This window comes from Pseudomonas sp. FP2254, from assembly GCF_030687695.1.
GTDB classification, from domain to species: Bacteria; Pseudomonadota; Gammaproteobacteria; order Pseudomonadales; family Pseudomonadaceae; genus Aquipseudomonas; species Aquipseudomonas quebecensis.
On record NZ_CP117444.1, the window covers coordinates 1926438 to 1983046 of the forward strand.

A 56609-nucleotide genomic window follows, 5' to 3' on the forward strand; every position below is an offset into this window, starting at 1 on the left:
CGAGAAAGATGAGATTCGTGTGTCGAAGATCACCACCGTGGCCCTGGGTGTGTTGGCGATCGGCCTGGGTATCCTGTTCGAAAGTCAGAACATTGCGTTCATGGTGGGCCTGGCGTTCTCCATAGCCGCCAGCTGTAACTTCCCGGTGCTGCTGCTTTCCATGTACTGGAAAAACCTCACCACCCGTGGCGCCATGATCGGCGGTTGGCTGGGCCTGGTCAGTGCCGTGGGCCTGATGGTCCTGGGGCCGACCATCTGGGTCTCGATCCTGCATCATGAAAAGGCCATCTTCCCGTACGAGTACCCGGCGCTGTTCTCGATGATCATCGCGTTCATCGGCATCTGGTTCTTCTCCATCACCGATAAGTCGGCGGCGGCAGAGAAAGAGCGTGCGCTGTACTTCCCGCAGTTTGTGCGTTCACAGACGGGCCTGGGGGCGAGTGGGGCAGTGAATCATTGATGCAGCCGCAAGTGGCAAGCCTCAAGCTGTAAGTTAGAAGCGGTGGTGTATAGAGAGATACCCCTGTGGAGATACAGGGGTATTTTTTTGCTTGCGGCTTATAGCTGGAAGCTTGCAGCGCACTAAATTCCAGCCAAAAAAAACGGCCTCATCAGGAGGCCGTTTTTTCTGGCTGGGATTTAGTGCCGATCTTCCAGCTTGGTGATGTCACGCGACTCGTAGCCGGTGTACAGCTGGCGCGGGCGGCCAATCTTGTACGGGCTGGAGAGCATTTCTTTCCAGTGGGAGATCCAGCCCACGGTCCGCGCCAGGGCGAAGATCACGGTGAACATGCTGGTTGGAATGCCGATCGCCTTGAGGATGATCCCCGAGTAGAAGTCGACGTTCGGGTACAGCGAGCGTTCGATGAAGTACGGGTCGGTCAGGGCGATCTCTTCCAGGCGCATGGCCAGTTCGAGTTGCGGGTCGTTCTTGATGCCCAGTTCCTTCAACACTTCGTCGCAGGTCTGCTTCATCACGGTGGCACGCGGGTCGCGGTTCTTGTAGACCCGGTGACCGAAGCCCATCAGCTTGAACGGATCGTTCTTGTCCTTGGCCTTGGCGATGAAGGTGTCGATGTTCGAGACATCGCCGATTTCATCGAGCATGGTCAACACGGCTTCGTTCGCACCGCCGTGGGCAGGGCCCCAGAGCGCGGCGATACCGGCGGCGATACAGGCGAACGGGTTGGCACCCGAAGAGCCGGCCAGACGCACGGTGGAGGTGGAGGCGTTCTGCTCGTGGTCGGCGTGGAGGATGAAGATCCGGTCCATGGCCTTGGCGAGTACCGGGCTGATCGGTTTGATCTCGCACGGGGTGTTGAACATCATGTGCAGGAAGTTTTCCGCGTACGTCAGGTCGTTGCGCGGGTACATCATGGGTTGGCCCATGGAGTACTTGTAAACCATTGCGGCCAGGGTCGGCATCTTGGCAACCAGGCGGATCGCGGAGATTTCGCGATGCTGCGGGTTATTGATGTCGAGGGAGTCGTGATAGAAGGCCGACAGGGCGCCGACCACGCCGCACATGACGGCCATCGGGTGGGCGTCGCGACGGAAGCCGTTGAAGAAGGTCTTCAACTGCTCGTGAACCATGGTGTGGTTCTTCACGGTGCTGACAAACTGGGCTTTCTGCTCGGCTGTTGGCAATTCGCCATTGAGCAGCAGGTAGCAGGTTTCCAGGTAGTCCGATTTTTCAGCCAGTTGCTCGATCGGGTAGCCCCGGTGCAGCAGGATGCCATTGTCGCCGTCGATATAGGTGATCTTCGACTCGCAAGAGGCGGTCGACATGAAGCCTGGGTCGAACGTGAAACGGCCCGTGGCCGTCAGGCCCCGTACGTCGATAACATCGGGACCAACGGTGCCGGTTAAAATGGGCAGCTCGACGGGGGCTGCGCCCTCGATGATCAACTGCGCTTTTTTGTCAGCCATGTGGCCTCCTATTTATGCTTCAAATCATCAGACAGACCCCCCACGCAGGGCCCGCACCACTATAGTGAGATAAATTCAGATGTCAATTTGCCTAAAGTCTTGCTCCAGAAGGCTTTAACCATACTTTTTCGTCGAAATTAACTGCCATTTACGCCTTTTATCCCGTCAGCGCAATCCGCTATTAGGGTGAGGAGCGCGCGTTGTCATTAGTAACCTAACTGTCTATACTCGGCCACCGACCGCCAAGGGCTTTTGGGCTTGCTTTCATTGGGGGTCGCACTCCCTGGGTGGTGCTTACCTGACCAGTGCACTCCCCTACAACTTTGCCCTGATTGTTAGGGGCTCTTCAGTGTGAAAAAAAGCCGTGAAGAATAGCCAACGACCTGTAAACCTAGACCTAAGGACCATCAAACTCCCCATCACCGGCGTTACGTCGTTCCTGCACCGTGTTTCCGGCATCATCCTGTTCCTGGGCTTGGGCATCATGCTTTACGCATTGAGCAAATCCCTGGGTTCCGAGGAAGGTTACGCCGAGGTGAAGGCATACTTGACCAGCCCGCTGGCCAAGTTCGTAGCATGGGGCCTCCTGTCCGCTCTGCTGTATCACCTGGTTGCCGGTGTGCGCCACTTGATCATGGACATGGGCATCGGTGAGACGCTGGAAGGCGGCCGCCTGGGCTCGAAAATCATCATCGCCATTTCCGTGGTGCTGATCGTTCTGGCAGGAGTTTGGATATGGTAACCAGCGTTACGAACCTATCGCGTTCGGGCCTCTACGACTGGATGGCGCAGCGCGTGTCTGCGGTTGTTCTCGCGGCTTATTTCATTTTCCTGATCGGATACCTCGTCGCAAACCCGGGCATCGGCTATGAGCAATGGCACGGCCTGTTTGCCCACAATGCGATGCGAATCTTCAGTCTGCTGGCACTTGTGGCCCTGGGCGCTCACGCCTGGGTCGGCATGTGGACCATCGCGACCGACTACCTCACGCCAATGGCGCTGGGCAAGTCCGCGACTGCAGTACGTTTCCTCTTCCAGGCAGTATGCGGCATCGCGATGTTCGCTTACTTCGTCTGGGGTGTGCAGATTCTTTGGGGTATCTGAGTCATGGCTAACATTCCAACTATTTCCTTCGACGCCATCATTATTGGTGGCGGCGGTGCCGGCATGCGCGCTGCGCTGCAGCTGGCCCAGGGCGGTCACAAGACTGCCGTGATCACCAAGGTGTTCCCGACGCGCTCTCACACCGTGTCGGCTCAGGGTGGCATCACCTGCGCCATCGCGTCCGCCGACCCGAACGATGACTGGCGCTGGCACATGTACGATACCGTCAAGGGTTCCGACTACATCGGTGACCAGGACGCGATCGAGTACATGTGTCAGGAAGGCCCTGCGGCGGTGTTCGAGCTGGACCACATGGGTCTGCCGTTTTCCCGTACCGAGCAAGGCCGTATCTACCAGCGTCCGTTCGGCGGCCAGTCGAAGGATTACGGTAAAGGCGGGCAGGCTGCCCGTACCTGCGCCGCGTCCGACCGTACCGGCCACGCGCTGCTGCACACCCTTTATCAGGGCAACCTGAAAGCCGGTACCACGTTCCTGAACGAGTACTACGCGGTTGACCTGGTCAAGAACTCCCAAGGCGAGTTCGTCGGTGTGATCGCCATCTGCATCGAAACCGGCGAAACCACCTACATTCGCGCCAAGGCTACCGTTCTGGCCACCGGCGGTGCGGGCCGTATCTATGCTTCCACCACCAACGCCCTGATCAACACCGGCGACGGTGTAGGCATGGCCCTGCGTGCCGGCGTGCCGGTGCAGGACATTGAAATGTGGCAGTTCCACCCAACCGGTATTGCCGGCGCCGGCGTACTGGTGACCGAAGGTTGCCGTGGTGAAGGTGGTTACCTGATCAACAAGCATGGCGAGCGTTTCATGGAGCGCTATGCGCCGAACGCCAAGGACCTTGCCGGTCGTGACGTTGTTGCCCGTTCGATGGTTAAAGAGATCATCGCCGGCAACGGTTGCGGTCCGAATGGCGACCACGTGATGCTCAAGCTCGATCACCTGGGCGAAGAAGTGCTGCACAGCCGTCTGCCAGGCATCTGCGAACTGTCCAAGACTTTTGCGCACGTTGACCCGGTAGTTGCTCCGGTTCCGGTTGTTCCGACTTGCCACTATATGATGGGCGGCGTGCCGACCAACATCCATGGCCAGGCGATCACTCAGGACGCCGATGGCGTTGACACCATCATCCCTGGTCTGTTCGCAGTGGGTGAAGTGGCATGCGTATCGGTTCACGGTGCCAACCGCCTGGGCGGTAACTCGTTGCTCGACCTGGTGGTATTCGGTCGTGCGGCAGGCCTGCACCTCGAGAAGGCGCTGACCGACGGTATCGAGTACGACGACGCCACCGACGCCAACATCGAGGCCGCCCTGGCGCGCCTGTCCGCTCTGAACGAGCGCACCGATGGCGAAGACGTGGCAACCCTGCGTCGCGAGCTGCAAAGCTGCATGCAGAACTACTTCGGTGTATTCCGTACCGGCGAATACATGCAGAAGGGTATCGCCCAACTGGCCGACCTGCGTACGCGCATCGCCAACGTCAAGATCAACGATAAGAGCCAGGCGTTCAACACCGCTCGTATCGAAGCCCTTGAGCTGCAAAACCTGCTGGAAGTGGCCGAAGCGACCGCGATTGCCGCCGAGGTTCGTAAAGAATCCCGTGGTGCGCACGCGCGTGAAGACTACGAAGACCGCGACGACGAGAACTGGCTGTGCCACACCCTGTACTTCCCGGGTGAAAAGCGCGTTGCCAAGCGTGCCGTGAACTTCTCGCCGAAAACGGTTCCGACCTTTGAACCGAAGATTCGGACTTACTAAGGGTGGCTGCCATGTTGAAAGTCAGTGTTTATCGCTACAACCCTGATCAGGACGCTGCGCCGTTCATGCAGGAATTCCAGGTCGATACCGGTGGTAAAGACCTGATGGTGCTGGACGTGCTGGCCCTGATCAAAGAGCAGGACGAGGGTTTCTCCTACCGTCGCTCCTGCCGTGAAGGTGTCTGCGGCTCCGACGGCATGAACATCAACGGCAAGAACGGCCTGGCGTGCATCACGCCGCTGTCCGCCGTGGTGAAAGGCAACAAGCTGATCGTTCGTCCACTTCCAGGTTTGCCGGTTATCCGTGACCTGGTTGTCGATATGAGCATCTTCTACAAGCAATACGAGAAAGTTAAGCCGTTCCTGCAGAACGACACGCCGGCCCCGGCCATCGAGCGTCTGCAGTCCCCGGAAGAGCGCGACAAGCTCGACGGTCTGTACGAGTGCATTCTGTGCGCCTGCTGCTCGACCTCCTGCCCGTCCTTCTGGTGGAACCCGGACAAGTTCCTGGGTCCTGCTGCCCTGCTGCAAGCGTACCGCTTCCTGGCAGACAGCCGTGACACCAAGACGTCCGAGCGTCTGGCTTCGCTGGATGACCCGTTCAGCGTATTCCGCTGCCGCGGGATCATGAACTGCGTCAACGTATGTCCCAAGGGCCTGAACCCGACTAAGGCCATTGGTCACATCCGTAACATGCTGCTGCAGAGCGGCGTGTAACTGACGTTGTAGTAAAAGCAGGACCGTTGTGCCCGTAAATGCTGCGGCGCAGGCTTCAACCGGCGCCGTAGTTTTAACTTGAGCAGCGACTTACAAAGCCGCAGCTCTTATTTTGAAGAAATGAGACAAGCAGGGGCATTCGGGTTGGTACCCGAACTATCAGCGTGATCCTAAGTGGCTTGTTTTGGTCGCTGCACTTGGCCTTTTGCAAGCAAACTCGGTGTTTTCGCCGGTGGTGTCCCCAAATCGAGGGTGACCAAGCATGCAAGAAAGCGTGATGCAGCGCATGTGGAACAGCGGCTATCTTTCAGGTGGTAACGCTGCCTATGTGGAAGAGCTTTATGAGCTCTACCTGCACGACCCTAACGCTGTGCCAGAAGAATGGCGCACCAAATTTCAGACGTTGTCTTCAGACGGCAACGCTGCCACCGATGTATCGCATGCAACAATTCGCGATCAGTTCGTGCTGCTGGCAAAGAACCAGCGCCGCGCCCAGCCGGTTTCCGCCGGCAGCGTGAGCAGTGAGCATGAGAAGAAGCAAGTTGAAGTACTGCGACTGATCCAGGCCTACCGGATGCGTGGCCACCAGGCGGCCCAGCTTGACCCGCTGGGGCTCTGGCAGCGTCCTGCACCGGCTGACCTGTCGATCAATCATTACGGCTTGACCAATGCCGATCTTGATACGACCTTCCGTGCCGGCGACCTGTTCATCGGCAAAGAGGAAGCGAGCCTACGCGAAATTCACGAAGCGTTGCAGCAGACATATTGCCGCACCATCGGCGCTGAATTCACGCACATCACCGATTCCGAGCAGCGCCAGTGGTTCCAGCATCGCCTGGAAGGCGTGCGCGGCCGCCCGGCGTTGTCCGCTGATGTTCGCAGCCACCTGCTCGAGCGCGTGACTGCTGCTGAAGGCCTGGAGAAGTACCTGGGGACCAAATACCCGGGCACCAAGCGTTTCGGCCTGGAAGGCGGCGAAAGCCTGATCCCGATGCTTGATGAGCTGATCCAGCGTTCCGGTTCCTACGGTACCAAGGAAGTCGTGATCGGCATGGCCCACCGTGGTCGCCTGAACGTGTTGGTCAACACCTTCGGCAAGAACCCGCGTGAGCTGTTCGACGAGTTCGAAGGCAAGAAGAAGGTCGAGCTGGGTTCCGGTGACGTTAAATACCACCAGGGCTTCTCGTCCAACGTGATGACCACCGGCGGTGAAGTTCACCTGGCCATGGCATTCAACCCATCCCACCTGGAAATCGTTTCGCCAGTGGTCGAGGGGTCGGTGCGTGCTCGCCAGGACCGTCGTAACGACACCACCGGTGAAAAGGTTCTGCCGATTTCCATCCACGGTGACGCGGCATTCGCCGGTCAGGGCGTGGTTCTGGAAACCTTCCAGATGTCGCAGACTCGCGGCTTCAAGACCGGCGGTACCGTTCACATCGTCATCAACAACCAGGTGGGCTTCACCATCAGCAACCCGCTGGACGCGCGTTCCACCGAGTACGCCACCGACGTTGCCAAGATGATCCAGGCGCCGATCCTCCATGTGAATGGCGATGATCCGGAAGCCGTGCTGTTCGTGACCCAACTGGCTGTCGACTACCGCATGCAGTTCAAGCGTGACGTGGTGATCGACCTGGTCTGCTACCGTCGTCGCGGTCACAACGAAGCGGACGAGCCAAGCGGCACCCAGCCGTTGATGTACCAGCAGATCGCCAAGCAGCGCACTACCCGTGAGCTGTATGCCGAAAGCCTGACCAAGGCCGGCGTGGTGGACGAAGCGCGTGTTCAGGCGAAAGTCGACGAATACCGCAACGCGCTGGACAACGGTCTGCACGTAGTGAAAAGCCTGGTCAAAGAGCCGAACAAAGAGCTGTTCGTTGACTGGCGCCCTTACCTGGGTCACACCTGGACCGCGCGTCACGACACCTCGTTCGACCTCAAGACCCTGCAGGAACTGTCCGCCAAGCTGCTGGAAATTCCGGAAGGCTTTGTGGTTCAGCGTCAGGTCTCGAAGATCTACGAAGACCGTCAGAAGATGCAAGCCGGCGGCCTGCCGATCAACTGGGGTTACGCCGAAACCATGGCGTACGCGACCCTGGCATTCGAAGGTCACCCGATCCGCATGACCGGCCAGGACATCGGCCGCGGTACGTTCTCGCACCGTCACGCGGTATTGCACAACCAGAAAGACGCCAGCACCTATGTGCCGCTGCAGAACCTGTACGAAGGCCAGCCACGTTTCGACCTGTACGATTCGTTCCTGTCCGAGGAAGCCGTACTGGCATTCGAATACGGTTACTCGACCACCACGCCAAACGCGCTGGTGATCTGGGAAGCCCAGTTCGGCGACTTCGCCAACGGTGCCCAGGTGGTGATCGACCAGTTCATCACCAGCGGCGAGCACAAGTGGGGCCGCCTGTGCGGTCTGACCATGTTGCTGCCACACGGTTATGAAGGTCAGGGCCCTGAGCACTCCTCGGCGCGTCTGGAGCGTTACCTGCAGCTGTGCGCCGAGCACAACATTCAGGTCTGCGTACCGACCACCCCGGCCCAGATCTACCACTTGCTGCGTCGCCAGGTGATTCGTCCTCTGCGCAAGCCGCTGGTTGTGCTGACGCCGAAGTCGCTGCTGCGTCATAAATTGGCCATCTCGACCCTGGAAGATCTGGCGGACGGTTCGTTCCAGACCGTGATTCCGGAAATCGACACGCTGGACGCGGCCAAGGTGACTCGCCTGATCCTGTGCAGCGGCAAGGTCTACTATGACTTGCTGGAAAAGCGCCGTGCCGAAGGCCGCGAAGACATCGCCATCGTGCGTATCGAGCAGCTTTACCCGTTCCCGGAAGACGACCTGATGGAGGTCATCGCGCCTTACACCAACCTCACGAATGTGGTCTGGTGCCAGGAAGAACCGATGAACCAGGGCGCGTGGTACAGCAGCCAGCATCACCTGCGTCGCAGCATCGGCAACCATAACAAGGCCCTGGGCCTGGAATACGCCGGCCGTGATGCGTCTGCCGCACCTGCGTGTGGTTATGCCTCGATGCACGCCGAGCAGCAGGAAAAACTGCTGCAAGATGCTTTCACTGTTTAACGCCTTCGCGCTGACTGAAACCGAATTTTAAGGACCCACAGATAATGGCTATCGAAATCAAAGCCCCGTCATTCCCGGAATCGGTTGCCGATGGCACCGTTGCCACCTGGCACAAGAAACCAGGCGAGGCCGTCAAGCGTGACGACCTGATCGTCGACATCGAGACCGACAAAGTCGTGCTGGAAGTGTTGGCTGAAGCTGACGGCGTGCTGGGTGCAATCGTTGCCGAAGAAGGCGCTACCGTTCTGTCGAACCAGGTACTGGGCTCGATCGAAGAGGGCGGCGCTGCTGCTGCCGCTCCAGCAGCGTCCGCTGCTCCGGCTGCCGCCCCGGCCGCTGCTGCCGCCGACGCGGGCGAAGATGATCCTGTCGCCGCCCCGGCCGCTCGCAAGCTGGCTGAAGAGAACGGCATCAACATCGCTTCCGTCGCCGGTACCGGCAAAGGCGGTCGTGTGACCAAGGAAGACGTGGTTGCCGCCATCGCCGCCAAAAAAGCTGCGCCGGCCGCCGCACCTGCCAAGGCTGCCGCTCCGGCTGCCGCTGCTCCAGTGTTCGCCGCCGGCGATCGCACCGAGAAGCGCGTACCGATGACCCGTGTACGGGCCACCGTGGCCAAGCGTCTGGTTGAAGCCCAGTCGAACATGGCAATGCTGACCACCTTCAACGAAGTCGACATGACCGAAGTCATGGCCCTGCGTTCGAAGTACAAGGACCTGTTCGAGAAGAGCCACAACGGCGTGCGCCTGGGCTTCATGTCGTTCTTCGTGAAAGCGGCCACCGAAGCGTTGAAACGCTTCCCGGCCGTCAACGCTTCCATCGACGGCAACGACATCGTCTACCATGGCTATGCAGACATCGGCGTTGCCGTGTCCAGCGACCGTGGCCTGGTGGTTCCAGTCCTGCGTAACGCCGAACTGATGAGCCTGGCTGAAATCGAAGGCGGTATCGCCACCTTCGGCAAGAAGGCCCGTGACGGCAAGCTGACCATCGACGAGATGACCGGTGGTACCTTCACCATCACCAACGGTGGTACCTTCGGTTCGATGATGTCGACGCCGATCGTCAACCCACCACAGGCCGCGATCCTGGGCATGCACAACATCATCCAGCGTCCGATGGCCGTCAACGGTCAAGTCGTGATTCGCCCGATGATGTACCTGGCACTGTCCTACGATCACCGCCTGATCGATGGTAAAGAAGCCGTGACTTTCCTGGTGACCATCAAGAACCTGCTGGAAGATCCGGCTCGTCTTCTTCTGGATATCTAAAAAGCAGCGGCAAGCTGCAAGCGACAAGCCCCAGGCTCGAGAGCGGGTGGGTTTCAAACTTGTGGCTTGCGGCTTGTAGCTTGTTGCTAAAAGGGAACCTTTTATGACACAGAAATTTGACGTTGTAGTGATTGGCGCGGGCCCTGGCGGCTACGTGGCCGCCATCAAGGCCGCACAACTGGGCCTCTCGACTGCTTGCATCGAAAAATACACTGACAAGGAAGGCAAACTGGCGCTGGGCGGTACTTGCCTGAACGTTGGCTGCATTCCTTCCAAGGCGCTGCTGGACAGCTCCTGGAAATTCCACGAAGCGCAGGACGGTTTTGCCATCCACGGCATCAACCACGCCGGCGTGACCATGGACGTCCCTGCGATGGTCGGCCGCAAGGCCAATATCGTTAAGGGCCTGACTTCCGGCGTTGCCACCTTGTTCAAGGCCAACGGCGTGACTTCCCTGCAGGGCCACGGCAAATTGCTGGCCGGCAAGAAAGTCGAAATCACCAAGCCTGACGGTTCGGTTGAAGTGATCGAAGCCGAAAACGTGATCCTGGCCCCAGGTTCCCGTCCGATCGACATTCCACCTGCCCCGGTAGACCAGAACGTGATCGTCGATTCGACCGGCGCCCTGGAATTCCAAGCCGTGCCTAAGCGCCTGGGCGTGATCGGCGCCGGCGTGATTGGTCTGGAGCTGGGTTCGGTGTGGTCCCGTCTGGGTGCTGAAGTCACCGTTCTGGAAGCATTGGATACGTTCCTGCTGGCTGCCGATACCGCAGTCTCCAAGGAAGCATTCAAGACCCTGACCAAACAGGGCCTGGACATCAAGCTGGGCGCTCGCGTAACCGGCTCGAAGGTCAACGGCGAAGAAGTGGTCGTGACCTACACCGACAAGGATGGCGAACAAACCATCACCTTCGACAAGCTGATCGTTGCAGTGGGCCGTCGCCCGGTGACCACAGATCTGCTGGCGGCCGACAGCGGCGTGAACATCGATGAACGTGGCTTCATCCATGTTGACGATCACTGCGCTACCACTGTTCCAGGCGTGTATGCCATCGGTGACGTGGTTCGCGGCATGATGCTGGCGCACAAGGCTTCCGAAGAAGGCATCATGGTGGTCGAGCGCATCAAGGGCCACAAGACCCAGATGAACTACGACCTGATCCCTTCGGTTATCTACACCCACCCGGAAATTGCATGGGTCGGCAAGAACGAACAGCAGTTGAAAGCTGAAGGCGTTGAAGTTAACGTCGGCACCTTCCCGTTTGCCGCTTCTGGCCGTGCCATGGCAGCCAACGACACCGGTGGTTTTGTCAAAGTCATCGCTGATGCCAAGACTGATCGCGTATTGGGCGTGCATGTGATTGGCCCAAGCGCAGCAGAACTGGTTCAGCAGGGCGCGATCGGTATGGAATTCGGCACCAGTGCCGAGGACCTGGGCATGATGGTCTTCTCCCATCCGACCCTGTCCGAAGCGTTGCACGAAGCAGCGTTGGCAGTGAATGGCGGCGCCATCCACATCGCCAACCGCAAGAAGCGCTAAGCGAGATAATAAGAAACCACGGCGGAGTTGCCCGTCGTGAGCCTTGCGCGCAAGACTCACCGCGGAATATCCGCTGGACGCAGCCTTGCGCAGCTTTACGGGCCTTAAGCCCCGCAGGTTGCGCAAGCAGCAGTCACAGGTGGCGCGGCACTCATAATGAGCGCAGCGCCGAATGCGCAGTACCTAACGAAGACGGTAAAAAGCATGAATCTTCACGAGTATCAGGGTAAGCAGCTGTTCGCTGAATACGGCCTGCCAGTATCCAAGGGCTACGCAGTAGACACCCCGGAAGCAGCAGCAGAAGCTTGCGACAAAATCGGTGGTACCGAGTGGGTTGTCAAAGCCCAGGTTCACGCGGGTGGTCGCGGTAAAGCGGGCGGCGTTAAGCTGGTTCGCAGCAAAGAAGACGCCAAGGCCTTCGCACAGCAGTGGCTGGGCAAGCGTCTGGTGACTTACCAGACTGATGCCAATGGCCAGCCAGTCACCAAGATCCTGGTTGAATCGTGCACTGATATCGCTAAAGAGCTGTACCTGGGCGCTGTCGTTGACCGTTCGAGCCGTCGCATCGTGTTCATGGCGTCCACCGAAGGTGGCGTGGACATCGAAAAGATCGCTCACGAAACCCCAGAAAAAATTCTGAAAGCCACCATCGATCCACTGGTTGGCGCTCAGCCATTCCAGGGTCGCGAGCTGGCTTTCCAGCTGGGCCTGGAAGGCAAGCAAGTTGCCCAGTTCGCCAAGATCTTCGTAGGTCTGGCCAAACTGTTCCAGGATCACGATCTGGCCCTGCTGGAAGTGAACCCGCTGGTGATCAAGGCCGACGGCGACCTGCACTGCCTCGATGCCAAGATCAACATCGACGCCAACGCCATGTACCGTCAGCCTAAGCTGAAGACTTTCCACGATCCGTCGCAAGACGATCCGCGCGAAGCGCACGCTGCCAAGTTCGAACTGAACTACGTAGCGCTGGAAGGCAACATCGGTTGCATGGTCAACGGCGCCGGCCTGGCCATGGGTACCATGGACATCGTCAACCTGCATGGCGGCAAACCAGCCAACTTCCTCGACGTGGGCGGTGGTGCTACCAAGGAACGCGTGACCGAAGCCTTCAAGATCATCCTGTCCGACGCCAACGTCGCCGCAGTACTGGTCAACATCTTCGGCGGCATCGTTCGTTGCGACATGATTGCCGAAGGCATCATCGGTGCAGTGAAAGAAGTCGGCGTTAAAATCCCGGTTGTTGTTCGCCTTGAAGGTAACAACGCTGAACTGGGCGCTAAAGTACTGGCAGAAAGCGGTTTGAACATCATCGCGGCTACCAGCCTGACCGACGCTGCTCAACAAGTTGTCAAAGCTGCGGAGGGCAAATAATGAGCGTCCTGATCAATAAAGACACCAAAGTTATCTGCCAGGGTATTACCGGTTCGCAAGGTAGCTTCCACACCCAGCAAGCCATCGAATACGGCACCAAGATGGTTGGCGGCGTAACACCGGGCAAAGGCGGCACCGAGCACCTGGGCCTGCCTGTGTTCAACACCGTGAAAGACGCTGTAGCCGCCACTGGCGCCACCGCCAGCGTGATCTACGTTCCGGCTCCTTTCTGCAAGGACTCGATCCTGGAAGCGGCATTCGGCGGCATCAAGCTGATCGTTTGCATCACCGAAGGCATTCCTACCCTGGACATGCTGGACGCTAAAGTTAAGTGCGACGAGCTGGGCGTGGTCCTGATCGGCCCTAACTGCCCAGGCGTGATCACTCCAGGCGAATGCAAGATCGGCATCATGCCAGGTCACATTCACTTGCCAGGTAAGGTCGGTATCGTTTCCCGTTCCGGCACCCTGACCTACGAAGCTGTGAAGCAGACCACTGACGCCGGTTTCGGTCAGTCGACTTGCGTCGGCATCGGCGGTGACCCGATCCCAGGCTCCAACTTCATCGACATCCTGAAGCTGTTCCAGGAAGACCCGAAGACCGAAGCGATCGTAATGATCGGTGAGATCGGCGGTTCGGCTGAAGAAGAAGCGGCTGCCTACATCAAGGCACACGTGACCAAGCCGGTTGTTTCCTACATCGCTGGTGTGACTGCCCCTGCGGGCAAGCGCATGGGCCATGCGGGCGCAATCATCTCTGGCGGCAAAGGCACTGCAGACGAGAAATTCGCTGCGCTGCAGGACGCAGGCGTTAAAACCGTGCGTTCGCTGGCAGACATCGGCAAGGCCCTGGCCGAGCTGACCGGTTGGGCTGTCAAGTAAGCTCCGCGCTTAACTGACGCTCCACCCACAAAGGCCACCTTCGGGTGGCCTTTGTGCGTCTTGGATGTACACGATCCAATGTGGGAGGGGACTTGCCCCCTCCCACAGGTGGTCGTATTGCCAAATTAAGTATGAAAACGCGACATCAAGATGTCGCTTATCGGACAGTACGCCCCGCAACAGTGCGTTTGTCAGCCTAATTCTGTACCCTGACCGCCTCTTTATGCGCCCGCATCCCAAAAGGACGCTGCGCGCTGGAACGGTCGGTCCCCAAAAGGGCCGCCGGTATTTCCCTCATCCACAGGGAATCCCTCTCTAAATTCCGATTCAGCAGTGTGGTATTTCCTTAAATGAAAGTGTTGAAAAGCCAGGACATCCTGGCGTTGGGCTTCATGACTTTTGCCCTGTTCGTGGGCGCCGGCAACATCATCTTCCCGCCTATCGTTGGATTGCAGTCCGGGCCTCACGTCTGGATGGCGGCGCTGGGCTTTCTGATCACGGCGGTCGGCCTGCCGGTGGTTACCGTAGTTGCCCTGGCAAAGGTCGGTGGCGGTATGGACGCGTTAAGCAGCCCGATCGGCAAGATCGCCGGTGGCCTGCTCGCGGCGGCGGCGTACCTGGCGGTAGGCCCGCTGTTCGCTACCCCGCGTACCGCGACCGTGTCCTTTGAAGTGGGCCTGGCGCCCTTGACCGGCGAAAGCCCGCTGGCGCTGTTCCTGTACAGCTCGGTGTACTTCCTGGTGGTGTTCTTTGTCTCCCTGTATCCCGGGCGCCTGTTGGACACGGTGGGGCGTTTTCTCGCGCCGCTGAAGATTATCGCGCTGGCTATCCTCGGCATCGCTGCGTTCGCCCTGCCGGCCGGCGATGTGGGTGTCGCTACCCCGGAATATGTCGCTGCGCCATTCTCCCAAGGGTTTATCAATGGTTACCTGACCATGGATACCCTGGGTGCGCTGGTATTCGGCATCGTCATCGTCAATGCGATTCGCTCACGAGGTGTCGAGTCTCCAAAGCTGATCACTCGCTACGCGATCATTGCCGGCCTGATTGCCGGTGTGGGCCTGGCGCTGGTATATGTCAGCCTGTTCCGTCTCGGCTCAGGCAGCCATGCCGTCGCAGCCGGTGCCAGCAACGGTGCGGCAGTGCTGCATGCCTATGTGCAACACACCTTCGGTTCCCTGGGCAGCGGCTTCCTGGCCGTGCTGATCTCCCTGGCGTGCCTGGTGACGGCGGTGGGCCTGACCTGTGCCTGCGCCGAGTACTTCAGCCGCGTGCTGCCCTTGTCCTACAAGACCCTGGTGGTAATCCTGGCGTTGTTCTCGCTGTTCGTATCGAACCTGGGCCTGACCAAGCTGATCGCGTTCTCAATCCCGGTGCTCACCGCGATCTACCCGCCGTGCATCGTGCTGGTGGCACTGAGCTTCTGCAAAGGCTTCTGGCAGGAGCAGGGGCGGATCGTCGGCCCGGTGATGCTGGTGTCGTTCATCTTCGGTTGCATTGATGCGCTCAAGGGCGCGGGCCTGGCGGATTGGTTGCCGGCGCAGTTGGCGAACCTGCCGTTGAGCGAGCAAGGCCTGGCCTGGCTGGTGCCGTCGGTGATGATTCTCGTTGTGGCGGTAGTGGTAGACCGTCTGCTCGGCAAGCGTAGCGAAGCGATCGCATAACGCGCCAGGTTCGAGGTTTACTGAAATGCCCCGTATCAATCGATACGGGGCATTTTTTATGCTTTATGAAACTACACCCTCTAGAGTTGGAAGGGATCAGTGTGGGAGGGGCTTGCCGCTCCCGCCGTCATAGCGCATTACGCCATCATTCACCCTGTCATAGGCTCCGCATGTCGTTCGTCGAAACCAATCAGATTCACCTGCTTGCCGCCCTCTGGTTCGTCCTGTGCTGGGGCGGCTATACCCGTTATGCCACCTGGAAAGCCCGAGACACCGCGTGTCTGGCCAGTGTGCTGCATCTTTACCGTGAAGACTGGATGCGTCGCATGTTGCTGCGTGACAACCGTATCGCCGACGCCAGCGTGATCGGCAACCTGGAGCGCAATGCCTCCTTCTTCGCCTCCAGCACCCTGATTATTCTCGCCGGTATTCTGACCGTGCTTGGCGCTTCCGAGCGCGCAGTGTCATTGCTGGCGGATATTCCCATGGTGCAGCAGGCCTCCCAGGGCATGTCGGAAATCAAGTTGCTGTGCCTGGCGCTGGTGTTTGTCTACGCGTTCTTCACGTTCAGCTGGTGCATGCGCCAATACAACTTCGCGGCGGTGCTGGTAGGGTCGGCGCCGATGATCGGCGAGCGGCATGTGTCTGAGCAGGAACGCAAGGCGTTTGCTTTGCGCGCGGCGCGTGTCATCTCAATGGCCGCCAATCAATTCAACTTCGGACTGCGTTCTTATTACTTCGGCATGACCATGCTTGCCTGGTTTGTCAGCCCCTGGTTGTTCATGTTGATGAGTGCCGGCGTGGTGTTCGTGCTGTATCGCCGCGAATTTCATTCCGACGTGCTGGAGGTGATGGTTTATACGCCAACCGACACGCCGTTAACGGAGCCGGTGAAGGACGCGGTGTCTTAACGCTGTAACCACTGGCGTTAAATACCAGGCAAAGTAAAGCCCGCTATATGAGCGGGCTTTCTTTTTGCAGCACGATTACTTCAAGCCAGGTCTCAGGAACCGGTGGCAGGTGCTGCTTCTTTTGCGGCGGCAGCGTTGGATTCGGCCTGAGCTTTGGCAGCATCGGCGTTTTCTTTCGCAGCGTCGTTCACTTTATCCTGAGCCTTGGCCATATCTTTCTGAGCTTGCTCAGAATGGGCAGCGGCGTCTTGGGCTTTGTCTTCGGATTTCTTGTCGCAGGCAGCCAGACCGAGAGCAGCGGCCAGCATCATGGAAATAGCTAAAGTCTTGCGCATGGGGTGTTTCTCCTTATTGAAGATATCTACTGGCCTTTCGAGCCTGAGGGTTCAGCATTAGTTCCTTTAATTACGCAGATATATAAACAGCACCCTGCCAGGAACTTTCGCCCGCACCCCGTACTCCGCGGATCAACACTAATAAGAGTCTGGACCGAATGAGCGAAAATCCATTGTTAGAGCGTGCCCGACGCTTCGTTTCGGCATTGCGCCATTGCCAGCTGTTGGGCATTACCGTTCATGAGGCCAATACCCAAGGCATGACGCTCATCCTGCCGTACGGCCCGGCGATCGTCGGCGACCCCCTGACCGGCGTGATACACGGTGGCGCGTTGACCTCGTTGATGGACACTGCCTGCGGCATGGCGACCCTGTGTGTACTGGCGGACTTCGAGGTATGCCCGACCCTAGACCTGCGCATCGACTACATGCACCCGGCGGCGCCTCACCAGCCGGTCTACGGCTTCGCCCAATGCTATCGGGTGACCACCGATGTGATCTTCACCCGTGGCGTTGCCTACCAGGAGGACCCGCAGCACCCCATCGCCCATGTAGTCGGTACATTCATGCGCATGGGCAAGCGTCTCAAGGGCACGCAGGGGCTGGGCGATACCCTCAAGGGAGCGCAGGCATGACCCATCGATTCAAGACCCGCCTTGAACAGGCCCATGCGCGCGGTGACTATACGGCGCTGCTCGAGTTGGTTCCGTATGCCCAATTGATCGGCATTGAATGCACGCGCCTGGGCGATGAATTGTTGTTTCGCCTTCCGGCCAACAAAGACAACATTGGTAACCCCATTTTACCGGCCCTGCACGGCGGCGTGATCGCAGGCTTCATGGAGTTGGCTGCGGCGCTGCACCTGCTGGTGTTTACCGGTGCGCCGGGACTGCCGAAAATCATCGACTTTTCTCTGGATTACCTGCGCGCCGGCCAGTTTCGCGACACTTACGCCACTTGCCAGGTGTGGCGTCAGGGGCGTCGCGTGGCGAATGTGGCGATCACTGCGTGGCAAAGCACCGCCGCAGAGCCAATCGCCACTGCTCGAGCGCATTTCAAGATCGAGGACACGAGCCGCTCTTGAAATCCTGCTGTTAGCCCCCAACTTTGATGACAACCCGCCGCCAACCCGCAAGGGCGCGGCCACTGCCATCCAATTGGAGTTTGATGACCATGAGTGTGGAAACTCAAAAGGAAACCCTGGGCTTCCAGACCGAGGTGAAGCAACTGCTGCACCTCATGATCCATTCGCTGTATTCCAACAAGGAAATCTTCCTTCGCGAATTGATCTCGAACGCCTCTGACGCTGTCGACAAATTACGTTTCGAAGCCCTGTCCAAGCCCGAGTTGCTGGAAGGTGGCGCCGAACTGAAAATCCGCGTGAGCTTCGACAAGGACGCCAAGACCGTCACTCTCGAAGACAACGGTATCGGCATGAGCCGTGACGATGCGGTCACCCATCTGGGGACCATCGCCAAATCCGGCACTGCCGATTTCATGAAGAACCTGTCGGGCGATCAGAAGAAGGATTCGCACCTGATCGGCCAGTTTGGTGTGGGCTTCTATTCAGCCTTCATCGTGGCTGACAAGGTTGAAGTGTTCAGCCGTCGCGCCGGCCTCGACGCCAGCGAAGGCGTGCATTGGGCGTCGAAAGGCGAGGGCGAGTTTGAAATCGCCACGATCGACAAGCCAGAGCGCGGCACTCGTATCGTGTTGCACCTGAAGTCCGGTGAAGAAGAGTTCGCCGACGGCTGGCGCCTGAGCAACATCATCAAAAAGTACTCCGACCACATCGCGCTGCCGATCGAGCTGCCTAAAGAAAAGGCCGCCGCCGAAGGCGAAGAAACCCCGGCCCAGGAATGGGAAGTGGTCAACCGCGCCAGCGCGCTGTGGACCCGTCCTCGTACCGAAATCAAGGACGAGGAATACCAGGAATTCTACAAGCACATCGCTCACGATTACGAAAACCCGCTGAGCTGGAGCCACAACAAGGTCGAAGGCAAGCTGGAGTACAGCTCGCTGCTCTACGTGCCGGCTCGCGCGCCGTTCGATCTGTACCAGCGTGAAGCGCCCAAGGGGCTCAAGCTGTACGTGCAGCGCGTGTTCGTGATGGACCAGGCGGAATCCTTCCTGCCGCTGTATCTGCGCTTTATCAAAGGCGTGGTCGACTCCAATGACCTGTCGCTGAACGTGTCGCGGGAAATCCTGCAGAAAGACCCGATCATCGACTCCATGAAGTCGGCGCTGACCAAGCGCGTGCTCGACATGCTGGAAAAACTGGCGAAAAACGAGCCTGAGCAATACAAAGGCTTCTGGAAAAACTTCGGCCAGGTCATGAAAGAAGGCCCGGCGGAAGATTTTGCCAACAAGGAAAAAATCGCCGGCCTGCTGCGTTTTGCCTCGACTCAGGGCGACGACGGCGAGCAGGTTGTGTCGCTGGCCGACTACCTGGCGCGCGCTAAGGAAGGCCAGGACAAGATCTACTACCTGACCGGCGAGACCTACGCGCAGGTCAAGAACAGCCCGCACCTGGAAGTCTTCCGCAAGAAAGGCATCGAAGTGTTGCTGCTGACCGATCGTATCGACGAGTGGCTGATGAGCTACCTCAGCGAGTTCGACGGTAAGTCCTTTGTCGACGTGGCCCGTGGCGACCTGGATCTGGGCAACCTGGATTCCGAGGAAGACAAAAAAGCCGCTGAAGAGGTGGCCAAGTCCAAGGAAGGCCTGGTTGAGCGGATCAAGACTGCCCTGGGCGATGCCGTCAGCGAAGTGCGGGTTTCCCACCGCCTGACCGATTCCCCGGCGATCCTGGCCATTGGCGAACAGGACCTGGGCCTGCAGATGCGCCAGATCCTCGAGGCGAGCGGGCAGAAAGTACCGGATTCCAAGCCGATCTTTGAATTCAACCCCGCGCACCCGTTGATCGAGAAACTCGACGGCGAGCAGAGCGAAGAGCGTTTTGGCGACCTGTCGCACATCCTCTTCGACCAGGCGGCCCTGGCCGCTGGTGACAGCCTGAAGGACCCGGCCGCCTATGTGCGCCGACTGAACAAGCTGTTGGTTGAACTGTCGGTTTAACAACGTCGCAGGAAAAACCCGCTTCGGCGGGTTTTTTCGTTCTAGTGCACTTCAACTGGAGTAAATGATGAGCCAAGTCACCGTGCGTTCCGTGGTCTATCAGATAGATGGGCAATCGTATGAGAGTCGCCTGGCGTTCGATGCCAGCCACGTGGGCCCGCGACCGGGCCTGCTGATGGCGCCGAACTGGATGGGGGTGAGTGCCGGTGCTGAAGAGATCGCCAAAACCGTCGCCAGTCACGGCTACGTAGTGCTGATCGCCGACCTGTACGGGCAAACTGTGCGTCCCTCCAATGGCGATGAAGCCGGCGCGGCGATGATGCCGTTGAAGAACGACCGACCGCTGTTGAACAAACGCATGCAGGCAGCTTTCGAGCAACTGCAGAACCAGACGGAGGCGGCGGTTGATACATCGAAGCTGGCAACCTTCGGTTTCTGCTTTGGTGGCTGCTGCTCACTGGAATTGGCGCGTACGGGCGCACCTTTGAAGGCGGCGGTGTCCTTTCACGGCACCCTCGATACGCCGAACCCGGCGGATGCACGGAATATCAAGGGTTCCGTGCTGGTGTTGCACGGCGCTTCCGATCCCTTGGTCCCTAAAGAGCAACTGCCGGCGTTTGAAGATGAAATGAACGCCGCCGGTGTGGATTGGCAATTGCTCAGCTACGGCGGTGCGGTGCATTCGTTCACCGACCCGCACGCCAATGTGCCGGGCAAGATGATGTACGACGCGAAGACTGCCGCGCGGGCCTTCCAGTCGATGCACAACCTGCTGGATGAAGTGTTCAAGGGCTGAGTGTTCAGCGCCTGTTCCGGCGTCATCGGGGCGAGCTCCCCCTCCCACACATGATTGGATTCAGATCGTCAAAATGTGGGAAGGGGCTTGCCCCCGATGGCTATCTCCCAGGCAACTCAATCCTTTCCGATTCCCCCGGAACCGTTGGCCAATCCCCAGCCGCCCAGCGCTGCCTGGCCTGCTCGATCACCGCAGGATCACTCGCGACAAAATTCCAATTGATCCGCCTCGGCCCATCCAGCGGTGCTCCGCCCAACACCACCAGATGACAGTCGGATTCGGCTGACAACGTCATCGTCTCTCCCTTCGGCAACACTACCAGGCTATGGGCCTGTAACGGTTCGCCATCGAGTTGCGCTTCGCCCGCCAGCACATACACCGCACGTTCCTCATGCTCATCCGGGATCAGCAAGGTGGTGGCCGTCTGCATTCGCACCTCGGCATACAGTGTGGGCGACAGCACCGGTACCGGCGATTTGAGGCAGAAGCCAGTGCCGGCAATCAAGCGGATCTGCACGCCCAGTGAGTCGCTGAGCGGTAGGCTCGCCGCCGCGTGGTGGCTGTAATGCCCCGGCCCGGTTTCGTGGTCCCTGGGCGACGCCAGCCACACTTGCAGGCCATGCAGCGTAAAACCGCTGGCCTTGAGCGCCTCCGGCGTGCGCTCGACGTGGGCAATCGCGCTGCCGGCTGTCATCCAACTGACCTCGCCGGCTTGCACTACCTGATCGGAGCCCAGGCTGTCCTTGTGCTGCAAGGCGCCCTCGAACAGGTAGGTGAGGGTCGATAACCCGATATGCGGATGCTGGCGGATATTCATGCCGGTGCCTGGCGCGTAGCGCGTAGCCAGCATGTGGTCGAAGAATACGAAAGGCCCGACGCTTCGGCATTCGCGCGAGGGCAGCGGGCGCAGGATAGGCTGGCCCTCGACATCTTCCTGGCGAGGGCGGATCACGGTGAGGGTGGTCATGGTGCATCCCTGTCTGAGCGGGTTGGAATGCGCTGAGCATAACCCGCTCGACGGGAGGCTGCCGCTATTGGCTGAAAGCACCTTCGGAGAGGGTAGTCTCGATGTTGATGTCGGCGGTGGTCATCAGTTTGTGTACCGGGCAGCGGTCGGCCACACGATGCAGCTCATCGCGTTGCGCATCGGTGAGCACGCCCTTGAGCGTCAACTTGACGTTGAGCGTATATCGGCCTTTTTGCTCGTCGGTGGCATCGTGGGTCACTTCCACCGTCACGCCTGTCAGCGGAATATCTTTTTTCTGTGCGTAGAGCCTGACCGTCAGCGCCTTGCATGAGGCCAGCGCGGCGTCGAAATAATCGTGGGGGGAGGGCGCCGAATCGTCACCGCCCAGGCTTTTGGGCAGGTCGGTGAACAGTTCGTGGTGGTTGATATTGACGCTGTGGCGATAGTTTTCGGTGTTCAGCGTATTGACGATGACTGGCATGGCAAACCTCACAGTGACGGCAGGATAAAGGTCATGCAGTTATAGAGCATGCTGGCACTTAGGTGTTCCTGCTTTTTTCGCCGGATGAACCCGGCGAGGCACGCCAGGGTCTACCTGTATTCCCTGCCTGACGAGAGATCACCGTGCCCTGGACCCGCTTGAGCCTTGCCCTGCTATTGGCCGCAGGTAGCTTCACCGTGCAGGCCCGCGACTATGCCTACAGCGATGCGCACCTGCACTACGTGGACTTTTTCCAGGAAACCGCGGGCATGGACAAGCTGCTCAAGGCCATGGCGGAAAATCGCATCGACCATGTGATGATTTCAGGCGTTCCGGTCGCCAAGAAATGGCATGAAGACGAACCCAAGCGCCCACGCTACTACGCCGGTGATGACGCCGATGCGTATTGGTACAGCGCCACTGACGTGATTGTCGCGGCCGCCGTAAACACACTGAGCCCGGAGCAGCGTCGCCATTTTCATCCGTTTCTGTCCGGTTTCAACCCCAATGACAAGAACTCCGACGCGCATATCCAGCGCATGCTCGACCTCAATCCGGGCTTGTGGCAGGGCATTGGCGAGGTCTTCACCCGCCACGACGACCTGACCGCGCTGACCTCTGGCGACACCCCGCGCGCCAACAACGAGGCCATGACGCGCATTTATCACCTGGCGGCCGAAAACGACCTGCCGGTGCTGCTGCATTCCAACATCACCTCCAAACGCGAGCGCAACCCGCTGTACCTGGCCGAAGTCGAGGAGCCACTGCGCAATCATCCGCACACGCGGTTTATCTGGGCCCATGCCGGCGCCAGCAAGGAGATTCATCGGCATCAGGTACAGATGGATTTTTTGCTGCCCACCTTGAGCCGTCTGCTGGAGGCTTACCCCAATCTGTACATCGACCTGTCATGGAGCATGCTCACGCCTTACCTGCTGGACGAGTCGGGTAAACCGCGGCCGGAGTGGCTGGCCCTGGTGGAGCGCTTCCCGGAGCGCTTTATGCTGGGCTCTGACGTCGTCGGGCGCTTCAATAAACTGGGCAAGGAAATGCACCGCTTCGATCCCTTTCTTGACGCGCTGCCTGAAACGGTTGCCCGTAAGGTGGCGCGGGATAATTTCCTCGCCGTGCTGCCCAGGCACCTGCGTGATAACAGCGCTCCTTGAGCCCGCGCCCCTGCCAGGATTTTCCGTGGCCCATGAAAAAGCCCCGAACCAGTCGGGGCTTTTTCATGGGGAGCAACCTACAAGGCTTACTTGCCCTGCCAGCGCTTGAGCACCAGGGTAGCGTTAGTGCCACCGAAGCCGAAGCTGTTGCTCATCACGGTGTCGATCTTGGCGTTCTCGACGGTCTTGGTCAGGATCGGCATATCGGCGACGACCGGGTCGATCTCGTCGATGTTGGCCGAGCCGGCCATGAAGTTGCCTTCCATCATCAGCAGGCAGTAGATCGCTTCGTGAACGCCGGCGGCACCCAGGGAGTGACCGGACAGGCTCTTGGTAGAGCTGATTTTCGGTGCCTTGTCGCCGAATACCGCACGTACGCCTTCCATTTCCTTGGCGTCGCCGACCGGAGTCGAAGTACCGTGGGTGTTCAGGTAGTCGATTGGGGTGTCGACAGTGGACATCGCCATCTGCATGCAGCGGATCGCGCCTTCACCGCTTGGCGCAACCATGTCGTAGCCGTCGGACGTGGCACCGTAACCGACGATTTCCGCGTAGATCTTGGCGCCACGGGCCAGGGCGTGTTCCAGCTCCTCGACCACCACCATGCCGCCACCGCCGGCAATGACGAAACCGTCACGCTTGGCGTCGTAGGCACGGGAGGCTTTTTCCGGGGTTTCGTTGTACTGGGTGGACAGCGCGCCCATGGCGTCGAACAGGAACGACTGGCTCCAATGTTCTTCTTCACCGCCGCCGGCGAATACGATGTCCTGCTTGCCCAACTGGATCTGCTCGACTGCAGTGCCGATGCAGTGAGCACTGGTGGCGCAGGCGGAGGAGATCGAGTAGTTCACGCCCTTGATCTGGAACGGAGTGGCCAGGCAGGCCGAAACGGTGCTGCCCATGGTACGGGTCACACGGTACGGGCCGACACGCTTCACGCCTTTTTCGCGCAGGATGTCCAGCGCTTCCATCTGGTTCAGGGTGGATGCACCGCCCGAACCGGCGATCAGGCCGGTGCGCACGTTCGACACCTGGTCTTCGCTCAGGCCGGAGTCGGCAATCGCGTCTTTCATGGCCAGGTAGGCGTAGGCGGCGGCGTGGCCGACGAAGCGGTAGATCTTGCGATCGATCAATTCTTCGAGGGGCAGGTCGATGGAGCCGGAAACCTGGCTACGCAGACCCATTTCGGCATATTCCGGGTTGAAGCGGATGCCAGGGCGACTTGCACGCAGGTTAGCGGTGACGGTCTCTTTGTCATTGCCCAGGCAAGAAACGATGCCCAGACCAGTGATAACGACGCGGCGCATGCGGATAACCCTTAAAAGTTGTCAGTGGAAGTGAATACGCCGACCCGAAGGCCTTCGGCAGTATAGATCTCGCGACCGTCGACGCTCACCGAACCATCGGCGATGGCCAGGTTCAGCTTGCCCTTGAGGACGCGCTTGATTTGAATGTTATAGGTGACTTTCTTCGCGGTCGGCAGGACCTGTCCGAAGAATTTCACTTCGCCCGAACCCAGGGCACGGCCGCGACCCGGCAGGCCTTGCCAGCCGAGGAAGAAACCGACCAACTGCCACATGGCGTCGAGGCCCAGGCAACCTGGCATCACAGGATCGCCTTCAAAATGGCAGGCGAAGAACCATAGGTCCGGGGTGATATCCAGCTCGGCGACCAATTCACCTTTGCCGTACTTGCCACCTTCTTCGCTGATATGGGTGATGCGATCCACCATCAGCATGTTGGGGGCGGGCAGTTGCGCGTTACCTGGGCCGAACAGCTCACCGCGACTGCAGCGCAGCAGGTCTTCCCGGGTAAAGGCGTTTTGTTTGGTCATGCGAGCTCCTCAATAATCCCATGCGGCAGGGTAGGGTAGATCTTCCCGAACCGAATGAAGCGTTCATGCCTCATGTCGGCAGCCTACACATAGACTATTGCGTTGTAGTGAAAGTCACAGCGTCAAGGTACTCAATGTACACATGTTCACTGAAATGTTAAACCGGGCCCGTTCAAGGGCCCATTTGGGTGCCTAAGACTGCCGCACTTTCGTCTTTCACGCCAGTCGCAGTTGGCTCATCGCGCGGCATTACTGCACCCAGCGCTGCAGGATTTGCTGCAGATCGGTACGTTTGAACGGCTTGGCCAGGTAATCGTTCATTCCCGCCGCCAGGCAAGCTTCACGGTCGCCCTGCAAGGCGTTGGCGGTCAGGGCAATGATGGGCAGGTCGGCGCAGCCGGGTAACCGGCGAATCTGCCGAGTGGCTTCGTAACCATCGATCAGCGGCAGGCGGCAATCCATCAGGATCGCCGTGAAAATCAGGCTTTCGGCGCTGCGGATGGCTTCGGCGCCGTCGGTGGCCAGGCTCACCTCGTACCCGAGGCTGCGCAGCATGGCTTCCACCACGGTGCGGTTGACCGGATTGTCCTCCACCAGCAGCACGTGACGGCCTTCGCCGGCGGCGCCTTTGCGCTCGGCATCGGGGGGAGCGGAGGGCAGGCTGTGCTGGTCGATGGCCAGCGGGAGCTCAAGGGTAAACACCGAGCCACGGCCTTCTTCACTCTGGGCGCGCAGTGTGCCGCCCATGCGTTCGGCCAGCGTACGCGCGATGGGCAGGCCCAGGCCCGTGCCGCCGTAGCGCCTGGATATGGAGCTGTCGGCTTGCTGGAACGCATCGAACATCAGTTCCAGGCGTTCGGCGCAAATTCCGATTCCGCTGTCGCGCACGGTGCAGGTAAACCACACCAGCTCATGGTCGAGGGTCTGCCAATGGGGTTCGACGCTCACGCTGCCCTGCTCGGTGAACTTCAATGCGTTGCCGATCAGGTTCACCAGAATCTGCCGGATACGCGTGGGGTCGCCCCGCACCCGCAGCGCCTCCATGCCCGGCGGGATCGGCAGTCGCAGCGCCAGCCCGCGCTGCTGGGCGCTGTGCTGGAAGGCTTGGGCGCAGCTGTTGATCAGGTCGGCCAGGTTGAAGGGGATATGTTCCAGCTCCAGGGCCGCCCGTTCGATGCGCGAGAAATCGAGGATGTCGTTGATCACCTTGAGCAAATGCTCGGTGGATTCGGAGGCCAGCGCCGCATATTCGGTCTGTTCCTCGGTCATCTCGGTGGTTTCCAGCAACTGCAGCATGCCCAGCACGCCGTTCATCGGAGTGCGCAATTCATGGCTCATCATGGCCAGGAAATCCGATTTGGCGTTATTCGCGCGCTCGGCCTCTTCGCGGGTCTGGATCAATTGGGCCATGGCCTGCTGTTGTTCGCGACTGGCCTGGTTGAGGCCTTCGGCCAGGTTGTTGATATGCCGCGACAGATCGCCCAGCTCCGAGTCATCCACGATCGGCAGCGCGGTCTTGTAGTGGCCCTGCTGGATAGCTTTTACCGCAGTGCCCATGGCGCTGATCGGCTGTGACAGGCTGGCGGCCAGGCGCCGGGCCAGCAGGAAGGTAAACAGCAGCGTGAACAGCGCCAGGATGCCGGCCTTGAGCAGGATCTCCTGCTGGCGCTGGCTGAACGCATCGTTGGACATACCGACGATGACCCGACCCAGGTAGTCGGCACGCGGCGCCTTGGTTTCGTTGAGGTTGTCCTGGAAAAAGTCGTTGCCCAGCTGGATATGCTGCAGGCGAATCGGCGCCTGGAACACTTTTACCGACAGCGAGCGATCATGTTTTTCCGAAGGCTGTTCGACGTACACCAGAATATTCTCGGTGCTGTCCTGAATCTCCAGGAAACGTACATGAGGCGTCGCCAGCGTGGCGCGCAGCAGGCTCTCGAGCACGTCGGTGTTGCCGGAAATCACCCCATATTCAGTGGCCGGCGCCAACTGGTTGGCGATCAGTTGCCCGGTGTGGTCCAGCTCCTGGCGCAGGTCCTGGATGCGCACGAAGGTAAAGAAGCTGATCAGCAGCAATGTCAGCACCAGCGCCGGGCCCAGGGTAATGAGCTGGGTGCGGGTATTGATGTCCCAACGACGGCGCAGGGTCATGGGCGTTTTTCTCCTTCGGCCAGTTGCGCCGCGACCTGGGCTTCATCGACCTGTTCGATCCCCAGCGAGCGCGCCACTTGGGCATTGCCCACCACTTTGAAATGGTCCGGGTACACCGAGCGCGGCCAGTTGGCGGGGGCATGGTCGAGCAAACGGTCGAGTACCGCCAGCCAGTCGGTCTGGTCGCTGTAAGTGCTGGCCAGGCTGCCGGCCCGCACAAAGCCGGCGTTGGGGCCCACCAGCGGCAGTTGCTGGGCGTAGCTGCTCAACAACAGGTTTTTTGCGGTTTTCGGGTTGTACAGCTGTGGGTCATCCAGGCCCAGCAGTACGTCGCTGTTCCTGAACAGGCTTTGCAGAGGGCGACTGTCACTGGTGTTGTCCCAACGCTGGGGCACGATTTCCAGGTTCAGGGGGGCGGCATGCTGGCGCAGTTCGGACAGCAGGAACTCGCTTTCGGCGCCATACAGAACGCCGATCCGGCGTGCCTGGGGCAGGATGCGCGTAATCAGGCGCAGTTGGCGCGCCAGCGGCGGGTCGCTCCATAGCAGGCTGACATGGGCATGTTGCGCAGCGCCCGGGTGCTGATGTGCCTGCAGCCGGCTGATGCGCAGCACCAGCGTCGGTGGGCCCTGATCGTCCTGCAGGCGCCAGTCGAGACTGGGCAGGTCGAGCAGGATCAAGCGTGTGCTGGCGGGCAGGCGGCCGGGCGCGGGTAAGTCTTTGAGCGGGGTGAACGTCACATGGTCTTCGGGGCGTTGCCGCGCCAGGGCCTGAGTAAAGGCCTGCACCCCGTCACTGTCTTCGGCGGCCGTCAGCAATACCTCGGCGGCCCATGCCGGTGCAGCCAGCAGCAGGCACGCCAGCAACGAACAGCGGCGCCAGAGCGCGGAGATGAAGGAGAAGGTCATCCGTGACGGGGCGGCCATGCTAGAACTCCAGCTCCGCACTGAAGTACAGCACGTGGCGCTGGTCGTAGGTGTTGTCGGCCCATGTGGTGGGCTGGTCGTCGAGGCGCTGCTGCAGCATGCCGGCCAGTTCCACATTGGCTTTGCCCAAGGCAATGCGTTTGGCCACGCGCAGGTCGACCCGTTCGAAGCGGTACTGGTTGAGGGCGTCGTCGCCATAGTAGAACAGCGCGCTGGACCAGCCGCGACCCCATTCACGCAGCCAGCCGGCCGAGCCACTGTTGCGTGCGGTTTGCGCCTTGTCCCTGGGGTTGCTGGCGGTGGCGTCGACGTACGCATAGGTCAGGCGCAGGCGGTCGGCGTTGCTGACGCGCCAGTCCAATTGGGTTTCGGCGCCGGTGAACCGCGAACTGTTGGCGTTGCTGGCGATGTATTGGTTATTGCGCAGCGGCGAGCTGATCATGTCGGTGATCTCGTCATAGAACAGCTTCACGTCCATGTTCAGGCCGATGTCGGCGAAAAACCCGTTGTAACCCAATTCCCGTGAGCGCATCAGCTCTTTATCGAGGTTGCCGGGGCCGCGTGTTTTTACGAAGTATTGCGCGGAGCTTTGTCCGAACGCCGGCGAGCTCAAGTTAGTGACGCGGTAGCTCCAGTTGACGTTGTTCTCGAACATGTCCGGCGAGCGGATCGCCTCGGAGTACACCGCGCGCAGGCCGTGACGCGGGTTGATCAGGTAGTTGACCGCCACCCGGGGCGTCAGCGAATTGCCGCTCAGGTGAGTGTCTTCATACATGGCGCCACCCTGCAGCAACCAGTGTTCGCTGGCGCGCCATTCCAACTGGCCGAACAGGCGCCAGGTGGTGTCGTCCAGGGTGCCGTTGAAATAGGTGTCGGAGTCGGCACGGTCATAGCGATAGTTCATGCCACTGACCAGGCGCAGGCTGTCGGACAGGCTGAGGGTGTCCTGAATCTCCAGGTCGTAGCGGCTTTCCCGGGTGCTCTGGTCGATGTCGCCGCATACGCTCTGGTTGGCGCCGTTGCGCCATTGGTCCAGCACCTGGTTGGCCAGCGCTTGCTCGGCGGCGCTGCCTGGCGGGGCGCTGCCCTGGCTGTAGGTGTCCATATGCCGGGCCAGCTTTTCCGCGTAATTGGGGTTCAGTTGCCACAGCTGGGTCAGTTCCGGGCTGAACGAGACCTTGGCGTCGCAGGCTTTCCAGATCTGCCGGCGGTCCCACCGTTGAGCGGAGCCCTGGATATACAAACTGTGTTCCGGGTTGAAGTCGAAATTCCAGCGCAGGGAACCGGCGTAGTCCTTGGACGTGACGTCGGAATTGGTACCGCCCTCGGTAATGCCGGCGAAGACCGGGCTGTAGGTGTAAGGGCGCTGGTTGGTGCCTTCCTTCGCATCCAGTTGCCAGTCGATGCTCTGCTGCGTATTCAACGTCTGGCTTACGGCCAGGCTGAAGCGGTTGAGGCGACGGCCATCGCGGCGGTCGGCACCGGCGGCATCGCTGTCGAAACCATCATCTTGTTGCCCGGACAGCGACAGGCGCAGGTCGCCGGTTTCCCAACCCGCGCCCTGGCTGGCATAGAAGTCGTTGATGCCGCGCTCGCCGCGAATCACTTTGACCCGCGAGCCATGGCTGTTGGCCGGTGAGCGCGTGAGGATATTGACCACCGCCATCAAGGCGTTGGCGCCGTAGCTTACGGTGTTGGGGCCACGGAACACCTCGATGCGCTCGATATCTTCCATGGCCACCGGAATATCGCTCCAGTCCACTGTGGCCAGGCCTGCGCGGTATACCGAGCGGCCGTCGATCAACACCTGCATGCGCCGGGCGTCGCTGGCGCTGGTGCCGTGGTAGTTGACCGCCGCCTGGTTGCCGGTGGTGTAGCCGACCATCATGCCGGGCACCAGGCGCAGCAGCTCGCTGATGTCGCGCGCACCGCTGGCCTTGATCAATTCGCTGTCGATCACCGTCATGCTGCCGGGCACGGCGGCGGCCGACTGCTTGAGGCGCGTGGCGGTCAATACCTGCGGCAGCGGCTGGCTGTCGAGGAACAAGTCGTCAGCCAGTGCAGCACTGCTGCACAGCAGCATCAGCAGAAGAGACGAACGGGGAGGAGGGCGCAGATGCACGGTGCGGCCTTGATCATGACGGATAGCCGCCCATGTTAACCGAGGCGCGGCCATTTGCCAGTCGTCGCCCCTGCAATTACTTCACCTACCCGTGGCATTTTCCGACAAGCGCGCGAATCGACAGGGGGGCTGGCCGCAGGCGGGTCGCTCCGTATAATGCCGCCATCGCCACTGGTATGGATTAACGGATTGCATATGACTCAACAGCGCCCTATTGCGGTCCTGGGAGGCGGAAGTTTTGGGACCGCCGTGGCTAACCTGCTGGCCGAGAACGGCCATGCGGTGCGCCAGTGGATGCGTGATCCCGAGCAGGCCGAGGCCATTCGTGTACACCGCGAAAACCCCCGTTACCTCAAAGGCATCAAGATTCACCCGGCAGTCGAGCCGGTCACCGATCTGCTGGCTACCCTCACGGACTGCGAGCTGTGCTTCGTCGCGCTGCCGTCCAGCGCCTTGCGCACGGTGCTGGCGCCCCATGCCGAGCGTCTCGCGGGCAAGTTGCTGGTCAGCCTGACCAAGGGTATCGAGGCGCAGACCTTCAAGTTGATGAGCGAGATCCTTGAAGAAATCGCGCCCCAGGCGCGCATCGGCGTGCTGTCCGGGCCGAACCTGGCGCGGGAGGTGGCCGAGCACGCGCTGACCGCTACCGTGGTGGCCAGCGCCGACGAAGCGCTCTGCGAGCGTGTCCAGGCGGTGCTGCATGGTCGCACGTTCCGCGTTTATGCCAGCAGCGACCGTTTTGGTGTCGAATTGGGCGGCGCGTTGAAAAACGTCTACGCGATCATCGCCGGCATGGCGGTGGCGTTGGGCATGGGGGAAAACACCAAGAGCATGCTGATCACCCGCGCCCTGGCGGAAATGACCCGCTTCGCGGTGAACCAGGGCGCCAACCCCATGACGTTCCTCGGGCTGGCCGGCGTGGGCGATCTGATCGTCACTTGCTCCTCGCCCAAAAGCCGCAATTATCAGGTGGGGTTTGCCCTGGGCCAGGGCTTGAGCCTGGATGAGGCGGTCACGCGCCTGGGCGAAGTGGCCGAAGGGGTCAACACGCTCAAGGTTCTCAAGGCCAAGGCTCAGGAGGCCGGGGTGTACATGCCGTTGGTTGCCGGGTTGCACGCTATCCTGTTTGAAGGGCGCACCTTGGACCAAGTGATCGAGCTGCTGATGCGGGCCGAGCCCAAAACCGATGTCGACTTTATTTCCACCAGTGGTTTCAACTGAGGAACGCACCATGAACGATCCCAAAGCTGCTCCCAAGTACGAATCCATCGGCCTGCGCATCCTGTGGATGCTGGTGTTCGCCCTGGTCTGGCAGGTGGCGCAGTTCCTGCTCGGTGCGCTGGTAGTGGTGCAACTGGTTTATCGCCTGATCTACGGCGCGCCGAACCTGGGCCTGATGAATTTTGGCGACAGCCTCAGCCAGTTCCTTGCACAGATCGGCCGGTTCGGCAGCTTTCATACCGAGCAAAAGCCCTGGCCGTTCGCCGACTGGCCGGCGCCACGCGCACCCGAAGGCGAGGCGCCCCACAGCGTGCCGGCGGCGCCGCACCCGGTGCGCGATGAAGAGCCGAAATTGTGAAGCTGTGGATCCTGCGTCACGGTGAGGCCGAAAGCCAGGTGCGCACCGACGCCGAACGCAACCTCACCGAGCATGGCCGCGCAGAGGTGCTGCGCAGCGCCGCACGGTTGATCGGCCAACCCCTCGACGCGATCATCGCCAGCCCTTACACACGGGCGCAGCAAACCGCTCAGCTGGTGCGCGAGGCGCTGGGGTTTGAGCCGGATATTGACACCGTGCCGTGGCTGACGCCCGAAGGCGATCCGCGGCAAGTGCTGGCCCACCTCGACGGCGAGCAGAACGTGCTGCTGGTCAGCCATCAGCCGTTGGTGGGCAATTTGATCAGCTTCCTCCAGCACGGCCATTGGCGCCAACCGCAGCCGATGTACACCGCCAGCCTGGCGCAGTTGGAAGGCGAGTTCTTGCTGGCGGGGTCGATGAGGCTGGTGAGCGTGCAAAACCCCTAGCGGTGCGCCTTCCTTGCGTTAACCCGCATCATCGATGCGACTTATGGCGCACATTTACACGCCGGGAGCGCGCGCATCGAGACGATTGTGTGGCAGGATTAGGGTCATCATAAAAACACCAAAGGACACCTGCATGAGCCTGTGGCGCACCCAACCGAATATCGAACACCTCAACGCCAGCCAGAAAAACACCATCGGTGAATTGCTGGATATCCGCTTCGAAAGTTTCGACGACGAGTCCCTGACCGCGAGCATGGTGGTTGACGCGCGCACGCATCAACCTTTCGGCCTGCTGCACGGCGGCGCGTCGGTGGTGCTGGCCGAGAGCATCGGCTCGATGGCGGCCTACCTGTGCGTCGACACCAGCAAATACTACTGCGTGGGCCTGGAAGTGAATGCCAACCACCTGCGCGGTGTGCGCAGCGGCCGGGTGACGGCGGTGGCCAGGGCTGTGCATATCGGGCGCAGCACCCAGGTGTGGGACATTCGCCTGAGCAACGAGGAAGGCAAGGCCACATGCATATCGCGCCTGACCATGGCGGTGGTGCCGCTGGGCGAGAACCCACCGGCCCGATAGGCGTGGCGTGAGTGTCACCATTCCTGGCAGTTACAGTCATTGCTGTGCCGGCCGTGCGTGATGACAATCAAGTCCTGATATTGCAGATGGATCCGGTATGTCGCAGCACGTGTTTTTCGCTCACGCCAATGGCTTCCCTTCGGCTACCTACGGCAAGTTGTTTGCCGCGCTGGCGCCGGAATATACCGTGGCGCACCTGCCGCAGCATGGTCACGATCCACGGTTTCCGGTGGACGATAACTGGCACAACCTGGTGGATGAACTGATCCACCATTTGGAGCAACAGCCGCAGCCGGTATGGGGCGTGGGCCATTCCCTGGGGGGCGTGCTGCATTTGCACGCCGCCCTGCGTTGCCCGCAGCTGTATCGCGGGGTGGTCATGCTCGACTCTCCGGTACTGACCCGCGCCGACCGCTGGGTGATCCGCGCCGCCAAGCGCTTCGGGTTTATCGACCGCCTCACCCCGGCCGGGCGCACCCTGGGTCGGCGCGAGGAATTCGCCGACCTGGACGCCGCGCGCAGCTATTTCTCCGGCAAGACCCTGTTTCGTGGCTTCGACCCGGACTGCTTCGAGGCCTACCTGCAACATGGCCTGCAACCGGTGGGCGACCGCTTGCGCCTGCGCTTCGACCCGGCCACCGAGATCAGCATCTACCGTGGTGTACCCCATACCAGCCCCGGCCAGGTGCGCCAGATGAAAGTACCGCTGGCGGTGGTGCGCGGCCGGCAGAGCCGCGTGGTGATGCGTCACCATGCCAGCGGCGTCGGCCGCCTGCCCCTGGGGGAAATGCTCACCATGCCCGGCGGCCATATGTTCCCGCTGGAACGCCCGCAGGACACCGCCACCCTGATCAAAACCCTGTTTGCCCGCTGGGACGCCCGTGAGCGCAGCTGCGCATGAGCTCGCCGGTCGAAGAAGTGCGCCTGAGCCTGCCTCATATCGAGTTGGCCGCCCATCTGTTCGGTCCCGAGGACGGGGTGCCGGTCATCGCCCTGCATGGCTGGCTGGACAATGCCAACAGCTTCGCGCGCCTGGCGCCGAAGTTGACAGGGCTGCGCATCGTGGCCCTGGACATGGCCGGCCACGGGCACTCGGCGCACCGCCCGCCGGGCGCTGGCTACGCCCTGTGGGATTACGTCTACGATGTGCTGCAAGTGGCCGAACAGTTGGGCTGGAAACGTTTTGCATTACTTGGCCACTCCCTCGGTGCCATTGTCTCACTGACGCTGGCCGGCGCCTTGCCTGAGCGCATCACGCACCTGGGCCTGATCGACGGCGTGATCCCGCCCACTGCCCCTGGCGAGAACGCGGCCGAGCGCCTGGGCATGGCGTTGCAGGCGCAATTGAACCTGCGGGACAAACGCAAACCGGTGTACGGCACCCTGGAGCGTGCAGTCGAGGCCCGGATGAAGGGCTTGGTGGCTGTGAGTCGTGAAGCTGCACAATTGCTGGCCCAGCGTGGGTTGATGCCGGTACCGGGCGGTTACACCTGGCGCACGGACAGTCGCCTGACGCTGGCTTCACCGCTGCGTCTGACCGACGACCAGGCCATGGCCTTCGTACGGCGAGTCAATTGCCCTGCGCAATTGGTGGTGGCTGCCGACGGCATGCTGGCGAAACATCCCGAATTGCTTTCCCAGCTACCCTTTACAGTGACGACGCTGCCGGGCGGCCATCATTTACACCTGAATGATGAGTCCGGCGCGGTCCTTGTTGCAGACTGTTTCAATCGGTTCTTCTCCGCGCCTTGACTTGGGGCGGTCAACTGCCGAGGCTGGGCGGATTGAAAGGGAGTCAACCATGCGCAATTTCAACACCGAGCTTAAAACCGCGGCAATCTTCAATGGCCAGGGCTTACCTGTCCGATGAGCCTGCGTAACGACTGCATCCGTCTGCTGGGGTTGTGCGCGTTCAGCCCACTGGTGTTCGCCGCCGACGTACCGGGCAGCCAGGACTTACCCGCCGTGGCCCGCCAGGTCGACGCGCAGATCGTCGATTATCGCCCCGCTGAAGAAAAGGAACGCATCTATCCCCTGGGCGCCATCCGCAAGATCAGCGGCCAGCTGCGTTACGAAGGCCAGGCCATCGCGCGGGGCCGGGCCACTGCCATTACCTATGAATTGCCTCCCGAACACTCCTCCAGTGCGGCCTTCACCGCCACGCGCGAGGCGTTGCAGGCCCAGGGCGCGCAGTTGCTGTTCTGGTGCCAGGCCCGTGACTGCGGTGAAAGCAGCCTATGGGCCAATGAGATCTTCGGCAACGCCAAGCTGGTGGGGGCTGACAGCCAGCAGGAGTACCTGCTGCTGCGCCTGGCCGAGCCACAGGCCAATTCACTGGTGGCCCTGTACGGCATCACCCGTGGTAATCGCCGCGCGTACCTGCATGTGGAGCAACTGGACGCCGGCAACCCGTTGGGCAACCTGCTGCCCACGTCGGCCACCCTGCTGCGCGAGCTGAAAAGCACCGGCGAGCTGGACTTCCCCGCATTGAGCGATGAGCCGGACGATACCTGGCTGACCCTTATTTCCCGTGGCTTGAACCTCGACACCACCCTACGCGTGAGCCTGAGCGGACCGAACGCCGAAGCCTGGCGCCAGGCGCTGGTCGACAAGGGCGTGCGCGCTGCGCGCATGGAGAGCGGCAGCAGTGAAACCAAAGGTCTGCATGTGCATCTGATACGCTGACCGGTACCGGGCGAACGGACCCGCGCCGTTCGCCTAAGCTTTCTTCCTACAGCCTCCTTTTTTCAGAGATACCCCATGCTCAATAACGATCGCCTGCTGGTGCAAATCCTGCTGCTGGTGCTATTTGGTGCCAGCTTCTGGGTGATGGCGCCGTTCTGGTCGGCGCTGTTCTGGGGCGCGGTGCTGGCGTTCGCCAGTTGGCCTTTGATGGTGTTGTTGACGCGCTGGCTGGGCGGTCGTGAGTCGCTGGCCGCCGCCATTCTGACCTTGGGTTGGATGCTGCTGGTGGCAGTGCCGCTGGTGTGGCTGGGGTTCAATCTGGCGGACCATGTGCGCGATGCCGTGGCGTTGATCAAGGATATCCAGGTCGATGGCTTGCCCGAGGCGCCGACATGGCTGGGTTCGATCCCTTTGGTGGGTGAGCGGCTGGTGGCGATGTGGGACAGCATCGACCAGCAGGGCGCGGCGCTGATGGTCAGCCTCAAGCCGTACCTGGGACAGGTCGGCAACTGGCTGCTGGCACGCAGTGCGCAGATCGGCGGCGGGATTCTGGAGCTGACCTTGAGCCTGGTCTTCGTGTTCTTTTTCTACCGCGACGGGCCGCGCCTGGCGATGTTCGTCCACCGTTTGCTGGAGCGCCTGATCGGTGATCGCGCCGGCTACTACATCGAATTGGTGGCCGGCACGGTGCAGCGTGTGGTCAATGGTGTGATCGGCACCGCTGCCGCCCAGGCGGTGCTCGCACTGATCGGCTTCCTGATCGCGGGCGTGCCGGGCGCGCTGGTGCTGGGCATCGTGACCTTCCTGCTCAGCCTGATTCCCATGGGCCCGCCGTTGGTATGGATTCCGGCCACGGCCTGGCTGGCGTGGAAGGGCGATTACACCTACGCGGTATTCCTCGGCGTGTGGGGCACGTTCGTCATCAGCGGCGTGGACAACGTGCTCAAGCCTTACCTGATCAGCCGTGGTGGAAACCTGCCGTTGGTGATCGTGCTGCTGGGCGTGTTCGGCGGCTTGATCGCCTTTGGTTTTATCGGCCTGTTCATCGGCCCGACCCTGCTCGCCGTGGCCTACAGCCTGTTGATGGACTGGAGCGCGACCCAGGCACAGGGTCGTCGGGACGACAAGGCGCTTTAAGCCCTGGGCAACCGCATCACTGCGGTCAAGCCGCCGCCGGGTGTTTCCTCCAGGCTCAAGCGGCCGCCCAGGCGTTCCACGGCCTGCTTGGCAATCGTCATGCCCAGGCCGACGCCGCCGGAGTTGCGGTTGCGTGAGCCTTCCAGGCGAAAGAACGGTTCGAACACCGCTTCGCGTTTGTCCGTGGCGATTCCGGGGCCGTGGTCGATGACGCGGATGACCAGCGCTTCACGGCTGTCCTGCAGGTCCACAAGCGCCGTTCCTGCGTAGCGCAGGGCGTTATCGATCAAGTTGTTAAGGCAGGAGCGCAAGGCCATCGGTTGCACTTGAAGCGGCGCGCAGGTGCCGGCAAATTGCACGTCGCAGCCCTGGTCCTGGGCGTTTTCGCTGATCGATTCCACCAGCGCCTGCACGTCCAGCCAGTGCCGGGTTTCGCTGGTGCGTTGTTCGTGCAGATAACTCAAGGTCGCATCAAGCATACCGATCATGTCGTCCAGGTCCTGGCGCATCTGGCCCTGGAGCCGGGTGTCTTCAATCTGCTCCAGGCGCAGCTTGAGGCGAGACAACGGCGTGCGCAGGTCATGGGAAACGGCCCCGAGCATGCGCGCGCGTTGGCTGACCTGCTCGCGGATACGCCGCTGCATCAGGTTGAAGGTCGACGCGGCTTGTTGCGCTTCCAGCGGGCCGGATTCGTCGAGCGGCGGGCTGTCGAGGTCCAGGCTCAAGCGTTCGGCGGCTTCACTCAGACGCTGGATCGGCCGACTGAGCAGCTTGGCGCCGTACCAGGCGGCGACGATCAGCGAAATGAATTGAAACGTCAGCGGCACCACCGGGCCGCCGAACCAGGAGCGTTTATGCCTGGGCAGCGGTTTCATCGTGCCGTCAGGCTGCTCTACAAAAGTCTCTTCGGGCGGCGGCGGGGGCGGGCCATAGTGGTGGAACCAAAAGAACCCCAGCACGTGGGCCAGCACAATGGCCACCAGCAACACGCCGAACAGCCGACCAAACAGCGTATTGAAGGGGCCGCGCATCAGCCGATGTCCCGCGCGTCGAACAGGTAGCCTTCGCCCCGCACGGTCTTGATCAACTGCGGCGCCTTGGGGTCATCCCCGAGTTTCTGCCGCAGGCGCGAGACCAGCAGGTCGATGCTGCGATCGAATGCCTCTATGGACCGCCCGCGCGCGGCATCCAGCAGTTGTTCACGGCTCAGTACCCGGCGCGGACGCTCGATGAATACCCAAAGCAGGCGGAATTCGGCGTTGGACAGCGGTACCACCAACCCGTCGTCGGCCACCAGCTGGCGCAGCACACTGTTCAGGCGCCAGGTGTCAAAGCGAATATTGGCACGCTGCTCACTGCGGTCGTCGCGCACGCGGCGCAGAATGGTCTGGATGCGCGCCACCAGCTCGCGCGGCTCGAAGGGCTTGGACATGTAGTCGTCGGCTCCCAATTCCAGCCCGATGATGCGGTCCGTGGGTTCGCAGCGCGCGGTCAGCATCAGAATCGGAATATCCGACTCTGCCCGCAGCCAGCGGCACAGCGACAGGCCATCCTCGCCCGGCAGCATCAGATCGAGCACTACCACGTCAAAGGTTTCGGCGTGCATGGCCTGGCGCATCTCGGCACCGTCGTTGACGCCGGTGGCCAGAATACTGAAGCGCGCCAGGTAATCGATCAGCAGTTCACGAATCGGCACATCGTCGTCGACCACCAGCGCGCGGGTGGTCCAGCGCTTGTCATCGGCGCTCGCCGGACCTTTTTGCTCGTCGTTCACAGGGGCGCAAGGGGTTTGCATAATGCGGTCATCTGCCAGGTGGTTGCGGTCAGCATAGGCGCCCAGCCCCATGGCTGGTAGTGCAAGTCGCAGGGTCGTGCGAGCGAGGCTAGCGGCGGGGCGTGTTGGGGGCGTGTCTTGAATGTATCGACTTTGAAATATATGCCCCGAATGCCCGTCAGAGCACGCTTGGTCAGTATTTACCGATCATCGGATCCCGCAATGGCGTCGCTTGCGCTACAATCCGCGCCGATTTCGACTTGCCTGAGAGCCTATTCCAATGTCCGCCTGCCAGACTCCTATCATCGTCGCCCTGGATTACCCCACCCGTGACGCCGCACTGAAGCTGGCTGACCAGTTGGACCCAAAGCTTTGCCGGGTCAAGGTCGGCAAGGAATTGTTCACCAGTTGCGCTGCGGAAATCGTCGGCACCCTGCGTGACAAAGGCTTCGAGGTGTTCCTGGACCTGAAATTCCACGATATCCCCAACACTACCGCCATGGCGGTCAAGGCTGCGGCTGAAATGGGCGTGTGGATGGTCAACGTGCATTGCTCCGGCGGCCTGCGCATGATGAGCGCGTGCCGTGAAGTGCTGGAACAGCGCAGCGGCCCCAAACCGCTGCTGATCGGTGTGACCGTGCTGACCAGCATGGAGCGCGAGGACCTGGCCGCGATCGGCCTGGACATCGAGCCTCAGGAGCAGGTGTTGCGCCTGGCGGCCCTGGCGCAGAAGGCCGGCCTCGACGGCCTGGTGTGCTCGGCGCTGGAGGCCCAGGCGTTGAAGGCCGCGCACCCGTCCCTGCAACTGGTTACCCCCGGCATCCGCCCGGCGGGCAGTGCCCAGGACGACCAGCGCCGCATCCTGACCCCGCGTCAGGCACTGGACGCCGGTTCCGACTACCTGGTGATCGGCCGTCCGATCAGCCAGGCGGCGGATCCGGCCAAGGCGCTGGCGGCAGTGGTTGCCGAGATCGCCTGATCACGCCGAGCGCGAGTCACTGACGAGAACGCCTGCATCCTGAATCAACGGGATGCAGGCGTTTTTTTTGGCCAGTGCGCTTAGACCTTCAGCACCAACTTGCCGAAGTTCTCACCGTTGAACAGCTTCATCAGTGTTTCCGGGAACGTCTCCAGCCCCTCGACGATATCTTCCTTGCTCTTGAGCTTGCCCTGCGCCATCCAGGCGGCCATTTCCTGCCCGGCGGCGGCGAAGTGCGCGGCGTGATCCATCACCACAAAGCCTTCCATTCGCGCGCGGTTGACCAACAGTGACAAGTAGTTGGCCGGGCCTTTGACCGCTTCCTTGTTGTTGTACTGGCTGATTGCGCCGCAGATCACCACGCGAGCCTTCAACGCCAGGCGGCTGAGCACCGCGTCGAGAATGTCGCCGCCGACGTTATCGAAATACACATCCACGCCCTTGGGGCACTCGCGCTTGAGGGCGGCGGGTACGTCTTCGTGTTTGTAGTCGATGGCCGCATCGAAACCCAGCTCATTCACCAGGAAAGCGCACTTGTCGGCGCCACCGGCGATGCCCACCACCCGGCAGCCTTTGAGCCTGGCGATCTGGCCGGCGATGCTGCCCACGGCACCGGCGGCCCCGGAGATCACCACGGTCTCGCCGGCCTTTGGCGCGCCGGTCTCCAGCAGGGCGAAGTAGGCGGTCATGCCGGTCATGCCCAGGGCGGACAGGTAGCGCGGCAACGGCGCCACTGTCGGGTCGACCTTATAAAAACCACGCGGCTCGCCGAGGAAGTAATCCTGCACACCCAGGGCACCGTTTACGTAATCGCCGACGGCAAATTTCGGATGGTTCGACGCAATCACTTTGCCTACGCCCAGTGCGCGCATCACTTCGCCGATGCCGACCGGGGGGATGTAGGACTTGCCTTCATTCATCCAGCCGCGCATGGCCGGGTCGAGGGACAGGTATTCGTTATGCACCAGCACTTGGCCGTCCTGGGGCGTGCCCACCGGGACTTCCTGATAAGTGAAGGTATCCCGCGTGGCGGCGCCGACCGGGCGTTTGGCAAGCAGGAACTGGCGGTTGGTCTGGGCGGTCATGGCAGGGACTCTTTGGAAAGGAAGCCTCAGTGATAGACCTTGAATGGCCGGTGGGCAAGCGCAGCGAAGTGTGCGAATGCTCCTCGATAGGCTGCATTGATGGTGGATACACAGGCTTTATCACTGCGGTTCATACAGCGCCAACCGGCCTTTTGATAGTGCTGACGCAGGCTGCGCAACCTTGGCTAGACTCGAGCCACGCTTAAATCCTCCAGAAGGACACCCCTGCATGAGCATGACGTTTTCCGGCCAGGTCGCCCTGGTCACCGGCGCCGCCGCGGGTATCGGCCGCGCCACCGCCCTGGCGTTCGCCGCCGAAGGTTTGAAAGTCGTGGTGGCCGACCTGGACGTGGTGGGCGGCGAGGAGACCGTCTCGCTGATCCGCCAGGCCGGTGGCGAAGCATTGTTCGTGCGCTGCAACGTGACCCAGGAAGCCGAGGTGCAGCAGTTGATGGCGCAGACGCTGGCGGCCTATGGGCGTCTGGACTACGCGTTCAATAACGCCGGTATCGAAATCGAAAAGGGCAAGCTCGCCGACGGCAGCCTGGATGAGTTCGACGCCATCATGGGCGTTAACGTCAAAGGCGTATGGCTGTGCATGAAGCACCAGTTGCCGCTGCTGCTGGCCCAGGGTGGCGGTGCCATCGTCAACACCGCGTCAGTGGCGGGCTTGGGGGCGGCGCCGAAGATGAGCATTTATGCCGCGTCTAAACATGCGGTGATCGGCCTGACCAAGTCGGCTGCCATCGAGTACGCGAAGAAGAAAATCCGCGTGAATGCCGTTTGCCCGGCGGTGATCGATACCGATATGTTCCGACGCGCCTATGAGGCCGACCCGCGCAAGGCCGATTATGCTGCGGCGATGCACCCGGTGGGGCGTATCGGCAAGGTCGAGGAAATCGCCAGCGCGGTGCTCTACTTGTGCAGCGATGGGGCGGCATTCACCACCGGCCAAGCATTGGCGGTGGACGGAGGCGCGACCGCCATCTAAGACCGCATGCCGCACACGGTTCGAAAACGTCTGGGGGTGCTGTGGGGCTTTTCCAGAGCTGGCACAACGCCGTGTGCGAATGTGTATCACAAGGTAAATTATCCAATAAAATCAATAATTTAATAAATCTTAGCGGCCGGCCATCACCTGCTTCTGTGCTTAACTCGTTGAGTTGAAAACAAACAGTTGAAGTGAGTGGCTCATGGATTTAGGGATCGATCGACAAGCCCTTGTACCGGTGGTGCAGCAAATCGTCACGGCCGTGGCTCAATGGATTCGTAACAACCAGGTCAGCCCCGGGACACGCTTGCCGTCCGTTCGGCAGTTGGCCCTGGATAACCTGCTCAGCCAGTCCAATGTGATCGAAGCCTTCGAGCGCATGGTCGCTCAAGGCGTGCTGGCGCATCGGCAAGGCGCGGGGTTCGTGGTGGCACAGCCACCGGTCACCACTGAATGCCAATGGTATGAAGGTGCCGAGCTGACGTGGGGCGCGTTTGCCGACAACCCGTTGGGTGAATTGAAGCTGGGCTGCGGCTGGCTGCCGGATGCCTGGCATGAAAGCGATGACATCAGCTACGCGATTCGTGAAGTGACCCGCACCGACACCGCCGGCCTGTTCAACTACAGCACGCCCCTGGGCCTGCCTGCGCTGCGTGAGCAATTGCTCAGGCGCCTGACCCGGATTCACATCGCCACTCGCGTCGATTGCATCCTGACCACTGCCGGCGCCAGCCATGCCCAGGACCTGCTGATACGCGTGCTGCTCAAGGCCGGTGACAGTGTCGTGGTGGAAACGCCCGGATACGGCAACCTCTACCGACAACTGGCCTTCCACGGCGTGCAACTGCTCGAAGTTCCGCGTACCCCAGGCGGGCCGGACATCGCGGCGCTAGAAGCCCTATTGCAGCATCACCGGCCCAAGTGCCTGTTCGTCCACAGCCTGTATCACAACCCCACCGGCTCCAGCCTGTGCCGTGCGGTGGCCGAGCGCTTACTGGAACTGGCCCGCCGCGAGAACTTTCTGATCATTGAAGAGGACGTCTTCGGCGACTTGCAGCACCCCAGCTGCACGCGACTGGCGGCCTTGCCCCACGAGGGGCGGGTGATTTACGTCGCGAGTTTTTCCAAGACCTTGAGCAGCGCTTTGCGCGTGGGCTACCTGTGCGCGAGTGCGACGCTTGTCACCCAACTGGCCAGCCTCAAGACCTTGACGGGCTTGGGCACTTCGCGGTTTGCCGAAGCGGTGGTGGGCACTCTGCTGGCCAATGGCACGTACCGCAAATGGGTGCAGCGCCTGCGCAAGCGTCTGAGCGCGGAGATGGCCGCCACACTGCAGGTGCTCGAAGACGAAGAGTGGGAGGTGTTCGCGGTGCCCGCCGGCGGCATGTTCGTATGGGCGCGGCCCGGTGCGGCGGACCACTCGCGGCTGCAGGCGTGCGCGCGTCGGCTCGGCGTGTTGCTCTCGCCTGGGGCACTGTTCAACCCCACGGGCGAATACAGTGAGTGGCTGCGCATCAATGTGGCCTATGCTGCTGATCAGCGGGCGCTGGCGTTGCTGCGCGCCATGGGGCCCGCCAGATCGACCTCGACGGTTCTGAAAACGACGGGTTTGTAGCTTTTTGCCATTATTGCGGCGTCAGTGACTTGTGTTCAGGCCTCAGTCGTTGCGACTCTCGCTTCCAGTCAACCGGGCTTGATGGCATCTGCCATTGCAAGAGGATCACGTGCAATGATTTCGGGCGTGCAACGACGTTTCGCCAACCTGGGCATGGCGAAAAAGCTAGGCTTGGGTTTCATCCTGGTACTGCTGCTGACGGCGGTGGTGGCAGCCATTGGCGTGTGGTCGCTGCAAACCGTCGGGCAACGTTTCGAGGGGCTGAAGGCTATGTCTTCGCTCAACAGCGGTTTGCTCAAGGTGCGCTTGATCGAACAGGACTACGCCTTGCATGCCGACCCCAAAGCGGTCGACGCGTTGCATGAGGCCGTGGATGCGCTGGCCGCTCAGGCAACCAGTCTTAAAGCTCAATCCGCCGCCAACGTGCCGGCCATGACCGACGTCGAGCAGGCACTGGCGGCGTATCGCAAGGCGTTTGACGAATTTGTCGAGCTGACCCAGGCCAAGGACCTGGCGCTGGAAATGGCGAGTTGGTCGGTGTCCAGCGTCGCCAATAACCTGGATGTGCTGCAGGCCGGCCTGGCCGATGACGGCGCTTATGGGCTCAAGGAAAGCCAGGGCAAGGAGGGCGCCGAATTCATCGAGCAGGCGGGGCAGGTCAGCCAGGTGTCGCGCCTGATGCTGCAAGCCATGAACGAAGCCCATGTGCGCCTGGACCAGAGTCGTAAAGTCGACGAAGACAACACCGAGCAAGGCAAGATCGAGCAGGCCGATCAGGCACTGGCCCAGGCCGAGCAATTGAAGGCTTCGGTCAAGGACCCGGGTTACCAGACCGTACTCGGCGAAGTCTCGGGGCATATCGCCGCCTTCACTGAAAAACTTGGCGAGTACACCGGCCTGCTGGCTCAGGAAAAGACGGTCTACAAGCAACTGCATGATCGTGCGGAGCAAGTGGTCAGTCGGGTCGACCAGGCCTATGGTGCCGAGGACGTGTCGATGCAGGCGCAGTTGAAGAAAAGCGCGCTGCTGATCATCGGCTCGTCGGCCTTGGCGTTGCTGGTGGGGTTGGTGGCCGCCTGGGTGATTACCCGCTTGATCGTGGCGCCTCTGCGCAGCGCGATCGCGGTGGCACAGCGCATCGCCGACGGCGATTTGAGCGGTCGAATGGAGGTCGACCGCCGCGATGAAATCGGCCAACTGATGCAGGCCATGCAACAGATGAGCAGTGGGTTGAGCCACATGGTCAGTGGGCTGCAGGCTGGTATCGAACAATTGGCCAGCTCCGCGCATTCGTTGTCCAGCGTTACCGAACAGACCAACATCGAGGTCAGCAGCCAGAAGGAAGAAACCGAGCAGGTTGCCACGGCGATGAACCAGATGACCGCTACCGTGCATGATGTGGCACGCAACGCCGAAGAGGCAGCGCAGGCTGCCCAGACCGCTGATGAAAAAGTCGACAGTGGGCAGCAGGTGGTGCGCCAGAGTTTGCAGCGCATCGAATTACTGGCCACCTCCAGTACCGGCGCCAGCGCCAGCATCGAAAGCCTGAGTGCAGAGATCCAGCACATCGGCACAGTGTTGAGTGTGATCAAAAGTGTGGCCGAGCAGACCAACCTGCTGGCGTTGAACGCCGCCATCGAGGCCGCGCGCGCGGGCGAACAGGGCCGGGGGTTCGCGGTGGTGGCCGACGAAGTACGGGCGCTGGCCAAGCGTACACAGCAATCGACGGAAGAGATCGAGCGGCTGGTCAGCACCTTGCGCAGCGCCGCGCAGGCATCGGTGCAGCAGATTCAACACAGTGGCGAGTTGGTGAAGCTGGCGGTCAGCGATGCGTTGGAAACCGAAAGCGCCCTGGGCAGCATCGCGGTGGCGGTGTCGCTGATCCAGCAGATGAACCAGCAGATCGCCGCCGCCGCCGAGCAGCAGAGCTCGGTGGCCGAAGAGATCAACCGCAGTGTCACCAGCATTCGTGCGAGTGCCGATCAATCGGCGTTGAGCATGCAGGGTAACGCCGCGTCGAGCATCCAGTTGGCGCGGTTGGGCGCCGAACTCAAGGGGATGGTCGGGCACTTTCGGCTTTGATCGCGGCCACGGCCACGATCAAAGCCAAGGGCACTCAGGCGTGGTTGGCGAGGAAGGTCAGCAGCGCTTCGTTGACGAACTCCGGGTTTTCCCGCGAAGAGATATGCCCGGCGTGCGGAATCAGGATCACGCTGCAACCGATCAGATCGGCCATTTCTTCAGACTCCGCCGGGGGGCGCGGCGTGTCCTGCTCACCACACATGACCAGCGTGGTGTCACTGTCCAGCTGCGGTAACTGGCTGAGAATATCCTCGCGACTGAAGATCGCTCGACCCAGCGGCACGATGCTGTCCAGCAGGCGCTCCCTGGGAAACGTTTGCAGCGACTCGCGAAAATTGCGGTACAGCGCTGATTCGCGATCGATACCCGGACGGAAGAAGATCGGTGCGATTACATCCAGCAACGGCTCGGGAATGGCGCCGGCTTCTTCGATCATCTTGAACAACGAGAAATAGTATTGGCGCGTGGCCTCGGGCTCGGCGCCCAGGTAGGTGTCCATCAGCACCAGGCTGTTGACGCGCTCAGGGGCCAGCAATGCCAGGCGCGCGCCCCACATGCCGCCGACCGACAGGCCCGCCAGGTTGACGCGTGGGATGTCCAGGTGGTCCAGCAGTGCCAAGCCCTGGCGCGCGAGGTCGTCGAGGGAATGGGTTTGAGAGGGCAATGGCCCGGAATCGCCATGGCCCCATAGCTCGGGCACGATCACGCGGTACTGTTGCGACAGGGCTTCGATCTGCGGCGCCCACATGTCGAGGCTCCACAGGTAACTGGACCCCAGCAGGACGACGGGCCCCGAGCCCTGGTCGAGATAATGCAGCGCTTGTCCATCAATCACGGCAACAGGCATAGCAGGCCTCTAACTTCGTGGAGTGAGGGGCACTTTTTTACGCGAGTCAGGGGTGCAGGGATAGATGCAAAGTGATGGCATCTGGCGAACAGGCGTTCGCCAGGCGGGGAGGGGAGATCAGTCGTAGATGACTTTCTTTTTCCACTCGGCATCGGCGTCGACCACTTTCAAGCCTTCGGTCAATTCATTGACCTCGTCTTCGGCGGGCTTGCTATTGGTCAGCACGGTGGAGTTGGCGCGGGCCAGCTGCGATTCCAGCATCTGCAGCTGTGCGCTGTAGAACGCCGGTTCCGGCTGTTTGCGCAGGTACTGCACGCCACGCTCGAAGGCCAGGCGCGCCTGGCCCGGCTGGCCTTGCTGCAGGGCATGCTGGCCGAGGTTATTGAAGAATTCGATGTGCAGCAGCACCAGAATGTGGCGGATTTCCCTGATCCAGTGCTTGGCTTCACTGGCCGGCAGGTAGCCGTCCTGAGCGGCGCGAGTGACCTGGCCGTGCAGGGCCTCGAGCAGGAAGCGGACATCCTTGGCCTTGGCTTCGGTCTGGATCGGCGCGGGCGGGTTATTGACCGGAATGGATTCGCCCTGGGCTACCAGTGCACTCAACTCGGCGATGCGTGCCTTGAGCGCTGCATTGGTTTTGTTGAGGTTCAACAAGCGCTGGTTGACGTTGAGCTCCAGGCGGGTGAGCAGCAGTTTGAGCGCCGGATTCATCAACTGGCCAGGGAACGTCTCAGTGATCTCACCGCAACGACGCAGACGATCATTGAGTTCGATCTCGACGCGCTTCTTTTCCAGCTTGTTGTTTTCCACCACGTGGTTCATATAGCCAATGGCGATCAGTATTGCGATCCCGGCTATTACCAGCAGGGTGATCATGAGTGGTGTCACCGGTGTGACCTCTTTATAGGGTTTACAGTGGAGTGTAGTGACTGGACCTTGCGGCGGATAGGTCTTATCGACCAGTTGTCGCCTCGTTCCCTGGATGAGTGCTTCCTATATAGATGGATGCTCGCCGCATGGATGCACATTGCCATCATTTGTTCAGGTGAACTATAGCGTTTTGTCGAACGCCAGAATATAGGCGTCAAGGCACGGACGCGCCAAATCCCCTCGCGGGGCGCTAAAGGGGGGCGAAGTCATTGATTTAAATAAATTTATGCTTGGGGGTTGACGACCTTTCAATCCATCCATAGAATGCGCGCCACTTACAGCGTAAAGCACACAGCGATACGCGGTAGGGAGTGAATGTTGTACGTGTGTCCCCTTCGTCTAGTGGCCTAGGACACCGCCCTTTCACGGCGGTAACAGGGGTTCGAGTCCCCTAGGGGACGCCAATGCGGGAATAGCTCAGTTGGTAGAGCACGACCTTGCCAAGGTCGGGGTCGCGAGTTCGAGTCTCGTTTCCCGCTCCAATTTTTAAGCAGTGTTGCCCTCGGGTGGCACTGAGTGAAACCAGGACCGATCTTCGGATGCGGCCTCTGGGCACTGGAACACACACCATGTGTTTCAGTAGCGTGTCCCCTTCGTCTAGTGGCCTAGGACACCGCCCTTTCACGGCGGTAACAGGGGTTCGAGTCCCCTAGGGGACGCCATTTGCGGGAATAGCTCAGTTGGTAGAGCACGACCTTGCCAAGGTCGGGGTCGCGAGTTCGAGTCTCGTTTCCCGCTCCATATTCAACAAAAACGCCGATCAGCGATGATCGGCGTTTTTGTGTGCGCTTGATTTTTACTCAGTCTGAAAAGCCCGCCAATACACGGCGGGCTTTTTGCTGTCAGAGCTTAGGCAACTGCCCGACGCGGCCCATCATTTCGGTCACGATCTGCAAGTCCAGCAAGAACTGATCGACCGTCTTGAATTCGTTGTCGGTGTGCCCTGTGTATTTAACTTCCGGACGCGCCAGGCCGAATTGCACGCCGTTGGGCAACTCATGCACCGAGGTCGCGCCGGCCGACGTGCCGAATTTGTGCTCCATGCCCAGGTTTTCAGTGGCGACCGCCAGCAGCGCTTTCACCCATTCGCCTTCCGGGTTGCGGTACATCGGCTCGGCAATCGAATAAGTGAAATCCACCGCGACGTTACTGGTCTTGTCCCAGGCGCTCAGTTTGTCGGCGATTTGTTTTTTCAGCGTTTCTGGTGACTTGCCCTTCGGCACGCGCAGGTTCACCGCCAGTTTGAAGGCTTTTTCATCCTGGCCGACAAACGTCAGCGAGGTAGTCAACGGACCCATAAAGTCGTCTGCGAAGCCGACGCCCAATTTGCCGCCCAAGTAATCCAGGCCCCAATTGTCGGACGCATAGTGCGCAGCATCGGTGATGTGGTTGTGCTTGAGGGCAATCTTGCCGTCGACGCTGTGGATCAGCTCCAGCATGCGCGCCACCGGGTTGACGCCCGACTCCGGCTCGGACGAGTGCGCCGACACGCCGGTGACGGTCAGTTTCACATCCTTGCCCTCGACCTTGGCGGCCACCTCGAAGTCGCCGCCGTTGCGCTTGGCATACTCCGCGCCGGCTTTCTGCAGGCTCGCCGCCAGTTCGGCAGGCTGGTCGGTGACCAGCGTGGCAACCGACGCCGACGGAATCTGGTTGGTGGCCATGCCGCCGGTCATCGCGATGATTTCCGCGCCGTTGCCTTCGCCTTTGCGACGCGGGAAAGACGCCATAACCGTGCCGTAGCCTTTCTCGGCAATCACCACCGGGTAACCGCCATCCAGCGCCAGGTTGTACTGCGGGGTCGGGTTGTGTTCGAAGTAATACGGGATGGCGTCGCCGGAGGTCTCCTCGGTGGTGTCCACCAACAGTTTAAAGTGGCGTGCCAGCGGCAGCTTCTCTTCCTTGATCACCTTCATGGCATACATCGCCACCACAATCCCGTTCTTATCATCCTCGGTGCCGCGGCCATACATGCGGTCGCCGATCAGCGTGACTTTGAACGGGTCGAGCTTGGTGCCATCTTTGAGCACCCAATTTTCCGGAGTCACCGGCACCACGTCGGCGTGGGCATGGATGCCGACTACTTCATCGCCGCTGCCTTCCAAAGAAATTTCGTATACGCGGTTGTCGACGTTACGGAAATTCAGATTGAAGGCTTTGGCCAGGGCCTGGATCTTATCGGCGATTTTGAGGAATTCCGGGTTCTTGTACTGCGGCACACCGTCGACGTTGAACGTTGGGATTTCCACCAGCTCGCGCAGCGTCTCCAGCGCGGCCTTGCCGTATTTGACCCTGGTGTAAATACCCAGCAAACGGTTGATTTCGTTCTGCTGGTCGGCACTCAGGGTTTTGTTGGAGAGAAAGGCGTTGATTGCCGGGCCTACATCGGCGGTTTTACCCACATCGCCCTTGGCCAGGGTGGCGAGGAAACCGCGGAAATCGCTGGCCGGCGTTTCGCCGAATTGCTTGAGAATCGCCGTGCTTTGCTCAGCGGTGATGTTCGCGAAAGCGGGTGTGGTAACGGCCGTAAGGCTGGCCGCGAACAGACTGGCAGCCACGATTTGCTTGAGTGGAAAGTGCATGGAAAGTCGCATTCCTTTGCAGGTAGTGAGTAGGAAGTTTCTGATCAATGTGTCAGAAACATTTCCACACACTACCACCACTCAGGTGCTGCCGGTCAATGCTGGCCAGGATGCGGCTCGGGGTATTCATCGGTAGCGTTGAGGGCTCTGGCATAGGGTCCGTCCCACAATTGCCGGTGCAAATCCCCTACGCGCCTGGCCATCGCTTCGTTGCGCATCACCACCTCCAGGTTGCGCGAATTATCCAGATAGCCGCCCAGCCAATTGCTGGTGCCCACCCACGCGACCTGCCCATCGATCTCCAGGGTCTTGCTGTGGATCACCCGTGCATAGGGGATAAATCCTTCTTTGGCCTGGGGCAGTGTGACGATTTTGACCTGCACATTGGGCAGCACTGCCAGGCTTTTCAGATAGGGCAGTTCCAGCGCGTCGGTGTTCCAGTCGGACACCATCAGCTTGATCGCCACGCCACGTGCTGCGGCGGCGCGCAGGGCGTTGTCGATGACTGCGTAATAGGGGCGCGTGTTGTCCGGCCCGTAGGACAGCGGTGCGTAGTCGAGCAATTGCACGCGTATCTCTTTTTTCGCCTCCGCCAGCAGACGCGGCAGTTCCAGTTGGGAGTCACCCACTCCGGGCGGGTTGTAACGTTGCGGGCTGGCAACCAGGTAGTTACCCGTACGCGCCGGCAGCTGGCCGGTCGCCGGCAGTGGCACCGTCCGGTGTTCGGCCAGTGCCTGCTGGGCTTGCCAATCCTGATCGAAAATCGCCTGTACCTGGCCCACCACCGTGGCATCGCTGATGCGCAAGCCCGTTTCATGGATATGTTCCAGGGAGCGCCAGTCGAAATTCTGGCTGCCGACAAACGCTTGTTGACCGTCCACGATCATGTACTTGGCGTGGATGATGCCGCCACTCACTTGCGCGTAAGGCAGTACGCGGAACGTCAGGTTGGGGATGGCGCGCAAGCGCTGCAGTGTGGCGGCGTCCGACAAACGCAGACCCTTTTCTTCCAGCAGAAAACGTATTTTCACACCGCGTTTGCCGGCTGCTTCCAGGCGTTCGATCACGCGATCCATCACGGAGCCCGGATGATCGACGGCATAGAACTGGCCGATATCGATGCGGCTCCTGGCACCGTCGAACAGTTCGATCCACACCGGCCCGGGCTCGCGCAGATCGTCGGTACCCAGGGTTGTGTCCACCGGCACGGTGTGCACCAGTTCGAAGCCCGGAATCGAAAAGTCCGCCTGGGCCAGCGGACTGATCAGTACGCCGGCCAGGCCCATGATGCGCAATTTCAAGAAAACAGACATTCAGGACCTCTGTGGCAAAAGAACGGCGGGCGCATCAAGCGCCCGCCGGGAACCTCAGGCCGTGCGGGTGTGCAACGGCGCCGGTACCAGGTGCGGTGCTTCGTTCTGCACGCGGGCGCCGGTGGCGGCGCGGATCAGCAGGATTTTCAGTTGGTCGTTGATGCGTTCCAGGCTGTCCTGGAAGAAGTTGTGGAACACCACGCAGAACAGCGCAATGGCGATCCCCAAACCTGTCGCGAACAGGGCCGTGCCGATGCCGCCGGAAATCTGCCCCGGGTCCGACACACCCGCCGTGGCCAACGCCTTGAAGGTGTCGATGATACCGAGGATGGTACCCAGCAACCCCAGCAGCGGCGCGGCGGTGGTGATGGTTTCGATAATCCACAGGCTGCGGGCCAGGGGCGCGCGGGTGCTTAAATATTGGGTTTCGATCACATCGTCCAGGTCTTTGCGCGAGCCGTGGGAGGCTTTTTGCGCCAGCACCGGCAGCACCATGTTCAGGGGCAGGCTGGGGCGACGGGTCAACGCCTGGGGCAGGTCGCGTTCGCTGTGCACTTGAGCGCCCAGCGCTTGGTTCAACGCGCGCGCCTGGCGCCGCACATAGGCGAAGTAGATGCCGCGTTCGATGGTGATGAAGATGGCTATCGCCATCGCGGCGTACATCACATAGAAGGTGATGTCGTGGAGCAGATTCATGTCCATGTTCGCTTACCTCGCAATTAGAAATTGGCTTCCAGGGAGACCGTCACGGTGCGTTCCAGGCCCACGATGTAGGCCGGGTCGCCGTCACGGAAACCGCTGTAGCTGGCGGCGTTGGTCTTGGTGGTGTAGACGCCGTCCAGGTACTTCTTGTCGAACAGGTTGTCGACGTTCAGGCGCAGGGTTGCGTCCTTCACCACTTTCTTGTCCACCGGCAGGTAGATGCCGGCACCGGCGTTGAACACGGTACGGCCGGAGATGGCTTCGTCGTTGGTCAGGTCGCCGTAGAGCTTGCTGGTGTATTTGCCGCCGAAGGTGCCGTAGTAGCGGCCATCGTCATAACCGATGTTGGCCGCCAGCATGTTCTTCGGCACGTTGGCGAACTGCTTGCCGCTGGTGGGCAGCAGGATGGCTGTGCCGGCGTTATAGACGGTGAGATCGTCCTGTTGCTCGGCCTTGGTGTAGGTGTAGGAGGTGTAGTAGTTGAAGTGGTTCGGCAGCAGGCCGCTCCATTCCAGTTCCAGGCCACTGTTGTTGACGGAGCCGGCGTTGATGTCGGCGAAATCGCCGTTGATGTCCTTGGAAGAGACCTGGCGATCCTTGAACTGCATATAAAACAGCGTGGCGGCCACGGTCATGTCTTCATCGGTGTAGCGCCAGCCCAATTCGTGGTTCCAGCTGGTTTCCGGCTTGGCGTCGATCGAACCGGCGCCTTTGTCATACAGCACGTAGTTCTGCGGAATGCGCATGTTGCGCGAGAGGCTGTAGAACAGCTGGTCACGCTCATCCAACTGGTATTTGAGGCCGGCGTTGGGCAGCAGTTTGTTATACGTCTGGCTGCGTTTTTCCGCCTGCTCGGTAAGGCTGCCGTGGTTGGTGCCGTCACGCTTGACGTTCATGTAGGCCAGGCCGGCCACCAGGGTCCAGTCCGGGTTGATGTACCAAGTGTCCTGGGCCCAGACCTTCTGCGCCGGGGTCACGGTGAATCGGTCGCGACCCTGCACGGTGTTGCCGTTTGGCATCCACCACGGCGTCGCCGTCCGGCCAGGTGTCGCTGGGTTTACCGCTGTTTTTCAGGGCAATGAACGGCTGGGTCTGGCTCTGGCGTGCGCGCTCGTACCAGTAACCGAATTGCAGGCTGTGTTCTTCCAGGTCCCAGTTCAGTTTGGTGGTGATGCCCGGACGCCAGGTCTGCGTACGCGAAGGGCGGTAGTAGACGCCGGTGGTGGACGAACCGTCGGCGTTGTACTGGGCGGCGGTAGGTAAGTTGCTCAGGTCGAACACACCGCCCACGTTGGAGCCGCGGTTGAGTGCATAACTGGATGAGCCGACGCCGCTGCCGTTGCCCCAGTAGTAGTACGGGATCACCGACAGGGCGAGGTTGTCGGCCAGTTTGAATTGGGTGTTGAGCACGCCGGTAAAGGTCTGGAATGGGTTCTGCGCCAGCGCGTAATAGCTGTTGACCTTGCCATTGCTGCCCACGGCCGGCGTGGCGGGGTAGGGGTCGAACTTGCGACCGTTCTGCTGGAACTGGCTCTTGGTCAACTGGCTGTAACTGTTGTTGTCCTGCTCGTGGTACTTGAGGATCAGGTTGGCGGTGTTGCCTTCGCCGGCGTCGAAAAAGCTGTTCCACTCCACCTTGTCCGCGCGCACGGCGCCGGAGCCACGCCACATGTCGCCTTCGGTATGCGAGGCCGACAGCCAGTTGCTCAGGCCGTTGACTTCGCCGGTGTTCAGTCGCGCGAAAGTCTTGCGGGTGGCGTTGCTGCCGATGATCTGTTTGACGAACGCGCCGGTTTCCTTGGTTGGGCGAATGGTCACGATGCCGATATTACCGCCGCTGGAACCGATGTGCGGACCGTCCGCTTCCGCCGATCCCTGGGTGACGAAGATCTGCTCGATGTTTTCCGGATCGCCCAGCAGGTTGGAATACAGCGCGTAGTTGCCTGAGTCGTTGATCGGCATGCCGTCCACCGACATGCCCACCTGGTCGGAGTTGAGCCCGCGCATGGTGAAGCGAAAGCCCGACAGACCGGTGGCGTCTTCGCTGGAGATGTTCAGGCCCGGGGTGTATTTGAGCTTGTCCACGGCGTTACCGGTGGCGGTCTGTTTATCCAGCGCTTCCTTGGTTACCGTGGAGCGGCCCTTGATGCTTTCTTCCTGCACCATATAGCCGCCGCCCGCCGTGGCCTTGCCTTGCACGCCGATGGTACCGACGTCGCTGTCGCGGGTGTCGGCCATGACCATGCCATGTCCCATGCTTGCGGCAACGAGTGCCAGATGAATCCGTGTGAACCTCATCAGTGTCGTCCTGGTGTCGGGTGCTTATTGCACGCTGTAGTTGAAGGTGGCGGTGAAGCGCTGCTCATTGCGGCCCCCGAAGGCTTGCTCGGGGAACGGCTTGACTTGCTTGATACGCCGCAAGCTGTTGGTGGCGGCCCGGTTGAGCAACATGCTCGACGCCTGGGTCTGCAGGCCGGAATCCAGAACACGGCCCTGGCGATCCACCAGCAGCCAGACCACTACCTCGCCGCTGGGGCGTTCGAGAGACGCCTGGCGGCCGGTGGGGTACTGCTTGTACGTGTCCAGCTCGTTGCGCAGGCCCTTGAGATAGCCACCCTCCAAGGCTTGGCCGTCGACTTTCGGCGGCGCGGGTGGTGCCGGTGCAGCTGCCGCGGGGGCGGTTACCGCTGGCGCCGGTTTGGCGGCGGCAACCGGGGGCGGAGCAGGCGCGGCTTTCGCCACTACCGGTTTGGGCAGCGGTTTGGGCTTGGGCTTGGGTTCGGGTTTTGGCAACGGTTTAGGCGGTGGAGGCGGGGGCGCCGGCTCGGCGTCCGCTTCCTCGATCACCGGCGGTGGCGGCTCAGCCACCGGTTCCGGGATCACTGGCGGCTCTGGCTCCGGTTCGGGTTCGACCAGGGCCAGCTCGACTGCCGACTCGTCATACACCGGCTCGACCTTCAAGGTCTGGGACTGAATACCCAGGGCAATCAGCACCAGGGCGATCACGGCCGGGACACTGCCCAGCAGTTGGCGCGCACGAAACAGAACGTACATAGTCAGGACTTACGCGTGGCAATGGACACGGAGGTGAAGCCACCCAGGCGCAGGGTGTCCATCACCTCCACCAGGCGCGCGACGTCCACGCCCTTGTCACTGTTAACGATGATGGTCGACTTCGCGTCGGGCTTTTGCGCAGCTTTGAGCGCCGGCACCAGGGCATCCACCGCAATGGCCTTGCCGTCGAGTTGCAACTGACCTTCCAGGCCCAGGGTCAGGATGAATTTATTCTGCGGCTTGAGCTGCTGCGAGCTACTGGCGCTGGGGAGTTGAGTCTTCATACCGAGGGCCGGAATCACGTTCAGACTCACGAGTACGAAAAACACCAGGAGGAACATCATCACGTCGATCATCGGGATCAATTCGATGTGCGCCTTGCGTTTTTTCGGTTCGTCCCAGGTTCTCATTCCCTTACCCCGTTATTGAATTAGGGGCGACACGCTAACAAGCAAAAATGACCGAACGGTTAACTTTAATTGACGTTTTGACGGCTCTAGGACGCGTCTTACAGAAGACTTACCGGTCATTTTCAGAGCTTCACAGAATTGAAATACAAGCTGCGCATTCTCAGAAAATTTACATCGAGGGCCTCTGGGAATGAGTAACCAATTGCCACACCTGTCGACCCCGCGCTTACTGTTGCGTGTGCTGAAACCGCACCAGGCCGAGCGGTTGTGCGAGCTGGCCAACGGGCCGAACATCGCCGAGAACACGGCGAGTATCCCGTCGCCCTATACGCTGCAAACCGCGCAGGAATTTATCGAGGGGATGCAGGAAAAATTTCGCGCTACGGGGTTGCTGAGCCTGGGCATGCATCGGCGCGACGACGATGGGTTGATCGGCGTCGTCAGTCTGCGCATCAACACGGCCCACGGGTATGGGCACTTGGGCGGCTGGGTAGCGGCGTCTGAGCGTAACCAAGGGTTTGCGGCTGAGGCTGCCAGCGCGTTGATGGCGTATGGCTTCGAGGCATTGGGACTGCACCGCGTGGGCAGTCAGTGCTTCAGCCGTAATAAAGAATCGGCGCGGGTCATGGAGAAAATCGGCCTGTGCTACGAGGGGTGCCTGCGCGGCGCGTTTCTCAAGAACGGTGTGCATGAAGACATGCTGGTGTTCGCTACCTTGCGCGCTGACTGGGAGGCCAAGGTATGAGTGGCTCGGTCGATCACGGCCGACGTCGGGTGCTGACCGGGCTCGCGGTTGCTACTACATTTTCGATCCTCAGCCCGTATACACGAAGCGCCGGGGTGGATTATCCGTTTACCCTCGGGGTGGCCTCGGGTGACCCGCTGCCGGATGGCTTTGTGATCTGGACGCGGCTGGCCCCGTTGTTCAATGCTGTGGACGGCCGTGGAGGGTTGAGCCGCGCGGTACCGGTACGTTGGCGAGTGGCCAGCGATGCCGCGATGACGCGCATTGTGCGGCAAGGCGAGGTCATGACCAGCGAACGGTTTGCGCATTCGGTGCATGTGGAGGTCGCCGGGCTGCAGGCGGGGCGACCGTACTGGTATCAGTTCGAAGGGCTGGGGGCGCAAAGCCCGGTTGGGCAGGCGCGGACCGCCCCGCCGGTGCAGGCAATGACGTCGGCGCGTGTGGGATTTGTCTCGTGCTCCCATTGGGAGCGTGGCTATTTCAGTGCGTATCGCCACTTGGCCGCCGAGCAGCCGGACCTGGTGTTTTTCCTGGGCGACTATATCTACGACAGTTCCTACGCGCCGGACTCTGGCAAGGTGTTTCGCGCCCATGGCAGCGGTAATGCGGTAAGCCTCAGTGATTATCGCAACCGCTACGCGTTGTACAAAACCGACCCTGACCTGCAGGCCTTGCACGCCGCCGCGCCCAGCGTCGCCACCTGGGACGATCACGAGGTGCAGAACGACTACGCCAACCGTTGGTCCCAGGACCCGAAGATTGCGCTGGAGCAATTTCTGCAGCAGCGGGCGGCGGCCTACCAGGCGTATTACGAACATATGCCATTGCGTACCAGCAGCCTGCCCAGGGGCGCCGACATGCGCATATATAGGCGCCTGGACTACGGGCGACTGGCACGTTTCCATGTGCTCGATGGCCGGCAATACCGCTCCGAGCAGCCCTGTGTGCTGGCCAATGGCAGTCATC

Annotated in this window: 50 protein-coding genes, 4 tRNA genes and 2 pseudogenes (2 of these 56 cut by a window edge); 36 read left to right on the top strand and 20 right to left on the bottom strand. The window is 60.8% G+C overall.

Annotated elements, in window-relative coordinates; genetic code table 11:
* Positions 1-460: the 3' portion of a cation acetate symporter gene (locus tag PSH94_RS08965; RefSeq protein ID WP_181079975.1), read on the top strand. The gene continues 1199 nt to the left of window position 1, outside the view; the window shows 460 of its 1659 coding nt (coding positions 1200-1659); its start codon lies beyond the left edge, outside the window; it ends in the stop codon at positions 458-460.
* Between the two features lie 179 nt (positions 461-639).
* Here the strand turns inward: PSH94_RS08965 and gltA are convergent, their stop codons facing one another.
* Positions 640-1929 (bottom strand): citrate synthase, encoded by a 1290-nt coding sequence (gltA, locus tag PSH94_RS08970; RefSeq protein ID WP_034137560.1) that lies wholly within the window; start codon positions 1927-1929, stop codon positions 640-642.
* A gap of 364 nt (positions 1930-2293) precedes the next feature.
* On the opposite strand from gltA, the gene sdhC reads away from it, so the two are divergent.
* From sdhC to PSH94_RS09025, 11 genes are all read left to right on the top strand, one after another.
* A complete protein-coding gene (gene sdhC / locus PSH94_RS08975) occupies positions 2294-2671 on the top strand; it encodes a succinate dehydrogenase, cytochrome b556 subunit (protein ID WP_181079974.1) in 378 nt (125 codons plus the stop codon).
* Complete coding sequence (gene sdhD / locus PSH94_RS08980; protein WP_003233245.1) at positions 2665-3033, top strand: succinate dehydrogenase, hydrophobic membrane anchor protein; 369 nt, start codon at positions 2665-2667, stop codon at positions 3031-3033. Before sdhC ends, sdhD begins: the two co-directional genes overlap by 7 nt.
* A 3-nt stretch (positions 3034-3036) precedes the next feature.
* Positions 3037-4809, top strand: coding sequence for a succinate dehydrogenase flavoprotein subunit (sdhA, locus tag PSH94_RS08985; RefSeq protein WP_181079973.1), 1773 nt, complete (start codon positions 3037-3039; stop codon positions 4807-4809).
* Positions 4810-4820: 11 nt separating this feature from the next.
* Positions 4821-5525, top strand: coding sequence for a succinate dehydrogenase iron-sulfur subunit (locus PSH94_RS08990; protein ID WP_034096664.1), 705 nt, complete (start codon positions 4821-4823; stop codon positions 5523-5525).
* A gap of 262 nt (positions 5526-5787) precedes the next feature.
* Positions 5788-8619, top strand: coding sequence for a 2-oxoglutarate dehydrogenase E1 component (locus PSH94_RS08995; RefSeq protein WP_181079972.1), 2832 nt, complete (start codon positions 5788-5790; stop codon positions 8617-8619).
* Between the two features lie 44 nt (positions 8620-8663).
* Positions 8664-9887 carry a 2-oxoglutarate dehydrogenase complex dihydrolipoyllysine-residue succinyltransferase gene (gene odhB, locus PSH94_RS09000; RefSeq protein ID WP_181079971.1) on the top strand — a complete coding sequence of 408 codons (1224 nt, stop codon included), beginning with the start codon at positions 8664-8666 and terminating at the stop codon, positions 9885-9887.
* A gap of 103 nt (positions 9888-9990) precedes the next feature.
* The gene (gene lpdA / locus PSH94_RS09005) at positions 9991-11427 is read left to right on the top strand and encodes a dihydrolipoyl dehydrogenase (RefSeq protein ID WP_181079970.1); all 1437 of its coding nucleotides are present in this window, start codon (positions 9991-9993) and stop codon (positions 11425-11427) included.
* Between the two features lie 204 nt (positions 11428-11631).
* Positions 11632-12798, top strand: a complete 1167-nt coding sequence (gene sucC / locus PSH94_RS09010; protein ID WP_060754516.1) for an ADP-forming succinate--CoA ligase subunit beta — start codon at positions 11632-11634, stop codon at positions 12796-12798.
* Positions 12798-13679 (top strand): succinate--CoA ligase subunit alpha, encoded by an 882-nt coding sequence (gene sucD / locus PSH94_RS09015; RefSeq protein WP_003172813.1) that lies wholly within the window; start codon positions 12798-12800, stop codon positions 13677-13679. The genes sucC and sucD overlap by 1 nt, the downstream gene beginning before the upstream one ends.
* Positions 13680-14029: 350 nt before the next feature.
* Complete coding sequence (brnQ, locus tag PSH94_RS09020; protein WP_181079969.1) at positions 14030-15343, top strand: branched-chain amino acid transport system II carrier protein; 1314 nt, start codon at positions 14030-14032, stop codon at positions 15341-15343.
* A 170-nt stretch (positions 15344-15513) separates the two neighbouring features.
* Entirely contained in the window at positions 15514-16254 is a 741-nt protein-coding gene (locus PSH94_RS09025; protein WP_181079968.1) for a DUF599 domain-containing protein, read from the top strand.
* A gap of 92 nt (positions 16255-16346) precedes the next feature.
* On the opposite strand, the gene PSH94_RS09030 is transcribed toward PSH94_RS09025, so the two are convergent.
* A complete protein-coding gene (locus tag PSH94_RS09030; protein WP_181079967.1) occupies positions 16347-16589 on the bottom strand; it encodes a hypothetical protein in 243 nt (80 codons plus the stop codon).
* Positions 16590-16747: 158 nt separating this feature from the next.
* On the opposite strand from PSH94_RS09030, the gene PSH94_RS09035 reads away from it, so the two are divergent.
* From PSH94_RS09035 to PSH94_RS09050, 4 genes are all read left to right on the top strand, one after another.
* Positions 16748-17224 carry a PaaI family thioesterase gene (locus PSH94_RS09035; protein WP_181079966.1) on the top strand — a complete coding sequence of 159 codons (477 nt, stop codon included), beginning with the start codon at positions 16748-16750 and terminating at the stop codon, positions 17222-17224.
* The gene (locus PSH94_RS09040) at positions 17221-17673 is read left to right on the top strand and encodes a PaaI family thioesterase (RefSeq protein WP_181079965.1); all 453 of its coding nucleotides are present in this window, start codon (positions 17221-17223) and stop codon (positions 17671-17673) included. Before PSH94_RS09035 ends, PSH94_RS09040 begins: the two co-directional genes overlap by 4 nt.
* Before the next feature lie 89 nt (positions 17674-17762).
* A complete protein-coding gene (gene htpG / locus PSH94_RS09045) occupies positions 17763-19667 on the top strand; it encodes a molecular chaperone HtpG (protein ID WP_305437172.1) in 1905 nt (634 codons plus the stop codon).
* A gap of 67 nt (positions 19668-19734) precedes the next feature.
* Positions 19735-20463 (top strand): dienelactone hydrolase family protein, encoded by a 729-nt coding sequence (locus PSH94_RS09050; protein WP_181079963.1) that lies wholly within the window; start codon positions 19735-19737, stop codon positions 20461-20463.
* 100 nt (positions 20464-20563) lie between these two features.
* Here PSH94_RS09050 and PSH94_RS09055 read toward each other — a convergent pair whose 3' ends face one another.
* The gene (locus PSH94_RS09055; RefSeq protein WP_253511624.1) at positions 20564-21430 is read right to left on the bottom strand and encodes a pirin family protein; all 867 of its coding nucleotides are present in this window, start codon (positions 21428-21430) and stop codon (positions 20564-20566) included.
* A gap of 64 nt (positions 21431-21494) precedes the next feature.
* Positions 21495-21911 carry an OsmC family protein gene (locus PSH94_RS09060; protein WP_181079961.1) on the bottom strand — a complete coding sequence of 139 codons (417 nt, stop codon included), beginning with the start codon at positions 21909-21911 and terminating at the stop codon, positions 21495-21497.
* A 137-nt stretch (positions 21912-22048) separates the two neighbouring features.
* Between PSH94_RS09060 and PSH94_RS09065 the strand changes: the two genes are divergently transcribed.
* The gene (locus PSH94_RS09065) at positions 22049-23077 is read left to right on the top strand and encodes an amidohydrolase family protein (RefSeq protein ID WP_370694766.1); all 1029 of its coding nucleotides are present in this window, start codon (positions 22049-22051) and stop codon (positions 23075-23077) included.
* 86 nt (positions 23078-23163) lie between these two features.
* On the opposite strand, the gene fabB is transcribed toward PSH94_RS09065, so the two are convergent.
* The 5 genes from fabB to PSH94_RS09090 form a co-directional block, all read right to left on the bottom strand.
* On the bottom strand, positions 23164-24384 hold the full coding sequence (gene fabB / locus PSH94_RS09070; RefSeq protein WP_003190033.1) for a beta-ketoacyl-ACP synthase I: 1221 nt from the start codon (positions 24382-24384) through the stop codon (positions 23164-23166).
* 11 nt (positions 24385-24395) lie between these two features.
* Positions 24396-24911, bottom strand: a complete 516-nt coding sequence (gene fabA / locus PSH94_RS09075) for a 3-hydroxyacyl-[acyl-carrier-protein] dehydratase FabA (RefSeq protein WP_010211704.1) — start codon at positions 24909-24911, stop codon at positions 24396-24398.
* Positions 24912-25160: 249 nt separating this feature from the next.
* Complete coding sequence (locus tag PSH94_RS09080; RefSeq protein ID WP_181079959.1) at positions 25161-27062, bottom strand: ATP-binding protein; 1902 nt, start codon at positions 27060-27062, stop codon at positions 25161-25163.
* The gene (locus tag PSH94_RS09085) at positions 27059-27988 is read right to left on the bottom strand and encodes an ABC transporter substrate-binding protein (protein ID WP_305437176.1); all 930 of its coding nucleotides are present in this window, start codon (positions 27986-27988) and stop codon (positions 27059-27061) included. Before PSH94_RS09085 ends, PSH94_RS09080 begins: the two co-directional genes overlap by 4 nt.
* Position 27989: 1 nt before the next feature.
* Positions 27990-30110: a TonB-dependent receptor domain-containing protein gene (locus tag PSH94_RS09090; protein WP_346780792.1), complete on the bottom strand. Its 2121-nt coding sequence runs from the start codon at positions 30108-30110 to the stop codon at positions 27990-27992.
* Positions 30111-30305: 195 nt separating this feature from the next.
* On the opposite strand from PSH94_RS09090, the gene PSH94_RS09095 reads away from it, so the two are divergent.
* From PSH94_RS09095 to PSH94_RS09130, 8 genes are all read left to right on the top strand, one after another.
* Positions 30306-31331 (top strand): NAD(P)H-dependent glycerol-3-phosphate dehydrogenase, encoded by a 1026-nt coding sequence (locus tag PSH94_RS09095; RefSeq protein ID WP_181079957.1) that lies wholly within the window; start codon positions 30306-30308, stop codon positions 31329-31331.
* A 10-nt stretch (positions 31332-31341) separates the two neighbouring features.
* Positions 31342-31689, top strand: a complete 348-nt coding sequence (locus PSH94_RS09100; RefSeq protein ID WP_253511633.1) for a DUF4389 domain-containing protein — start codon at positions 31342-31344, stop codon at positions 31687-31689.
* Positions 31686-32135, top strand: coding sequence for a phosphohistidine phosphatase SixA (gene sixA / locus PSH94_RS09105; protein ID WP_253511636.1), 450 nt, complete (start codon positions 31686-31688; stop codon positions 32133-32135). The genes PSH94_RS09100 and sixA overlap by 4 nt, the downstream gene beginning before the upstream one ends.
* Positions 32136-32268: 133 nt before the next feature.
* Positions 32269-32712: a hotdog fold thioesterase gene (locus PSH94_RS09110; protein WP_285428991.1), complete on the top strand. Its 444-nt coding sequence runs from the start codon at positions 32269-32271 to the stop codon at positions 32710-32712.
* Positions 32713-32809: 97 nt separating this feature from the next.
* Entirely contained in the window at positions 32810-33613 is an 804-nt protein-coding gene (locus PSH94_RS09115) for an alpha/beta fold hydrolase (RefSeq protein ID WP_253511639.1), read from the top strand.
* Positions 33610-34464 (top strand): alpha/beta hydrolase, encoded by an 855-nt coding sequence (locus tag PSH94_RS09120; protein ID WP_253511641.1) that lies wholly within the window; start codon positions 33610-33612, stop codon positions 34462-34464. The genes PSH94_RS09115 and PSH94_RS09120 overlap by 4 nt, the downstream gene beginning before the upstream one ends.
* A 114-nt stretch (positions 34465-34578) precedes the next feature.
* Positions 34579-35397, top strand: a complete 819-nt coding sequence (locus PSH94_RS09125) for a DUF4892 domain-containing protein (RefSeq protein WP_181079951.1) — start codon at positions 34579-34581, stop codon at positions 35395-35397.
* A 75-nt stretch (positions 35398-35472) separates the two neighbouring features.
* On the top strand, positions 35473-36534 hold the full coding sequence (locus tag PSH94_RS09130) for an AI-2E family transporter (RefSeq protein WP_181079950.1): 1062 nt from the start codon (positions 35473-35475) through the stop codon (positions 36532-36534).
* Here PSH94_RS09130 and PSH94_RS09135 read toward each other — a convergent pair.
* Together PSH94_RS09135 and PSH94_RS09140 are read right to left on the bottom strand one after the other, a co-directional pair.
* On the bottom strand, positions 36531-37565 hold the full coding sequence (locus tag PSH94_RS09135; RefSeq protein WP_181079949.1) for a HAMP domain-containing sensor histidine kinase: 1035 nt from the start codon (positions 37563-37565) through the stop codon (positions 36531-36533). The genes PSH94_RS09130 and PSH94_RS09135 overlap by 4 nt on opposite strands.
* Positions 37565-38329, bottom strand: coding sequence for a response regulator (locus PSH94_RS09140; RefSeq protein ID WP_094066275.1), 765 nt, complete (start codon positions 38327-38329; stop codon positions 37565-37567). The genes PSH94_RS09135 and PSH94_RS09140 overlap by 1 nt, the downstream gene beginning before the upstream one ends.
* A 259-nt stretch (positions 38330-38588) precedes the next feature.
* On the opposite strand from PSH94_RS09140, the gene pyrF reads away from it, so the two are divergent.
* The gene (pyrF, locus tag PSH94_RS09145; protein WP_181079947.1) at positions 38589-39287 is read left to right on the top strand and encodes an orotidine-5'-phosphate decarboxylase; all 699 of its coding nucleotides are present in this window, start codon (positions 38589-38591) and stop codon (positions 39285-39287) included.
* Between the two features lie 80 nt (positions 39288-39367).
* On the opposite strand, the gene PSH94_RS09150 is transcribed toward pyrF, so the two are convergent.
* Positions 39368-40372: an NADP-dependent oxidoreductase gene (locus PSH94_RS09150; RefSeq protein ID WP_305437180.1), complete on the bottom strand. Its 1005-nt coding sequence runs from the start codon at positions 40370-40372 to the stop codon at positions 39368-39370.
* 229 nt (positions 40373-40601) lie between these two features.
* On the opposite strand from PSH94_RS09150, the gene PSH94_RS09155 reads away from it, so the two are divergent.
* The 4 genes and pseudogenes from PSH94_RS09155 (at position 40602) to PSH94_RS26045 (ending at position 45060) form a co-directional block, all read left to right on the top strand.
* Positions 40602-41363, top strand: coding sequence for an SDR family oxidoreductase (locus PSH94_RS09155; RefSeq protein ID WP_305437182.1), 762 nt, complete (start codon positions 40602-40604; stop codon positions 41361-41363).
* A gap of 202 nt (positions 41364-41565) precedes the next feature.
* The gene (locus PSH94_RS09160) at positions 41566-42978 is read left to right on the top strand and encodes a PLP-dependent aminotransferase family protein (protein ID WP_305437184.1); all 1413 of its coding nucleotides are present in this window, start codon (positions 41566-41568) and stop codon (positions 42976-42978) included.
* A gap of 996 nt (positions 42979-43974) precedes the next feature.
* Positions 43975-44151, top strand: a pseudogene (locus PSH94_RS26040) (HAMP domain-containing protein); the annotation flags it as partial.
* A gap of 204 nt (positions 44152-44355) precedes the next feature.
* Positions 44356-45060: a methyl-accepting chemotaxis protein gene (locus PSH94_RS26045; protein WP_370694767.1), complete on the top strand. Its 705-nt coding sequence runs from the start codon at positions 44356-44358 to the stop codon at positions 45058-45060.
* Positions 45061-45094: 34 nt separating this feature from the next.
* On the opposite strand, the gene PSH94_RS09170 is transcribed toward PSH94_RS26045, so the two are convergent.
* Both PSH94_RS09170 and PSH94_RS09175 read right to left on the bottom strand, forming a co-directional pair.
* The gene (locus PSH94_RS09170; protein ID WP_285428999.1) at positions 45095-45907 is read right to left on the bottom strand and encodes an alpha/beta fold hydrolase; all 813 of its coding nucleotides are present in this window, start codon (positions 45905-45907) and stop codon (positions 45095-45097) included.
* Positions 45908-46024: 117 nt separating this feature from the next.
* Positions 46025-46795, bottom strand: coding sequence for a hypothetical protein (locus PSH94_RS09175; RefSeq protein WP_181079941.1), 771 nt, complete (start codon positions 46793-46795; stop codon positions 46025-46027).
* A gap of 370 nt (positions 46796-47165) precedes the next feature.
* Here PSH94_RS09175 and PSH94_RS09180 point away from each other — a divergent pair.
* From PSH94_RS09180 to PSH94_RS09195, 4 genes are all read left to right on the top strand, one after another.
* Positions 47166-47241, top strand: a tRNA-Glu gene (locus PSH94_RS09180).
* 2 nt (positions 47242-47243) lie between these two features.
* Positions 47244-47319, top strand: a tRNA-Gly gene (locus PSH94_RS09185).
* A 104-nt stretch (positions 47320-47423) separates the two neighbouring features.
* Positions 47424-47499: transfer RNA gene (locus PSH94_RS09190), tRNA-Glu, on the top strand.
* 3 nt (positions 47500-47502) lie between these two features.
* A tRNA-Gly gene (locus PSH94_RS09195) sits at positions 47503-47578 on the top strand.
* A gap of 101 nt (positions 47579-47679) precedes the next feature.
* Here the strand turns inward: PSH94_RS09195 and PSH94_RS09200 are convergent.
* From PSH94_RS09200 to PSH94_RS09225, 6 genes and pseudogenes are all read right to left on the bottom strand, one after another.
* The gene (locus PSH94_RS09200; RefSeq protein ID WP_181079940.1) at positions 47680-49419 is read right to left on the bottom strand and encodes a dipeptidase; all 1740 of its coding nucleotides are present in this window, start codon (positions 49417-49419) and stop codon (positions 47680-47682) included.
* Positions 49420-49514: 95 nt separating this feature from the next.
* Complete coding sequence (locus tag PSH94_RS09205) at positions 49515-50732, bottom strand: phospholipase D-like domain-containing protein (protein ID WP_305437187.1); 1218 nt, start codon at positions 50730-50732, stop codon at positions 49515-49517.
* Positions 50733-50786: 54 nt separating this feature from the next.
* On the bottom strand, positions 50787-51434 hold the full coding sequence (locus tag PSH94_RS09210) for a MotA/TolQ/ExbB proton channel family protein (protein ID WP_305437189.1): 648 nt from the start codon (positions 51432-51434) through the stop codon (positions 50787-50789).
* Positions 51435-51451: 17 nt separating this feature from the next.
* Positions 51452-53732: pseudogene (locus PSH94_RS09215) on the bottom strand (TonB-dependent receptor).
* A gap of 24 nt (positions 53733-53756) precedes the next feature.
* Positions 53757-54488 (bottom strand): energy transducer TonB, encoded by a 732-nt coding sequence (locus PSH94_RS09220; RefSeq protein ID WP_181079936.1) that lies wholly within the window; start codon positions 54486-54488, stop codon positions 53757-53759.
* Positions 54489-54490: 2 nt separating this feature from the next.
* Positions 54491-54898 (bottom strand): biopolymer transporter ExbD, encoded by a 408-nt coding sequence (locus PSH94_RS09225; protein ID WP_181079935.1) that lies wholly within the window; start codon positions 54896-54898, stop codon positions 54491-54493.
* A 190-nt stretch (positions 54899-55088) separates the two neighbouring features.
* Between PSH94_RS09225 and PSH94_RS09230 the strand changes: the two genes are divergently transcribed.
* On the top strand, positions 55089-55643 hold the full coding sequence (locus tag PSH94_RS09230; RefSeq protein ID WP_305437191.1) for a GNAT family N-acetyltransferase: 555 nt from the start codon (positions 55089-55091) through the stop codon (positions 55641-55643).
* Positions 55640-56609, top strand: the 5' portion of a protein-coding gene (locus PSH94_RS09235) for an alkaline phosphatase (RefSeq protein WP_305437193.1). Its footprint extends 605 nt past the window's final position; only the first 970 of its 1575 coding nucleotides appear in the window; its start codon is at positions 55640-55642; its stop codon lies beyond the right edge, outside the window. The genes PSH94_RS09230 and PSH94_RS09235 overlap by 4 nt, the downstream gene beginning before the upstream one ends.

Excerpts from the sequence above, each read along its gene's own strand:
- gltA (WP_034137560.1), bottom strand. The coding sequence starts at position 1,929 with ATGGCTGACAAAAAAGCGCAGTTGATCATCGAGGGCGCAGCCCCCGTC.
- sdhD (WP_003233245.1), top strand. The coding sequence starts at position 2,665 with ATGGTAACCAGCGTTACGAACCTATCGCGTTCGGGCCTCTACGACTGG.
- sdhA (WP_181079973.1), top strand. The coding sequence starts at position 3,037 with ATGGCTAACATTCCAACTATTTCCTTCGACGCCATCATTATTGGTGGC.
- PSH94_RS08990 (WP_034096664.1), top strand. The coding sequence starts at position 4,821 with ATGTTGAAAGTCAGTGTTTATCGCTACAACCCTGATCAGGACGCTGCG.
- PSH94_RS08995 (WP_181079972.1), top strand. The coding sequence starts at position 5,788 with ATGCAAGAAAGCGTGATGCAGCGCATGTGGAACAGCGGCTATCTTTCA.
- odhB (WP_181079971.1), top strand. The coding sequence starts at position 8,664 with ATGGCTATCGAAATCAAAGCCCCGTCATTCCCGGAATCGGTTGCCGAT.
- lpdA (WP_181079970.1), top strand. The coding sequence starts at position 9,991 with ATGACACAGAAATTTGACGTTGTAGTGATTGGCGCGGGCCCTGGCGGC.
- sucC (WP_060754516.1), top strand. The coding sequence starts at position 11,632 with ATGAATCTTCACGAGTATCAGGGTAAGCAGCTGTTCGCTGAATACGGC.
- sucD (WP_003172813.1), top strand. The coding sequence starts at position 12,798 with ATGAGCGTCCTGATCAATAAAGACACCAAAGTTATCTGCCAGGGTATT.
- brnQ (WP_181079969.1), top strand. The coding sequence starts at position 14,030 with ATGAAAGTGTTGAAAAGCCAGGACATCCTGGCGTTGGGCTTCATGACT.
- PSH94_RS09025 (WP_181079968.1), top strand. The coding sequence starts at position 15,514 with ATGTCGTTCGTCGAAACCAATCAGATTCACCTGCTTGCCGCCCTCTGG.
- PSH94_RS09030 (WP_181079967.1), bottom strand. The coding sequence starts at position 16,589 with ATGCGCAAGACTTTAGCTATTTCCATGATGCTGGCCGCTGCTCTCGGT.
- PSH94_RS09035 (WP_181079966.1), top strand. The coding sequence starts at position 16,748 with ATGAGCGAAAATCCATTGTTAGAGCGTGCCCGACGCTTCGTTTCGGCA.
- PSH94_RS09040 (WP_181079965.1), top strand. The coding sequence starts at position 17,221 with ATGACCCATCGATTCAAGACCCGCCTTGAACAGGCCCATGCGCGCGGT.
- htpG (WP_305437172.1), top strand. The coding sequence starts at position 17,763 with ATGAGTGTGGAAACTCAAAAGGAAACCCTGGGCTTCCAGACCGAGGTG.
- PSH94_RS09050 (WP_181079963.1), top strand. The coding sequence starts at position 19,735 with ATGAGCCAAGTCACCGTGCGTTCCGTGGTCTATCAGATAGATGGGCAA.
- PSH94_RS09055 (WP_253511624.1), bottom strand. The coding sequence starts at position 21,430 with ATGACCACCCTCACCGTGATCCGCCCTCGCCAGGAAGATGTCGAGGGC.
- PSH94_RS09060 (WP_181079961.1), bottom strand. The coding sequence starts at position 21,911 with ATGCCAGTCATCGTCAATACGCTGAACACCGAAAACTATCGCCACAGC.
- fabB (WP_003190033.1), bottom strand. The coding sequence starts at position 24,384 with ATGCGCCGCGTCGTTATCACTGGTCTGGGCATCGTTTCTTGCCTGGGC.
- fabA (WP_010211704.1), bottom strand. The coding sequence starts at position 24,911 with ATGACCAAACAAAACGCCTTTACCCGGGAAGACCTGCTGCGCTGCAGT.
- PSH94_RS09080 (WP_181079959.1), bottom strand. The coding sequence starts at position 27,062 with ATGACCCTGCGCCGTCGTTGGGACATCAATACCCGCACCCAGCTCATT.
- PSH94_RS09085 (WP_305437176.1), bottom strand. The coding sequence starts at position 27,988 with ATGGCCGCCCCGTCACGGATGACCTTCTCCTTCATCTCCGCGCTCTGG.
- PSH94_RS09095 (WP_181079957.1), top strand. The coding sequence starts at position 30,306 with ATGACTCAACAGCGCCCTATTGCGGTCCTGGGAGGCGGAAGTTTTGGG.
- PSH94_RS09100 (WP_253511633.1), top strand. The coding sequence starts at position 31,342 with ATGAACGATCCCAAAGCTGCTCCCAAGTACGAATCCATCGGCCTGCGC.
- PSH94_RS09110 (WP_285428991.1), top strand. The coding sequence starts at position 32,269 with ATGAGCCTGTGGCGCACCCAACCGAATATCGAACACCTCAACGCCAGC.
- PSH94_RS09115 (WP_253511639.1), top strand. The coding sequence starts at position 32,810 with ATGTCGCAGCACGTGTTTTTCGCTCACGCCAATGGCTTCCCTTCGGCT.
- PSH94_RS09120 (WP_253511641.1), top strand. The coding sequence starts at position 33,610 with ATGAGCTCGCCGGTCGAAGAAGTGCGCCTGAGCCTGCCTCATATCGAG.
- PSH94_RS09125 (WP_181079951.1), top strand. The coding sequence starts at position 34,579 with ATGAGCCTGCGTAACGACTGCATCCGTCTGCTGGGGTTGTGCGCGTTC.
- PSH94_RS09130 (WP_181079950.1), top strand. The coding sequence starts at position 35,473 with ATGCTCAATAACGATCGCCTGCTGGTGCAAATCCTGCTGCTGGTGCTA.
- PSH94_RS09135 (WP_181079949.1), bottom strand. The coding sequence starts at position 37,565 with ATGCGCGGCCCCTTCAATACGCTGTTTGGTCGGCTGTTCGGCGTGTTG.
- PSH94_RS09140 (WP_094066275.1), bottom strand. The coding sequence starts at position 38,329 with ATGCAAACCCCTTGCGCCCCTGTGAACGACGAGCAAAAAGGTCCGGCG.
- pyrF (WP_181079947.1), top strand. The coding sequence starts at position 38,589 with ATGTCCGCCTGCCAGACTCCTATCATCGTCGCCCTGGATTACCCCACC.
- PSH94_RS09150 (WP_305437180.1), bottom strand. The coding sequence starts at position 40,372 with ATGACCGCCCAGACCAACCGCCAGTTCCTGCTTGCCAAACGCCCGGTC.
- PSH94_RS09155 (WP_305437182.1), top strand. The coding sequence starts at position 40,602 with ATGAGCATGACGTTTTCCGGCCAGGTCGCCCTGGTCACCGGCGCCGCC.
- PSH94_RS09160 (WP_305437184.1), top strand. The coding sequence starts at position 41,566 with ATGGATTTAGGGATCGATCGACAAGCCCTTGTACCGGTGGTGCAGCAA.
- PSH94_RS26045 (WP_370694767.1), top strand. The coding sequence starts at position 44,356 with ATGACCGCTACCGTGCATGATGTGGCACGCAACGCCGAAGAGGCAGCG.
- PSH94_RS09170 (WP_285428999.1), bottom strand. The coding sequence starts at position 45,907 with ATGCCTGTTGCCGTGATTGATGGACAAGCGCTGCATTATCTCGACCAG.
- PSH94_RS09200 (WP_181079940.1), bottom strand. The coding sequence starts at position 49,419 with ATGCACTTTCCACTCAAGCAAATCGTGGCTGCCAGTCTGTTCGCGGCC.
- PSH94_RS09205 (WP_305437187.1), bottom strand. The coding sequence starts at position 50,732 with ATGTCTGTTTTCTTGAAATTGCGCATCATGGGCCTGGCCGGCGTACTG.
- PSH94_RS09210 (WP_305437189.1), bottom strand. The coding sequence starts at position 51,434 with ATGGACATGAATCTGCTCCACGACATCACCTTCTATGTGATGTACGCC.
- PSH94_RS09220 (WP_181079936.1), bottom strand. The coding sequence starts at position 54,488 with ATGTACGTTCTGTTTCGTGCGCGCCAACTGCTGGGCAGTGTCCCGGCC.
- PSH94_RS09225 (WP_181079935.1), bottom strand. The coding sequence starts at position 54,898 with ATGAGAACCTGGGACGAACCGAAAAAACGCAAGGCGCACATCGAATTG.
- PSH94_RS09230 (WP_305437191.1), top strand. The coding sequence starts at position 55,089 with ATGAGTAACCAATTGCCACACCTGTCGACCCCGCGCTTACTGTTGCGT.